At 62.8% G+C, this 57671-nt stretch carries 52 protein-coding genes and 2 pseudogenes (1 of these 54 cut by a window edge); 34 read left to right on the top strand and 20 right to left on the bottom strand.

Going from position 1 to position 57671, the window contains the following annotated elements:
* The first annotated feature begins 249 nt into the window (after positions 1-249).
* The 4 genes from X756_RS150225 (at position 250) to X756_RS150240 (ending at position 3702) form a co-directional block, all read left to right on the top strand.
* Complete coding sequence (locus tag X756_RS150225) at positions 250-1653, top strand: L-serine ammonia-lyase (protein ID WP_023730130.1); 1404 nt, start codon at positions 250-252, stop codon at positions 1651-1653.
* Between the two features lie 78 nt (positions 1654-1731).
* Positions 1732-2169: a DUF1489 family protein gene (locus tag X756_RS150230; RefSeq protein WP_023671006.1), complete on the top strand. Its 438-nt coding sequence runs from the start codon at positions 1732-1734 to the stop codon at positions 2167-2169.
* Positions 2170-2272: 103 nt separating this feature from the next.
* Positions 2273-3004: a hypothetical protein gene (locus tag X756_RS150235; protein WP_023730129.1), complete on the top strand. Its 732-nt coding sequence runs from the start codon at positions 2273-2275 to the stop codon at positions 3002-3004.
* Positions 3004-3702 carry a DnaJ domain-containing protein gene (locus X756_RS150240; protein WP_023730128.1) on the top strand — a complete coding sequence of 233 codons (699 nt, stop codon included), beginning with the start codon at positions 3004-3006 and terminating at the stop codon, positions 3700-3702. Before X756_RS150235 ends, X756_RS150240 begins: the two co-directional genes overlap by 1 nt.
* Before the next feature lie 46 nt (positions 3703-3748).
* Here X756_RS150240 and X756_RS150245 read toward each other — a convergent pair whose 3' ends face one another.
* Entirely contained in the window at positions 3749-5200 is a 1452-nt protein-coding gene (locus tag X756_RS150245; RefSeq protein ID WP_023730127.1) for a D-alanyl-D-alanine carboxypeptidase, read from the bottom strand.
* Positions 5201-5483: 283 nt separating this feature from the next.
* On the opposite strand from X756_RS150245, the gene X756_RS150250 reads away from it, so the two are divergent.
* The 3 genes from X756_RS150250 to clpA all read left to right on the top strand — a co-directional run bounded on the left by X756_RS150250 (position 5484) and on the right by clpA (position 8913).
* Positions 5484-5813 carry a phasin family protein gene (locus tag X756_RS150250; RefSeq protein WP_023671011.1) on the top strand — a complete coding sequence of 110 codons (330 nt, stop codon included), beginning with the start codon at positions 5484-5486 and terminating at the stop codon, positions 5811-5813.
* Between the two features lie 277 nt (positions 5814-6090).
* Complete coding sequence (clpS, locus tag X756_RS150255; RefSeq protein WP_023671012.1) at positions 6091-6417, top strand: ATP-dependent Clp protease adapter ClpS; 327 nt, start codon at positions 6091-6093, stop codon at positions 6415-6417.
* A 6-nt stretch (positions 6418-6423) separates the two neighbouring features.
* Positions 6424-8913, top strand: coding sequence for an ATP-dependent Clp protease ATP-binding subunit ClpA (clpA, locus tag X756_RS150260; protein ID WP_023671013.1), 2490 nt, complete (start codon positions 6424-6426; stop codon positions 8911-8913).
* Between the two features lie 103 nt (positions 8914-9016).
* Here clpA and X756_RS14115 read toward each other — a convergent pair whose 3' ends face one another.
* The 5 genes from X756_RS14115 to X756_RS150280 all read right to left on the bottom strand — a co-directional run bounded on the left by X756_RS14115 (position 9017) and on the right by X756_RS150280 (position 13232).
* Complete coding sequence (locus tag X756_RS14115; protein ID WP_245264515.1) at positions 9017-10006, bottom strand: phosphatase PAP2 family protein; 990 nt, start codon at positions 10004-10006, stop codon at positions 9017-9019.
* 224 nt (positions 10007-10230) lie between these two features.
* Entirely contained in the window at positions 10231-10659 is a 429-nt protein-coding gene (locus tag X756_RS150265; RefSeq protein ID WP_023730124.1) for an HIT family protein, read from the bottom strand.
* Positions 10660-10755: 96 nt separating this feature from the next.
* Positions 10756-11970, bottom strand: a complete 1215-nt coding sequence (locus X756_RS150270; RefSeq protein ID WP_023730123.1) for a GNAT family N-acetyltransferase — start codon at positions 11968-11970, stop codon at positions 10756-10758.
* 42 nt (positions 11971-12012) lie between these two features.
* Positions 12013-12753, bottom strand: a complete 741-nt coding sequence (locus X756_RS150275; protein ID WP_023693440.1) for a glycerophosphodiester phosphodiesterase — start codon at positions 12751-12753, stop codon at positions 12013-12015.
* A 14-nt stretch (positions 12754-12767) separates the two neighbouring features.
* Positions 12768-13232 (bottom strand): RidA family protein, encoded by a 465-nt coding sequence (locus tag X756_RS150280; RefSeq protein ID WP_023693441.1) that lies wholly within the window; start codon positions 13230-13232, stop codon positions 12768-12770.
* 138 nt (positions 13233-13370) lie between these two features.
* Between X756_RS150280 and X756_RS150285 the strand changes: the two genes are divergently transcribed.
* From X756_RS150285 to tsf, 5 genes are all read left to right on the top strand, one after another.
* A complete protein-coding gene (locus X756_RS150285; protein ID WP_023730122.1) occupies positions 13371-14201 on the top strand; it encodes a cell envelope integrity EipB family protein in 831 nt (276 codons plus the stop codon).
* 44 nt (positions 14202-14245) lie between these two features.
* Positions 14246-14524 (top strand): DUF4031 domain-containing protein, encoded by a 279-nt coding sequence (locus tag X756_RS150290; RefSeq protein ID WP_023730121.1) that lies wholly within the window; start codon positions 14246-14248, stop codon positions 14522-14524.
* Positions 14521-15132 carry a LysE family translocator gene (locus tag X756_RS150295; protein WP_023730120.1) on the top strand — a complete coding sequence of 204 codons (612 nt, stop codon included), beginning with the start codon at positions 14521-14523 and terminating at the stop codon, positions 15130-15132. Before X756_RS150290 ends, X756_RS150295 begins: the two co-directional genes overlap by 4 nt.
* 177 nt (positions 15133-15309) lie before the next feature.
* Positions 15310-16098: a 30S ribosomal protein S2 gene (gene rpsB, locus X756_RS150300; protein ID WP_023671022.1), complete on the top strand. Its 789-nt coding sequence runs from the start codon at positions 15310-15312 to the stop codon at positions 16096-16098.
* Positions 16099-16206: 108 nt separating this feature from the next.
* Entirely contained in the window at positions 16207-17127 is a 921-nt protein-coding gene (gene tsf, locus X756_RS150305; RefSeq protein WP_023684688.1) for a translation elongation factor Ts, read from the top strand.
* A gap of 33 nt (positions 17128-17160) precedes the next feature.
* Here the strand turns inward: tsf and X756_RS150310 are convergent, their stop codons facing one another.
* Positions 17161-18087, bottom strand: a complete 927-nt coding sequence (locus X756_RS150310; RefSeq protein WP_023684689.1) for a LysR family transcriptional regulator — start codon at positions 18085-18087, stop codon at positions 17161-17163.
* A gap of 99 nt (positions 18088-18186) precedes the next feature.
* Here X756_RS150310 and X756_RS150315 point away from each other — a divergent pair, with 99 nt between their 5' ends.
* From X756_RS150315 to lpxB, 13 genes are all read left to right on the top strand, one after another.
* Positions 18187-18714, top strand: coding sequence for a nuclear transport factor 2 family protein (locus X756_RS150315; protein ID WP_023730119.1), 528 nt, complete (start codon positions 18187-18189; stop codon positions 18712-18714).
* A 34-nt stretch (positions 18715-18748) separates the two neighbouring features.
* Positions 18749-19858, top strand: coding sequence for an aldo/keto reductase (locus X756_RS150320; RefSeq protein WP_023730118.1), 1110 nt, complete (start codon positions 18749-18751; stop codon positions 19856-19858).
* 150 nt (positions 19859-20008) lie between these two features.
* Positions 20009-20731 (top strand): UMP kinase, encoded by a 723-nt coding sequence (gene pyrH / locus X756_RS150325; RefSeq protein WP_023671026.1) that lies wholly within the window; start codon positions 20009-20011, stop codon positions 20729-20731.
* A gap of 101 nt (positions 20732-20832) precedes the next feature.
* The gene (gene frr, locus X756_RS150330; protein WP_023671027.1) at positions 20833-21387 is read left to right on the top strand and encodes a ribosome recycling factor; all 555 of its coding nucleotides are present in this window, start codon (positions 20833-20835) and stop codon (positions 21385-21387) included.
* On the top strand, positions 21368-22141 hold the full coding sequence (locus tag X756_RS0134535) for an isoprenyl transferase (RefSeq protein ID WP_280790565.1): 774 nt from the start codon (positions 21368-21370) through the stop codon (positions 22139-22141). The genes frr and X756_RS0134535 overlap by 20 nt, the downstream gene beginning before the upstream one ends.
* Before the next feature lie 11 nt (positions 22142-22152).
* Positions 22153-22968 carry a phosphatidate cytidylyltransferase gene (locus X756_RS150335; protein ID WP_023730117.1) on the top strand — a complete coding sequence of 272 codons (816 nt, stop codon included), beginning with the start codon at positions 22153-22155 and terminating at the stop codon, positions 22966-22968.
* Positions 22969-23071: 103 nt separating this feature from the next.
* Positions 23072-24214, top strand: coding sequence for an RIP metalloprotease RseP (rseP, locus tag X756_RS150340; RefSeq protein WP_023693444.1), 1143 nt, complete (start codon positions 23072-23074; stop codon positions 24212-24214).
* 217 nt (positions 24215-24431) lie between these two features.
* Positions 24432-26825, top strand: coding sequence for an outer membrane protein assembly factor BamA (gene bamA, locus X756_RS150345; protein WP_023730116.1), 2394 nt, complete (start codon positions 24432-24434; stop codon positions 26823-26825).
* Between the two features lie 77 nt (positions 26826-26902).
* Positions 26903-27961, top strand: a complete 1059-nt coding sequence (gene lpxD / locus X756_RS150350) for a UDP-3-O-(3-hydroxymyristoyl)glucosamine N-acyltransferase (protein ID WP_023684695.1) — start codon at positions 26903-26905, stop codon at positions 27959-27961.
* Between the two features lies 1 nt (position 27962).
* Positions 27963-28415, top strand: a complete 453-nt coding sequence (gene fabZ / locus X756_RS150355) for a 3-hydroxyacyl-ACP dehydratase FabZ (RefSeq protein ID WP_023684696.1) — start codon at positions 27963-27965, stop codon at positions 28413-28415.
* 15 nt (positions 28416-28430) lie between these two features.
* On the top strand, positions 28431-29264 hold the full coding sequence (lpxA, locus tag X756_RS150360) for an acyl-ACP--UDP-N-acetylglucosamine O-acyltransferase (RefSeq protein ID WP_023730115.1): 834 nt from the start codon (positions 28431-28433) through the stop codon (positions 29262-29264).
* Entirely contained in the window at positions 29251-30153 is a 903-nt protein-coding gene (lpxI, locus tag X756_RS150365) for a UDP-2,3-diacylglucosamine diphosphatase LpxI (RefSeq protein ID WP_023730114.1), read from the top strand. Before lpxA ends, lpxI begins: the two co-directional genes overlap by 14 nt.
* Complete coding sequence (lpxB, locus tag X756_RS150370; protein WP_023730113.1) at positions 30143-31321, top strand: lipid-A-disaccharide synthase; 1179 nt, start codon at positions 30143-30145, stop codon at positions 31319-31321. The genes lpxI and lpxB overlap by 11 nt, the downstream gene beginning before the upstream one ends.
* A 130-nt stretch (positions 31322-31451) precedes the next feature.
* On the opposite strand, the gene gltA is transcribed toward lpxB, so the two are convergent.
* On the bottom strand, positions 31452-32783 hold the full coding sequence (gltA, locus tag X756_RS150375; protein WP_023671037.1) for a citrate synthase: 1332 nt from the start codon (positions 32781-32783) through the stop codon (positions 31452-31454).
* Between the two features lie 181 nt (positions 32784-32964).
* The gene (gene gltX, locus X756_RS150380) at positions 32965-34389 is read right to left on the bottom strand and encodes a glutamate--tRNA ligase (protein WP_023730112.1); all 1425 of its coding nucleotides are present in this window, start codon (positions 34387-34389) and stop codon (positions 32965-32967) included.
* 462 nt (positions 34390-34851) lie between these two features.
* On the opposite strand from gltX, the pseudogene arr reads away from it, so the two are divergent.
* Positions 34852-35268, top strand: a pseudogene (gene arr / locus X756_RS01000000165605) (NAD(+)--rifampin ADP-ribosyltransferase).
* 111 nt (positions 35269-35379) lie between these two features.
* Positions 35380-37837 (top strand): annotated as a pseudogene (locus X756_RS01000000165600) (ComEC/Rec2 family competence protein).
* Here the strand turns inward: X756_RS01000000165600 and lexA are convergent.
* Together lexA and X756_RS150390 are read right to left on the bottom strand one after the other, a co-directional pair.
* Positions 37831-38613 (bottom strand): transcriptional repressor LexA, encoded by a 783-nt coding sequence (gene lexA / locus X756_RS150385; RefSeq protein ID WP_023684703.1) that lies wholly within the window; start codon positions 38611-38613, stop codon positions 37831-37833. The pseudogene X756_RS01000000165600 and the gene lexA sit on opposite strands and share 7 nt — an antisense overlap.
* 205 nt (positions 38614-38818) lie before the next feature.
* Positions 38819-39583, bottom strand: a complete 765-nt coding sequence (locus tag X756_RS150390) for a GntR family transcriptional regulator (protein ID WP_023688568.1) — start codon at positions 39581-39583, stop codon at positions 38819-38821.
* Positions 39584-39750: 167 nt separating this feature from the next.
* Here X756_RS150390 and kynU point away from each other — a divergent pair, with 167 nt between their 5' ends.
* Positions 39751-40998: a kynureninase gene (gene kynU, locus X756_RS150395; protein WP_023696564.1), complete on the top strand. Its 1248-nt coding sequence runs from the start codon at positions 39751-39753 to the stop codon at positions 40996-40998.
* A gap of 106 nt (positions 40999-41104) precedes the next feature.
* Here kynU and kynA read toward each other — a convergent pair whose 3' ends face one another.
* Together kynA and X756_RS150405 are read right to left on the bottom strand one after the other, a co-directional pair.
* Positions 41105-41941 carry a tryptophan 2,3-dioxygenase gene (kynA, locus tag X756_RS150400; RefSeq protein ID WP_023748414.1) on the bottom strand — a complete coding sequence of 279 codons (837 nt, stop codon included), beginning with the start codon at positions 41939-41941 and terminating at the stop codon, positions 41105-41107.
* Entirely contained in the window at positions 41938-43563 is a 1626-nt protein-coding gene (locus tag X756_RS150405; protein WP_023671045.1) for an AMP-binding protein, read from the bottom strand. The genes kynA and X756_RS150405 overlap by 4 nt, the downstream gene beginning before the upstream one ends.
* Positions 43564-43729: 166 nt before the next feature.
* Between X756_RS150405 and X756_RS150410 the strand changes: the two genes are divergently transcribed.
* The gene (locus X756_RS150410) at positions 43730-44560 is read left to right on the top strand and encodes an alpha/beta hydrolase (protein WP_023671046.1); all 831 of its coding nucleotides are present in this window, start codon (positions 43730-43732) and stop codon (positions 44558-44560) included.
* A gap of 45 nt (positions 44561-44605) precedes the next feature.
* Here X756_RS150410 and glp read toward each other — a convergent pair whose 3' ends face one another.
* The 5 genes from glp to X756_RS150435 are packed head-to-tail and all read right to left on the bottom strand — an operon-like array spanning position 44606 to position 50050.
* A complete protein-coding gene (glp, locus tag X756_RS150415; protein ID WP_023730111.1) occupies positions 44606-45811 on the bottom strand; it encodes a gephyrin-like molybdotransferase Glp in 1206 nt (401 codons plus the stop codon).
* Positions 45812-46294, bottom strand: coding sequence for a cyclic pyranopterin monophosphate synthase MoaC (gene moaC / locus X756_RS150420; RefSeq protein WP_023671048.1), 483 nt, complete (start codon positions 46292-46294; stop codon positions 45812-45814). It abuts the gene before it with no gap.
* A 2-nt stretch (positions 46295-46296) separates the two neighbouring features.
* Positions 46297-47109 (bottom strand): indole-3-glycerol phosphate synthase TrpC, encoded by an 813-nt coding sequence (gene trpC, locus X756_RS150425; protein ID WP_023696566.1) that lies wholly within the window; start codon positions 47107-47109, stop codon positions 46297-46299.
* A 3-nt stretch (positions 47110-47112) separates the two neighbouring features.
* On the bottom strand, positions 47113-48123 hold the full coding sequence (gene trpD, locus X756_RS150430) for an anthranilate phosphoribosyltransferase (protein ID WP_023684712.1): 1011 nt from the start codon (positions 48121-48123) through the stop codon (positions 47113-47115).
* Between the two features lie 31 nt (positions 48124-48154).
* The gene (locus X756_RS150435) at positions 48155-50050 is read right to left on the bottom strand and encodes a peptidyl-prolyl cis-trans isomerase (protein WP_023730110.1); all 1896 of its coding nucleotides are present in this window, start codon (positions 50048-50050) and stop codon (positions 48155-48157) included.
* Between the two features lie 147 nt (positions 50051-50197).
* Between X756_RS150435 and tpiA the strand changes: the two genes are divergently transcribed.
* From tpiA to X756_RS0134520, 5 genes are all read left to right on the top strand, one after another.
* Positions 50198-50968: a triose-phosphate isomerase gene (gene tpiA / locus X756_RS150440; RefSeq protein WP_023688559.1), complete on the top strand. Its 771-nt coding sequence runs from the start codon at positions 50198-50200 to the stop codon at positions 50966-50968.
* Positions 50969-51164: 196 nt separating this feature from the next.
* Complete coding sequence (gene secG, locus X756_RS150445; protein ID WP_023693455.1) at positions 51165-51653, top strand: preprotein translocase subunit SecG; 489 nt, start codon at positions 51165-51167, stop codon at positions 51651-51653.
* Positions 51654-51854: 201 nt separating this feature from the next.
* Complete coding sequence (locus X756_RS150450; RefSeq protein WP_023730109.1) at positions 51855-52973, top strand: L,D-transpeptidase; 1119 nt, start codon at positions 51855-51857, stop codon at positions 52971-52973.
* 154 nt (positions 52974-53127) lie between these two features.
* A complete protein-coding gene (locus X756_RS150455) occupies positions 53128-54765 on the top strand; it encodes a CTP synthase (protein ID WP_081725397.1) in 1638 nt (545 codons plus the stop codon).
* A 24-nt stretch (positions 54766-54789) separates the two neighbouring features.
* Positions 54790-55326: a DUF1697 domain-containing protein gene (locus X756_RS0134520; protein ID WP_023822677.1), complete on the top strand. Its 537-nt coding sequence runs from the start codon at positions 54790-54792 to the stop codon at positions 55324-55326.
* 75 nt (positions 55327-55401) lie between these two features.
* On the opposite strand, the gene X756_RS150460 is transcribed toward X756_RS0134520, so the two are convergent.
* Positions 55402-56859, bottom strand: a complete 1458-nt coding sequence (locus X756_RS150460) for an NCS1 family nucleobase:cation symporter-1 (protein WP_023710457.1) — start codon at positions 56857-56859, stop codon at positions 55402-55404.
* 190 nt (positions 56860-57049) lie between these two features.
* Positions 57050-57671, bottom strand: the 3' portion of a protein-coding gene (otsB, locus tag X756_RS150465; RefSeq protein WP_031238681.1) for a trehalose-phosphatase. It continues 167 nt past the right edge of the window; the window shows 622 of its 789 coding nt (coding positions 168-789); its start codon lies beyond the right edge, outside the window — the gene reads right to left on this strand; the stop codon is at positions 57050-57052.

The raw sequence follows: 57671 nt of genomic DNA, 5'->3' as shown, positions 1-57671 counted from the left end.
CGGTCAGTTCGATGCTCCAATGCATGCCGCCCAGAGGTGAGCTGCGGTTCTGGGACAACGACATGCATTGAAACAAGAACTTAAAGCGCGTCGCATGAATCCGTTTCAGCGCGACGCGCTTTCAGCCGGTGATGTCGCTGCCGGAGCAAACAAGGTCGGCAGGTGCAGCGCCGCAATCCGCAAAACAGCACAAACATCATGGAAAGTCCTATATGTAGGTCTTGATCCCATTCCCGGAGACGGCGCAGCGTGTTTCTTTCGGTTTTCGACCTGTTCAAGATCGGCATCGGACCGTCGAGTTCGCACACGATGGGACCGATGACAGCGGCGCGGCGGTTTCTCGACGAGATCGCCGGCGATGACTGGCCGCGCCCGGCCGGCGTCAAGGTCGATCGCATTGGCGCCAGCCTGCACGGCTCGCTCGCCTATACCGGTATCGGCCATGGCTCGGATCGCGCCGTTGTCCTCGGACTTGCTGGCCTGACACCGCAGACGGTCGATCCCGATCAGGCCGAGGGAATCGCCACGCGCATCGCCGCCGAGAAGCGGATATCGCCACGCGGCCATCCCTCCTATCGCTTCGACCCGGCGACGGATCTGGTGCTCGACCGCAAGACGCCGCTCACCGGCCACGCCAACGGCATGGCCTTCTACGCTTACGATGCCGGCGACCGGCTGCTGCTCAAGCGCATCTACTATTCCATCGGCGGCGGCTTCGTGGTGTCCGAGGAAGAGCTGCAGCGGATGAAGGTCAAGGGCTCGGTAACCACAGAAGGCAAGAAGGTGCCCTATCCCTTCAAGAATGCCGTCGAGATGCTGAAGATGGCAGGCAAAAGCGGCCTGTCTATCGCCGACATGAAGCGCATCAATGAAGAGACGCATATGTCGCGCGAGGAGCTCGACAGCGGCCTTGATGCGATCTGGGGCGCCATGAAGGGCTGCATCGACCGCGGCCTGTCGCAGGACGGCATCATGCCGGGCGGGCTGAAAGTGCGCCGTCGTGCCCGCATGCTGCACGACAAGCTGCAGGAGCAATGGCAGCAGAACAAGCCCAACCCTTTGCTGGCCAATGACTGGCTGTCGATCTACGCCATGGCGGTGAACGAAGAGAACGCCGCCGGTGGACGTGTCGTCACCGCACCCACCAATGGTGCGGCCGGCACATTGCCGGCGGTGCTGCGTTACTGGCTGCATTTCCACCCCGAGGCTGACCAGCCGAGCATCCGCGACTTCCTGCTCACGGCGGCCGCCGTCGGCGGCATCATCAAGACCAATGCCTCGATCTCCGGCGCCGAAGTCGGCTGCCAGGGCGAGGTCGGCTCGGCCTCGGCGATGGCTGCCGCGGGTCTCTGCGCCGTCATGGGCGGCACGCCCGAGCAGGTCGAGAACGCCGCCGAAATCGCGCTCGAACATCATCTCGGCATGACTTGCGATCCGGTCGGCGGTCTGGTCCAGGTGCCTTGCATCGAGCGCAACGCGCTCGGCGCCGTCAAGGCGGTCACCGCCGCCTCTCTGGCGATCAAAGGCGACGGCGTCCATTTCGTGCCGCTCGACGCCGCGATCGAAACAATGCGCCAGACGGGCCTCGACATGAACGAGAAGTACAAGGAAACCAGCCTTGGTGGGCTCGCCGTCAATGTCGTGGAATGCTGACCGCGCAACGCCACTGGCACTGTGAAGAAGTCGGGCAGGGCCGTTGACGCAATCGCGCGCCGGACTAAACCTTAAGCGATGGCACTCAATCTCCTAAAACTGTGCGTCGGTTGCGACAGCGTCGAGGACCTCGAAGAATGGATCGCCTTCCGCCTCGATGAGCGCCGCCGCGCCGGCGAGCCCGCCGAGCACTGGCACACCACCCGCATGGTGCCGACGCGCGGCGCCGAGGTCACCGATGGCGGTTCGCTTTATTGGGTGATCAAGGGCAGCGTGCAATGCCGCCAGCTGATCACTGATATCAGGCCCTTCACCGACGACGAAGGCATCGGCCGTTGCCGCCTGATGCTCGACCTCGACGTCGTGCGCACCGACTGGCAGCCGCGCCGCGCCTTCCAGGGCTGGCGTTATCTCAAACCGTCGGATGCGCCCGCAGATATCGGCAAGGGCAAGGCCGGAATGGTCGAGATGCCGCCGAAACTGAAGCGCGAGCTCGCCGACCTGGGCTTGCTGTAGAGCCAAGGGCGCGGCCGCTTCTCCCAGAGCGTCGAGCGCTGGCCCTTCATCTTGTCCAAGGCTGGACTTGCAAGGGGGCCGACAACGCCACATCTTGCTTCTTATGAGCGACAAGAAGCAGCGCGTGCCCGCAAGGGCCAGTCCTGCGCCGGTCAAGCCTCAATCCAATGCCGGCGAGATCGACGCCTTTATCCGTCAGGCCCGGACGCTTGCCGCGTCCGCGACCGGCTGCGGGCGGCTGATCCTTGCCCTCGACGCAACGATGAGCCGCCAGCCGACCTGGGATGTCGCCGCCAAGCTGCAGGGCGAGATGTTCGACGCCGTCGGCAAGGCCGGCACCCTCAGTGTCCAATTGGCCTATTTTCGCGGGTTGGGCGAGTGCCGCTCGTCGGCTTTTGTCGCCGACACCAATGCCCTGAAGCAGCTGATGACGCGGATCGACTGCCGTGCCGGCCACACCCAGATCGGCAAGGTGCTGGCGCATGCGCTGAGGGAAACGGCGGCGGCCAAGGTCAATGCTCTGGTCTATATCGGCGACGCCATGGAAGAGGATATCGACGACCTGGCGCAGAAGGCCGGCAGCCTCGGTCTGCACGGCGTTCCCGTCTTCGTCTTCCAGGAAGGCCATGATCCCGGCGCAGAAAAGGCGTTCAAGGAGATTGCGCGGCTGTCCAAAGGGGCTTGGTTCCGATTTGATCGGCGGGCTGCCGCGACCTTGGCCGGGCTGCTTTCGGCGGTCGCCGTCTATGCGACGGGTGGATTGAAGGCGCTCGAGGCAAGGGACAGGCCGGGAGACCGGCTGCTGATCGAGCATCTCAGGGGCGGCGGGAATTGATGGGCGCTATCATTGCACTTGTTGCACTGTTTCTGGTGCTGCTCGGCGCGGCGACGATCTTTGTCCGCGCCGATGCGCAAAAACTGGCAAGCGGCATGCGCACGCTCGGGCCGGTGCTTCTGGCGCTGGTCGGGCTCGCCGTGCTGGTGGTCGGGCGCGAAGGCATTGCCGGCCTCATTCTGGCCGCGGCCCTTGCCTGGTACGGTTCGATGCGAATGAAGCGGCCGTCGGTCGGGCCGGCGCCCGGCAAGCGCTCGACGGTGCGGACCGCCGCACTGGAAATGGAGCTTGATCACGATACGGGCGGGCTTGAAGGCCTGGTTCTGGCCGGCCGCCATGAAGGCAAGATGCTGGGCGCGATGGGCCTGGCCGAACTGCAGCAGCTTTACCGCGAACTCCCCGGCGACCCGGAGAGCCGCCAGCTCCTAGAGACGTATCTTGACGGCCGTTTTCCCGTCTGGCGCAACGACGCTGAGGCGAACGGTGGCGAAGGGCTGGGTGTTGCGCCAGGTGCGGGCGCCATGACTAAGGAGGAGGCCTACAAGATCCTTGGTCTTGAAGCGGGGGCCGCCGCGGCGGATGTCCGCAAGGCGCACCGCCGCCTGATGCAGCGCCTGCACCCCGACATCGGCGGCACGTCTTTCCTGGCGGCGCGGATCAACGAAGCCAAGGACGTCTTGCTCTCCAATCACAACTAGTCTCCTTCGACGCAGTAAATTTCCGGGAGATGGTTCCGACGCCGCCCTACTGTTGGACGGCGTAGCAGGCGATTTTCTTTTTCTTCAGGGCATTGCAGGCATTCCAGGCCGCGTCCTTCGAGCGGAAGCCGCCGAACCGGGCGCGGTAATAGGTCTCGCCATCCTTTTCGAAGGCGACGGTGAAACCGGAAGCAGCCCCAAGAACCTTGGGCGCCAGCTTGGCGGTCTTGTCGAGGAAAGCCTGGGCTTCGGACTGCTTGGGCGCCGACGCCACCTGCACCGCCCAACCAGCCGGCACCGAGGCCGTGTTGACCGGGTCGACCGCCTGTGGGGATACAGGCGTGGGTTCGGCATAGGCAGCCACAATCTGCGCAGTTTCGACCTTCGGCGCCGTCACGATGACGGTCTTGACCTTCCTGGTCTTGACGACGGGGGCGGGCTCTTCGACCGCGACCACCGTCTGTTCGTCGGCAGACTGGCCTTCAGCAGACTGCTCGTCAGCGGATGTCGGATCGTCATTGGACGCTACGGGATCGTCTTCAACGATCGGCTTGCCATCCGGCGTCGGCGCGTCATGCTTGGGCAGGAAGACCTTGGCCAGCGCCTTGACCGGATTGTCACCGCCGGCCTTGGCGACCAGGGCGCCGCCGCCGCGGGTCGATGCGCGCGGCATGTAGGCGTTGATCAGGCCGGCCATCTGGTTGTCGCGGCTGCGCCCCGAAGTGCCGCCCATGACGACGGCGACGAGGCGGCGGTTGCCATCCGAAACCGACGAGACGAGGTTGAAGCCGGAGGCGCGGGTATAGCCGGTCTTGATGCCGTCGACGCCCTTGATACGGCCGAGCAGACGGTTGTGGCCATTGATGCGCTGGCGGCCGTAAAGGAAGGAGCGCTGCGAGAAATAGCCGTAATACTGCGGATAATGTTCCCTGAGCGCTATGCCGAGCATCGCCATGTCGTGGGCGGTTGTGAACTGGCCGGGATCGGGCAGGCCGTTGGCATTGCGAAACACGGTGCCGTCCATGCCGAGCGCGCGCGCCTTGGCGGTCATCATGCGGGCGAAATTGCTTTCGCTGCCGCCGAGCAGTTCGCCGAGCGCGGTCGCCGAATCATTGGCCGACTTGGTCACCATCGACAGGATGGCGGTCTCGACCGAAACCGCTCCGCCCGCCTTGACGCCGAGCTTGGTCGGCGGTTCGGCCGCCGCTTTGGCCGAGAACGGCACGGGCGTGTTCCTGCTGATCCGGCCCTTCGCCATGGCCTCGAAGGTCAGATAGAGCGTCATCATCTTGGTCAGCGACGCCGGGTAGCGCCGGCCGTTGGCATCGGACGAATAAAGCACCTTGCCGGTCTTGGCGTCGACGACGATCGCCGAAGACCTGGCGGCCATCGAGGACGCGGCATCCGCAACGACAAATGACATCGCCAAAGCGAGGATCATGATCGTTTTGAGGGAAGATGCGGATTTTGAACCGAAGACCGACAACGCCTGACGCACTGATAGTTCCTTTGAAACTCATTGCCATGGAGGCGGCAAAGGGATCCGACCTCACTTGTCGTCAAACTATCGCGGCCAGCGTTACCAATCCGTTTATGGTAACCGGCGCGTTCACCATTTTCCTCGGGCTTGAGCCTTTCTTTATTCGAATTTGAGCTGTTGCCGGCGCAGCGCGGCCTGATGCCGCTGAAATCTTGACTTTTGTGCAGCGCACAATGTATTCTCGCGCATTGCACAACCGCGCTCAGGCAAGGGCGCTTCAAAACGCCAAGGGAAACGTCAAATGACCCAGACCTACGAGGACTTCTCGAAATACGGCAAGGAGTTTGCCGATACCGGATTGAAGAGCTTCACCTCGCTCTCCAAGGGCGCGCAGGCGATCGCCACTGAAGCTGGCGAATACACCAAGAAGAGCTTCGAAGCCGGCAGCGCCGCGGTCGAAAAGCTGTTCTCCGCCAAGTCGCTGGAAAAGGCGGTCGAGATCCAGTCCGACTTCGCCAAGCAGAGCTATGAGAGCTTCGTTGCCGAGGCGACCAAGTTCGGCGATCTCTATGCCGATCTCGCCAAGGAGGCTTACAAGCCCTTCGAATCGATTGTCGCCAAGGCGAAGTAATTTCGCTCGAGAATACCAGGCACGGCCTTTCGGGCTTGCAGAACAGACCCGGTCGCGGATGCGCGGCCGGGTTTTTTCATGCCGGTTTCAATTCCGGGGCTTTGGCGGTTCACGATTTTGAAAATCGCCTCGGTTTGCCCACCTAGCCATATTGTCAGCTAACAAGAAGGGCTTAAAATCGTCCATCGAACACCTACATATCGAACTCGCCATGGGGATTCGAAAGAGGCAGGATTACGTGACTTCAGGTTTGACTGCCACGACAAGCGTAGTGCGGATGCAAAGTGACGGCGACGGCAATGAGGCCGGTCGCGGCACAGCCGTCATTACGCGCACCAAGACCAAGACCAAGAAGCCCAGCCTTTACAGGGTCCTCATCCTCAACGACGACTATACGCCCATGGAGTTCGTGGTTCACGTCCTGGAGCGTTTTTTTCAAAAGGACCGCGAAGCCGCCACACGCATCATGCTTCATGTTCACAATCATGGGGTGGGCGAGTGCGGGGTCTATACATTCGAGGTGGCCGAGACCAAAGTGTCTCAGGTCATGGATTTCGCCCGACAGAATCAGCATCCGCTGCAATGCGTGATGGAGAAGAAGTGAGGTAACATGCCGGCTTTCTCCCAAGGCCTGGAAAAGGCGCTTCACCAGGCGCTGACGCTCGCCAATGAGCGGCACCATGAATATGCAACCCTAGAACATCTGCTGCTCGCCCTCATCGACGACACCGAGGCGGCCGCCGTTATGCGCGCCTGCAACGTCGATCTCGACGAGCTGAAGCACACCGTTCTGACCTATATCGACACCGAACTCGACAATCTGGTCACCGGTTACGATGAGGATTCCAAGCCGACCGCCGGCTTCCAGCGCGTCATCCAGCGCGCCGTGATCCATGTGCAGTCATCCGGCCGCGAGGAAGTGTCCGGCGCCAACGTGCTCGTCGCCATCTTTGCCGAGCGCGAGAGCCATGCCGCTTATTTCCTGCAGGAACAGCAGATGACCCGCTACGACGCGGTCAACTACATCTCGCACGGCATCGCCAAGCGCCCCGGCGCATCGGAGACGCGCTCGCCGCGCGGCGCCGATGACGAGCAGGGCGGCCAGAACGGCGCCGAGCCGCAGGAGGAAGGCGGCAAGAAGAAGCAGCAGCAGGATGCGCTGACGGCTTATTGCGTCAACCTCAACAACAAGGCCAAGGCCGGCAAGATCGATCCGCTGATCGGCCGCGAGAGCGAAATCAACCGCACCATCCAGGTGCTGTGCCGCCGCTCCAAGAACAACCCGCTCTATGTCGGCGATCCCGGCGTCGGCAAGACTGCGATTGCCGAAGGTCTGGCCAAGCGCATCGTCGAAGGCGACGTGCCCGAAGTGCTGCAGGACGCCACCATCTTCGCGCTCGACATGGGCACGCTTCTGGCCGGCACCCGCTACCGTGGCGATTTCGAAGAGCGGCTGAAGCAGGTTGTCAAGGAGCTAGAGGATTATCCCGGCGCCGTGCTGTTCATCGACGAGATCCACACTGTCATCGGCGCCGGTGCGACGTCCGGCGGCGCGATGGATGCGTCGAACCTGTTGAAGCCGGCGCTGTCTTCGGGTGCCATCCGCTGCATCGGCTCGACCACTTACAAGGAGTTCCGCCAGTTCTTCGAGAAGGACCGCGCTCTGGTGCGGCGCTTCCAGAAGATCGACGTCAACGAGCCGACCATCGAGGACGCCATCGAGATCATGAAGGGCCTCAAGCCCTATTATGAGGAATTCCACAAGGTGAAGTTCACCAACGAGGCGATCAAGGCTTCGGTGGAACTGTCGGCCCGCTACATCAACGACCGCAAGCTGCCGGACAAGGCGATCGACGTGATCGACGAGACCGGCGCCTCGCAGATGCTGGTGCCGGAAGCCAAGCGCAAGAAGACGATCGGCATCAAGGAGATCGAAGCCACGATCGCCACGATGGCCCGCATCCCGCCGAAGACGGTTTCGGCAGACGACGAGAAGGTGCTGCAAGGCCTCGACATCGAGCTGAAGCGCGTCGTCTATGGCCAAGACACCGCCATCACCGCGCTGACCTCGGCGATCAAGCTGGCGCGTGCCGGCCTGCGCGAACCGGAAAAGCCGATCGGCTCCTACCTGTTCTCAGGCCCGACCGGCGTCGGCAAGACCGAAGTCGCCAAGCAGTTGGCTGCCTCGCTCGGCGTCGAGCTGATCCGCTTCGACATGTCGGAATATATGGAACGCCACACCGTCTCGCGGTTGATCGGCGCGCCTCCCGGCTATGTCGGCTTCGACCAGGGCGGTCTGCTTACCGACGGGGTCGACCAGCATCCGCACTGCGTGCTCTTGCTGGATGAAGTCGAGAAGGCGCATCCGGACCTGTTCAACATCCTGTTGCAGGTCATGGACCACGGCAAGCTGACCGACCACAACGGCAAGCAGATCGACTTCCGCAATGTCATCCTTATCATGACCACCAATGCGGGCGCATCCGATGCGCAGCGCGCGGCGATCGGTTTCGGATCGACCAAGCGCGAAGGCGACGATGTCGAGGCCATCAACCGGTTGTTCACGCCGGAGTTCCGCAACCGTCTCGATGCGATCATCCCGTTCGGCTCGCTGCCGGTGCCGGTCATCCATCAGGTGGTGCAGAAGTTCGTCATGCAGCTCGAGGCCCAGCTCTCCGAGCGGGGCGTCACCTTCGACCTGTCGTCCGACGCGATCGCCTGGCTGGCCGACAAGGGCTATGATGAGCGCATGGGTGCGCGGCCGCTCGGCCGGGTCATCCAGGAGCACATCAAGAAGCCGTTGGCCGACGAGGTGCTGTTCGGCAAGCTCAAGAAGGGCGGCACGGTGCGCGTCACCGTCGAGAAGAAGGAAACCGGCGAAACCGGCCTGAAGCTCGAATCACTGGCCGACGAAGCCCCGGTGCAGCCGAAGCAGGAGCCGGAAGAGGCGCCGAAAGCCCGCAAGGCGGTGGCCAAGAAGCCCGTCGCCAAGAAGGCGGTGGCGCAGAAGCCTCAGCCCAAGGGCAAGGACGAGCCTGAGCCCAAGGGCAAGGATGGCGGCAAGCGCAGCCTGGTGCCGCAACTGCCGCGCAAGAGCTAAAAAGTTCACCTATGAAAAAAGGGCCCGGTGACGGGCCCTTTTTTCATTGGCTGGCCGGTTTGCCCACACAGCGCCCCTGCTTTTCAGGTCAGATGTTGTTAGGTCAGGCGGCGACGCCCTCGGGTGCAAACTTGCCCAGGAAGTACCCGCACGCCTTCCAGATGGCGATCGAAATCAGAACGCTCGCATAGCCATCCACGGCATAATGCCAGCCAAGGACGACCGAGCCGACCATGATGATTGCGGCGAATGCCCACATCAAAAGGCCGGCCAACCGTGAGCGGCGTGTTGCATAAAGCGCGAAAAGCACCGCCATCGCCACATGCATGGACGGGAAGGCGGATATGCCGAGACTGCCTGGCGTCGCCCCGATATAGCCGCTCCACACAATGTCCTGCGTGCTGAGCGCCCAGATCGGATAGATGCGATCGGCGGCGGCGAGTGCTTGCATCAGGGAATGATAGTCGCTGCCCAGCCCCAGTCGCTCGTAAAAGCACGGCCCTGCCGAAGACAGGCCCATCGCCAGGAAAAAACCCGCCAGTATCCACACGAGCATGAAGCTCATCAGGAACTGGTGACGCAGCTTCGTGTCCCTGCGCGTGATGCAAGCGATGAAGACCGAGGCGATAAGGACGACGAACCAGGAATTGTAAGCCAGGTTGAACGATCTTACGGCGAGCGGCGACTGGACGATAAACCATAGCCATTCATGGGGCGCTCGGCCGAAATGCAGCACCCGGTCGGCCTGCGCCAATGCGTGATCCCATGCGAATGGCGAAAGGATCGCGACCGCCCCTTTCAACACGCCGAAAGCGGATATGAGCGCAATGCTCGCCGGCAGACCATTCAGGCTGTTGGCGTTGCGCTCGGCGTCGCCGAAGACGCCGCCGATCGATCGCAGAAAAGTGCCGAGCGGTTCAGGATCCCGCTTGATGAGCGCAAGGTGAAAAAAGCTGCCGAGTGCGAAGGCGCAGCCACCGATCCAGAAAGCGAAAAGAAGGTATTGGGCATAGTCTTCCAGCACGCCGAAATCCGGCATGTTTCCGGTGCGCAGGCCGACCGCGGCTGCCAAAAGCACGGCAGCGATGGCCATCGCGTGCAGCAGGCGGTGTCGCCGGTACGCGTCCGCCAAGGTGCGCAGAAAGGCCCGCCCGGCAGCTGCTTTTACCAACGGCTCTGATGTCGCAACCGAATGTTCCACGATTTTTAAAACCCAAACGCATCCTGGTACGGCACTTTATCACGGGGTGGTTTGATATTTTCCTAACCGACGTGGTGGATTGTGGCTGAGCGCATCGCCCTGAGGCGCGCGCCACCTCAACCGTTCAGCGCTGCTCGGATCTTCGCCGCGTTCTCCGTCAGCACTTCGGGCTTCTCCATCTGCCCCGTATGCGGCTTGAGCGCGATGCCTTCGAACCGCGGGACGACATGGACATGTAGGTGGTAGACGGTCTGGCCGGACGCCGGTTCGTTGAACTGCAGGATGGTGACCCCGTCAGCGCCGAAAGCCTTTTTGACCGCCAGCGCGACCGTCTGGACCGTGGTGAACAGCCGGCCGAGCGTCGCCGGATCTGCATCGAGCAGATTGCGCGACGGTGCTTTGGGCACCACCAGCGTGTGACCGGGGCCTTGCGGCATCACATCCATGAAGGCGACCACGGCATCATCCTCGTAGACGCGGTGCGACGGGATTTCGCCGCGCAGGATCTTCGCGAAGATATTGCTGGGGTCGTAGGCCTCGGTCATGGCGGCGCTCCGGGAGTATGCTCCCGGTGTAGCGAAGCTGTCCCGGACCGGCAAGATGGTCCGGCGATATCGACAGGCGAGGGCAGGGGCGGATCGCTATTCCTCAAGATCCTTGCGGAACGGCGTATGCTCTTCCAGGATTTCGCCCATCCGCTCGACCTCGCGGCGTTCCCGCCGGAGATAGTCGGCCACAGCATTGCGCAGGCCGGGATGTGCGATGTAGTGCGCCGAATGCATGGTCACGGGACGATAGCCGCGCGCCAGCTTGTGCTCACCCTGCGCGCCGGCCTCGACCACCTTCAGCTTACGCTCGATGGCGAAGTCGATGGCCTGATGGTAGCAAACTTCGAAATGCAGGAACGGGTGGTCCTCGATGCAGCCCCAATTGCGGCCGTAGAGCGCATCGGAGCCGATGAAGTTGATGGCGCCGGCGACATAGCGGCCATTGCGCTTGGCCATTACCAACAGGATATCCTGGGACATGCGCTCGCCGATCAGCGAGAAGAACTTGCGGTTGAGATAAGGCCGGCCCCATTTGCGGCTGCCGGTGTCCATATAGAAGGCGAAGAAATCGTCCCAGGCCCTTTCGGTCACGTCCTTGCCGGTCAGCCGGTCGATCGAGATATCGTTGGCGAGCGCCTCGCGCCGCTCCTTCTTCATCGCCTTGCGCTTGCGCGATGCCAGCGTAGCGAGGAAATCGTCATAGGTCGAAAAGCCTTCGTTGAAGAAGTGGAACTGCTGGTCGGTGCGGTGCAGGAAGCCGGCTGCTTCCAGCGTTGCAACGTCGCTTTCACTGGCGAAGGTGACATGCGCGGAGGACACGCCGAGCTTTTCCGTCACCGCCTTCAGGCCCGCTGCGAGACCGGCCTTCACAATGGCGCTGTCCTCGCCCTTGCTGACCAGCAGGCGAGGGCCGGTGACCGGAGAGAACGGCACGGCGCATTGCAGTTTCGGATAGTAGTTGCCGCCGGCGCGTTCGAACGCATCGGACCAGCCGTGGTCGAAGACATATTCGCCCTGGCTGTGCGATTTGAGATAGCAGGGCACGGCGCCCAGCAATCTGCCTTGGGCATTTTCCAGTCTGAGATGATGACCTTGCCAGCCGGTACGCCGCACGGCGCAGCCGGAATCTTCAAGCGCGCTCAGAAAAGCATATGAAACGAGAGGGTTATAGCCATTTTCTGTGTCGCTGCGGGTTGTGCCGGTAAAGCCGTTCCACTCGTCGCAGGTGAAGGCATTGATGCCGGCGGCGACGCGGATGGAAAACTCCGCATTCGCCGTTTGCCCGTCGCCTTCATCACCCTGATCCATGGGGCTTATTTAAGCTCTGTCGGGGCCGCTACAAGTCACGTTTCAGGCACTTCCATCAGGCGACACTGACAGATCGGGTTCGAACCCTTCGAACGTCATCTGGTCGGCGTATTTGAAAGTGAGATCCACCGCCGGCTGGTCATGCACCGTCCAGGTGATGACAGGCATTTTAAGCCTTTCGCGCACGAAGCTGACGAACGGGTTCGGCAGATCGCCCGCGGCATAGGAGGTGAAGGCGAGGTCATGTGCCAGCATGGCAAAATGCGCCTCGATCAACTGATTGTCCCTGCCGTAGGCGGTCAGCCCACCCGGAATGCCAGGCGCATCCCTAGGGAAGTCGCGGACCAGCCAGTGGTCGAACGACATGATCGCCGCCTTGCCCTTGTAGCGCTCCAGCATCTTGCCGACGCTTGCCACCAAGCCCTCGTCGTAACCGGGCACACCCTTCAGTTCGACAATCATCGGCACACGGCCGTCGACCAGGTCGAGCGCTTCTTGCAGTGTCGGCACATGGTCCTTGGTGCCGCCGATCCTGAGCGCCGCCAGTTCCGCTGCCGTGCGCTGCCAGACAAAGCCGTCCTGGCCGGTCAGCCGCTTGAGGTCGCCGTCATGGATGATGACGGGAACGCGGTCGGATGAGAGGTGCACGTCGCATTCGATCGCATAGCCGCGCTCGGCGGCAGCAGCGAAGGCCGACAGCGTGTTTTCCCAGCGCGTCTTGTTCATGTCGTGAAAGCCGCGATGCGCCACCGGCCGGGCGGTCAGCCAGGAAAGGTCGGTCATTGTCTTGGTCCTGCTCATGCGACCTCGAAGACGGCTTCGATTTCCACTGCGGCATTAAGCGGCAGACAGGCGGTGCCGACGGCGGAGCGGGCATGCTTGCCGCGCTCGCCAAGGGCCGCGACCAGGAAATCGGAGGCGCCATTGGCGACCAGATGCTGCTCGACGAAATCCGGCACTGATGCAACAAAGACGGTGATCTTGACCAGCCGCTGGATTTTTTCGAGATCGCCAAGTGCTGCTTTTGCCTGCGCCAAGATGTTGATTGCACAGTACTTTGCGCCTTCCTTGCCGGTTGCCGTGTCGACGTCGCGGCCGAGCAGGCCGCTTGCCTGCAGCTTGCCGTCCTTGAGCGGCAACTGCCCGGCGGTGAACAAAAGATTGCCGGACCTGCAATAGGGCACATAGTTCGCGGCGGGCGCTGCGGCGGCAGGTATCGTCACGCCGAGATCGCTTAGCCGCTTTTCGATTGTTTCACTCATGGTATTTCCCTATTGCTTGGAGACGCCGCGCTGGCCGGGCCGAAATTGCTATTTTTGCCTCGCTTCCGCCACGACTTTTTTTAAGCTGGACCATCTTTACCTGCGGCCTGCCATCAGCTGCGACGATCGGAGCCCCTTATGCGCGCAACGCGCCTTGCCTTCCACGCCGTTCTCGTTCCGGTGCTGTTCTCGATGGCTCCGGCCTTTGCCGTGCCGGCGCTGCAGGCGCATCGCGCCGTCTACGATCTTACCCTCGACAAGGCGTCGGACCGCTCGGGCATCACCGGCATTTCCGGCCGCATGGTCTATGAGTTCAACGGCTCGCCCTGCGAGGGCTATACGGTAAAATTCCGTTTCGTCACCCAGATCGCCACCGGCGACAACACCAGGCTGACCGACCAGCAGACGACCACGTTCGAGGACGCCGAAGGCAAGACCTTCTCGTTCGTGACCAAATCCTTCGTCGACCAGAACCTCGACAAGGAGGTCAAGGGCACCGCCACGAAAGAGACCAAGGGCCTCAAGGTCGACATCGACAAGCCCGAGAAGAACAGCCTGGAACTCGCCGCCACTCAGTTCCCGACCCAGCATCTGGTCGAACTGATCGGCAAGGCCGAGAAGGGCGAGAATTTCTACGAAACCAGCCTGTTCGACGGTTCGGAGGATGCCAACAAGGTGATGACCACCACCGTCATCGTCGGCAAGAAGGCCGAGGGCGACAAGGCCGACCCCGAAGCGCCGGCGCTGGCCAGGCTTGCCGGCGACAAATACTGGCCGGTCGACATCGCCTATTTCGACGAGACCGACAAATCGGGCGAAGAGGTGCCGGAATACCGCATCAGCTTCAAGCTGCACGAGAACGGCATCACCCGCGACCTCACAATGGACTATGGCGAGTTCTCGATGACCGGAAAGCTGGTCAACCTGTCGCTGTTCGATCAGACCAAGCCTTGCCCGGTCTCGAAATAGCAACAATGCGGCGCTGGCCACGGCAGGCTTGATGGCAGTTCCCGATGGCGGTCTATGTCGATGCGGCGATCTGGAAATGGGCCGGCCATCGCTGGTGCCACCTGATGGCCGACGATACGGACGAACTGCATCGTTTCGCCGCCGAGCTTGGCGTCAAGCGTTCGTCCTACCAGGGGCCGCCCAGGACATCGGCGCCGCACTATGACATAACCGGCTTCGAGCGCGACCGGGCGGTGCGGCTCGGCGCCATCGAATGCAGCCGCGAGGAGATCGTTGCGATCTTCAGGCGCATACGGGTACCCAACGGAAAGGGCCGATCGTGACGCTAACGGCATTCCTGGCTTATTGCCTTGCCATCACACTTGCCGCCGCCACGCCGGGACCGGCGATGTTCACGGTGATCACCAACGGCGTGGCACGCGGCTTCCTGCGTGCGTTCGTCGCCGGAATGGGCATTGCCGCCGGTGATGCCGTGCTGGTCACCCTGGCACTGCTCGGGCTGGTGGCGCTGGCCCAGACCTTCGAATGGGTGTTTCTCCTGTTGAAATACGCCGGTGCGGCCTACCTGATTTTCCTCGGCATCAAGATGTGGCGGGCCGCGGCCGCGCAATCGGCCGCGCAAGGAATCCCCCAAACCGGATTGTCGCGGTCGTTCCTGCTTGGCGCCTCCGTGGCGCTCGGCAACCCGAAGGCGATCCTGTTCCACGCCTCGATCATGCCGCTGATCCTCAACCTCGACACCATGACGTTTGCCGACGGCCTGCTGGTGGTGGCAGTCGTCGTCGGCGCCAATATTCTCACCATGGGCATCTACGCCGCGCTGGCGGGCAGGGCATCCGGCTGGCTCAGGACGCCCGAACGCATGCGGCTGATTAACCGGTTCGCCGGCAGCGCCATGATCGGCACCGGAGCGCTGATTGCCGCACGCTGAGCGATGAAGCACCTCACCGCTTGCGTTTGCAGCGCTTCCCCTCTATATGCGCGCTCATTCCACACACGGACTTTGGTGTCTGCCCGGGAGAAATCCGGCTGAAACCTCCGGTGGCGTTCGAGGACAAAGTCCAAAAATGCCTGTGTCCGTGGAGGCTAACCGGAAAAGGAACTAAGAATGGCACTGCCTGATTTCAGCATGCGCCAGCTTTTGGAAGCTGGCATTCACTTCGGCCACCAGACCCACCGCTGGAACCCAAAGATGGCGCCTTACATCTACGGCGCCCGCAACAACATCCACATCATCGACCTGTCGCAGACGGTGCCTTTGCTGCACCAGGCTCTGAAGCAGGTTTCCGACACCGTTGCCAAGGGCGGCCGCGTGCTGTTCGTCGGCACCAAGCGCCAGGCATCCGACATCGTCGCCGACGCCGCACAGCGTTCGGCCCAATACTATGTCAACTCGCGTTGGCTCGGCGGCATGCTGACCAACTGGAAGACGATCTCGAATTCGATCCAGCGCCTGCGCAAGCTCGATGAGATGCTGGCCGGTGAGGCCCAGGGCCTGACCAAGAAGGAACGCCTGAACCTCGACCGCGAGCGCGAGAAGCTCGACAAGGCGCTCGGCGGTATCAAGGACATGGGCTCGACCCCCGACCTGATGTTCGTCATCGACACCAACAAGGAAGCGATCGCCATTCTCGAGGCCAAGCGCCTCGGCATTCCGGTCGTCGCCATCATCGATTCGAACTGCGATCCGGACAAGATCGACTTCCCGATCCCCGGTAATGACGACGCGGCGCGCGCCATCCAGCTCTATTGCGACCTGATCGCCAAGGCTGCCATCGACGGCATCGCCCGCCAGCAGGGCGCGCTCGGCGTCGACATCGGCGCCTCGGTCGAAGCTCCGGTCGAACCGGCGCTTGATCCGGCTCCGGCCCCGGCTGCGGACGCTCCGGAAGCTTGACAGTCGAAGGCCGGTTGCGGCCTTCATCATTCTCATATTTGGCACGCTAGACGGACGCATCACCGAGTACCGGTGGTGCGTCGGTGCATTTAAAACAAAGAGGCGACAATGAGCATTTCGGCTGCACAGGTCAAAGAACTCCGCGACTTGACCGGCGCGGGCATGATGGACTGCAAGGCGGCGTTGACCGAGACCAACGGCAACATCGAAGAGGCCGTCGACTGGCTGCGCAAGAAGGGCATTTCCAAGGCCGACAAGAAGGCTGGCCGTACTGCCGCCGAAGGCCTGATCGGCGTCGACTCCGGCGTCCGCGAGGCCGCCATCGTCGAGGTTAACTCCGAGACCGATTTCGTGGCCCGCAACGAGCAGTTCCAGGAGATCGTTCGCAATGTCGCCAAGGTCGCGCTTGCTTATGGCACGACGGAGGCTGTCTCTGCCGCAAAGTATCCGGGTTCGGACAAGTCGGTCACCGACACCATCAAGGACGCCGTTGGCACCATTGGCGAGAACATGAGCTTCCGCCGTTCGGCCAAGCTCACCGTCCCGCACGGTGCTGTCGCAACCTACGTCCACAATGCGGTTGCCGATGGTCTTGGCAAGCTCGGCGTTCTGGTCGCGATCGAGACGACGGGCAATGAGCATGCCGCCAACGCCTTTGGCCGCCAGGTCGCCATGCATGTCGCCGCCACCAACCCGCTGGCGTTGACCGCCGAGCAGATCGATCCGGCAGCGGTCGAGCGCGAGAAGGCGATCTTCGCCGACCAGGCGCGCCAGTCCGGCAAGCCGGAAGCGATCATCGAAAAGATGGTCGAAGGCCGCCTGCGCAAGTTCTACGAGGAAGTCGTGCTCCTCAAGCAGGCCTTCGTGCTCAATCCCGACATCACTGTCGAGCAGGCGCTGAAGGATGCCGAGAAGGACATCGGCGCTCCGGCCAAGATCTCCGCCTATCTGCGCTTTGCGCTGGGCGAAGGCATCGAAAAGGAAGAGACCGATTTCGCGGCGGAAGTCGCGGCGGCGGTGAAGAAGTAGTTTTAAAAATAGCCCCTAAAAGGGCTTCTCAGCTCAGGCAACTCGGCCGGGTGTCCGCAAGGATGCTCGGCCGATTTCTTGTGCGGTGTCGATGAAGGCCCTGAGCTTTGGCGCCGTCGACGCCCTGCGCGGGAAGTAAAGGAAGAGGCCGGGCTCCTCGATCGCCGTTTGCGGCAGGATCTGAACGAGGCGGCCGGCGGCCAATTCCGCGCGCACCAGCGGCTCGAACACATAGGTCAGCCCGACGCCGGCAAGCGCAAGGTCGATCGCGGCCAGCGAATCGGTGACGATGACCGTACCCTTCGTCTCGGCCACCACATCCTTGCCGTCCTCGGTCAGGTCCCAGCGATAGAGTGCGCCGGAGCGCACAAGCCGGTAGCCGATGCAATTGTGGTCCGAAAGATCCGCCACACCGCGCGGACGGCCATGCCGGCCGACATAGGCGGGGGAGGCGACGATCACGGCGTTGAATGGCGGCGTCAGCCGGACCGTGACCATGTCCTGTGCGATCATCTCGCCCAGCCGGATGCCGGCATCAAAACCCTCGCCGACAATGTCCACCAGCCCCTGGTCGGTGAGCAATTCGATGGTCACATCAGGATAGCGTTCAGCCATCGCGGCGGCCACGGGAGTGACGGCAAGTGGAACGGCGATGTTGGGAACGTTCAACCTGAGCAAGCCGGAGGGCCGGCCCTTGATGGCTCGGATGCGGTCCATCCGGTCGGCGATATCCTGGAGGGCAGGGGCTGCCGTGTCCACCAGCGCCTTGCCGGCTTCCGTCAGCGAGACGCTGCGCGTGGTGCGCGCAAACAGCGGCTGGCCGATCCGCTCCTCCACGAGGCGCACCGCATGGCTGACGGCAGATGGGGACATGCCCAGTTCGGCCGCGGCAAGCGCAAAGCCGCCGCGTCGGGCAACGGCGACGATGACAGGCAAATGACTGAGCAGATCCCGGTCCATTCATGCATGATATCGCATAGTCCTTGCGAACACTTCAATCTTCTCGATGCCGACAGGCTGACCCATATTGCGATCACCGATGCACAAAGGAGAAGAGAGATGGATGCCTTGAAACACGCTACCTTCGCCGCAGACCTTGCCCTAGCGCCGGTCGATGCCGGCGGCGCCGAGCCGTCCGGTTGGCGCGCGCTCGCCGACGAACGCGCCGTCATCCGCATCGCCGACGCCATCGACCGTGCCGTCGATGCGCAGGACTGGAAGCTTGCCCGCTCCTATTTCGCCGAGCGTGTCACCGTCGACTTCAGCAGCCTGTCAGGACAGCCTGCCGCCACCATCCCCTCCGACAATCTGATCGGTACCTGGGCCGGCAACCTCAGGGGCAGCAAGACCAGCCTGCATCTGCGCACCAATCACCAGGTGATCTTTGAGGCGGACGCGGCGACCGTCTCTTCGAACGGCTATGCCTGGAACCGGATGGAAGGCAATGGCGACCCGCTGTGGGAAGTCTGGGGCACCTACGAGCACCATCTGGTTCGCTCCGGGACCGGCTGGAAAGTCGACGGCTTCGTTTTCCGCGCCACGCATGAGCGCGGCAATCCCTGGGTCAAGATGACGCCTGGCCAGTGAGCCGGCGTCAAGAAATCAGGATAGGAAAGACACCATGACCATGAGCTATTACACACTGGGCAACAGCGGCCTGCGCGTCAGCCGGCTGGCACTGGGCACCATGACCTTTGGCACCGAATGGGGCTGGGGCGCGGACAGGGAAACCGCGCGCGCCATGGCCGACGCCTATGTCGAGGCCGGCGGCAATTTCTTCGACACCGCCGACCTCTACACCGGCGGCACAGCCGAAACCTGGCTCGGCGAATTCATCGCCGAGCGAGGCTTGCGCGACAGAGCGGTGATCGCCACGAAATTCACCTTCAACGCGGAGCCCGGCAATCCGAACGCCGGCGGCAATGGCCGCAAGAACATCTTGCGCGCCGTGGACGCTTCCCTGAAGCGGTTGGGCACTGATTATATCGACCTCTACCTCCTCCATGTCTGGGACGGGCTGACGCCGGCCGAGGAGGTCATGCGCACGATGGATGATCTCGTGCGTGCGGGCAAAATTCGCCATGTCGGCCTGTCCGATGTGCCGGCCTGGTATGCTGCCCGCGCGCAGACGATCGCCGAGTGGCGCGGCTACGAGCCGGTGTCGGCCCTGCAGCTTGAATATTCGCTGGCGGAGCGTTCGATCGAAAATGAGTTCGTGCCCTTCGGCACCCGCCATGGCGCAGGAATCATGGTGTGGAGCCCGCTGGCCAGCGGGCTGCTCAGCGGCAAGTACCGGCCGACGCAGGAAGGCCATGCCGGCCGGCTCGACGGCTTTCGCAACACCACTCATCCGGGGTTCCAGAAGTTCACCGAGCGCAACTGGGCGATCGTGGCGGAGCTCGAAAAAGTTGCCGCCGAACTCGGACGCAGCATGGCGCAGGTCGCGCTCAACTGGGTGGCAACGCAACCGGGCATCGCCACCGTGATTCTTGGCGCCACCAAGCTGGCGCAGTTGCAGGACAATCTGGCGGCGTTGGATTTCACTTTACCCGCCGAGCTTCGCGCGCGGCTGGATACGGTCAGCAAGACACCGCCGCCATTCCCGTACGCCTATTTCGGTTCCGACATACAAGCCCGGGTTACCGGCGGCGCCGTGACCGGCGACAAGCCGTTGGGTTATGCGCCGCCGCTGCTGGTCGACGGCGACGCCGTCAGCATCACCAGCAACTGACGGGCCGCGACCGCAAGGCGGAATTGGGCGAGGGGCGCCGCGTGACATCGCGGCGCCCTTCGTGTATCGGAACTCGGCATCGCGCCAGCGGCGGCGCCCGCGCGAGGGCGGCCTGCCCAGGCTGCCACACGCAACAATGACGAGGTCCAGATGACGGCAAAGCCCCTCTATCGACGTGTCCTGCTGAAAGCGTCGGGCGAAGCGTTGATGGGCGAGCAGCATTTCGGCATCGATGTCTCGGTGGTCGACCGAATCGCCGCCGACATCGCCGAAGCCCGCGCACTTGGCATCGAGGTCGGCGTCGTCATTGGCGGCGGCAATATCTTTCGCGGCGTGGCGGTGGCATCCAAGGGCGGCGACCGCGTCACCGGCGACCACATGGGCATGCTGGCCACCGTCATCAACTCGCTGGCGCTGCGCACCTCGCTGAACAAGATCGGCGTCGATGCCGTCGTGCTGTCGGCCATCGCCATGCCCGAACTTTGCGAGAGTTTTTCCCAGCGCCAGGCCACCGCCTATATGAACCAGGGCAAGGTCGTCATTTTCGCCGGCGGCACCGGCAATCCGTTCTTCACCACCGATTCGGCCGCGGCCTTGCGCGCCGCCGAGATCGGCGCCGACGCGTTGTTCAAGGGCACCCAGGTCGACGGCGTCTATTCGGCCGATCCCAAGAAGGATCCGAATGCGACCCGCTTCGAGCGCATCAGCCATGCCGAAGTCATCAACAAGGGCCTTTCGATCATGGATACCGCCGCAATTGCACTTGCGCGCGAAAACAACATCCCGATAATCGTCTATTCGATCCACGAAAAAGGTGGTTTCGGCGATATTCTGCGGGGCGGCGGCCGTTGCACGATCGTCGCCGACGAGTGACCCGGAGTATACTCTCCTAAAAAGGAGATCAGTTTTCGAAAGCGGGTCCGAATATGGGCCCTAAGCACTGAACCCGGATCAAACGGGTCGAGGAGACTAAGATGAGTGGTGAGTTCGACGACCTCAAGCGGCGCATGGATGGCGCGATCGCCGCCTTCAAGCACGATCTGGCTTCGCTGCGCACCGGCCGTGCCTCCAGCAATCTGCTCGACGCCATCCAGGTCCAGGCCTACGGCACCACCATGCCCATCAACCAGGTGGCGAACGTGTCGGTGCCGGAGCCGCGCATGATCTCGGTTTCGGTATGGGACAAGTCGATGGTCGGCGCGGTCGACCGTGCCATCAGAGAATCCAATCTCGGCTTCAATCCGATCGTCGACGGCACCAACCTCAGGATTCCGCTGCCCGAGCTCAACGAGCAGCGCCGCAAGGAACTGGTCAAGATTTCGCATGGCTACGCCGAGAACGCCCGCGTTGCGGTGCGCCATGTCCGTCGCGACGGCATGGACTTCTTGAAGAAGGCGGAAAAGGACGGCGACATCAGCGAGGACGATCAGCGCAAGCGCTCCGATCAGGTCCAGAAGCTGACCGACGAAACGATCAGCACCATCGATCACCTGCTTTCCGATAAGGAAGCTGAAATCATGCAGGTCTAGGGTCGGCCCACACCGGCCCGAAAGCGAGACAATGGCAACGCCCGCGCATGTCGCGATCATCATGGATGGAAACGGACGCTGGGCCAAGGCGCGCGGCATGCCGCGGCTTGCCGGCCATCGCGCCGGCGTCGAAGCGCTGCGCAAGACGGTGCGCGCCGCGCCCGGTCTCGGCATTTCCTTCCTGACCGTCTACGCCTTTTCGTCGGAAAACTGGTCGCGGCCCAAGGCCGAAGTCAGCGACCTGATGGGGCTTTTGAAGCTGTTCATCCGCCGCGATCTGGCCGAACTGCACCAGAACGGCGTGCGCGTCAGGATCATCGGTGACAGGGCGGGGCTGCAGCCGGACATCAGGGGCCTGCTCGAAGAGGCCGAATCGCTGACTGCGCGCAATGAATCGCTGACCTTGGTCATCGCCTTCAACTATGGCGGGCGCGACGAGATCGTGCGCACGGCACGCAAGCTCGCAGCCGCAGTGGCGCGCGGCGAGATCGACGCAGAGGCGATCACGGCAGACACTTTTGCCGGCGCCCTCGACACCGCAGGCATTCCCGATCCGGAGCTGGTCATCCGCACCAGTGGCGAGCTTCGGCTGTCGAACTTCCTTCTGTGGCAGGCAGCCTACAGCGAACTGGTTTTTCTGCCTTGCTACTGGCCTGACTTCAGCCGCGAACACCTGGCCGACGCATTGCGCGATTTTGCTGGCCGCGAGCGCCGTTTTGGCGGGCTTGCCGCTCAAGATGTCGCTGCCTCGTGATCGGCGGCGGGATGAACAATCTTCAGCTTCGCATCGTCTCGGCGCTGGTGCTGGCCGCAATAGCGCTTGGCCTGACCTGGTTGGGAGGGCTGTGGTTCCGCCTGCTTTGCGCCGGGATATCGGCGGTCATCTTCTATGAATGGGCGCGCATGTCGCGCCCCTTGGCCGGTGCGACCCTCGGCTTCATTCCCGAAGCGCTGCTTCTGGTTTTCGTCGTCGCCCTGGTTGCAGGCGTGCCGGCATCGTGGCTTCTGTCTCTTGTCCTGGCCATGGTTGTGGTCGCTGCTGTCGGCGCCCGTATGCGTGGAGCGGCGCAATGGGATGCAGCCGGTCTTGCCTACGCGGCTTTGTCCAGCTTATCCCTGGCGCTGCTGCGCGGCGGCGACCATCCCGGCTTGGTCGCAATCCTGTTTCTGTTCGCCGTGGTCTGGGCGACCGACATCTTCGCCTATTTCGTCGGCCGCTCCGTCGGTGGGCCCAAGCTCGCGCCATCTATATCCCCTGGCAAGACGCAGAGCGGCGCGCTTGGCGGCGCTGTCGGCGGCGTGGCCGCCGGCGTGCTTCTGGCTGCCGCCGCCGGGGCCGGCAATCTTGGCGTCCTCGCCTTGGTTGCTCTGGTGCTGTCGATTGTTGCCCAGGCTGGCGATCTCTTCGAATCCTGGGTCAAGCGCCGCCACGGCCGCAAGGATTCAAGCGCGTTGATACCCGGGCATGGCGGTGTCATGGACAGGGTGGACGGGCTTGTCGCGGCGGCTTTTGCCCTATACGTGATCGGCTGGATTTCGGCGGGCGCCGATCATCCGGCGCAGGGGCTGTTTCCGGCTTGAGTGATATTTCACGGCGAAGAAATGGCGCACGCCACGGATTCGCCTGGATTGATGTCACAGTCGCGGCGACACCTTTTGCCGCGGGTGAATTTGAGGGCATGACTTGAACGAAATTCTTCACGCGTTTTTCAGCACGGAAGGCTTTGTCCTCGGCACGCTGGTGCCGTTTCTGTTCGTGCTGACCGTGGTCGTCTTCATTCACGAAATGGGCCATTACCTGGTCGGCCGCTGGTGCGGCATTGGCGTGAAGGCCTTTTCGATCGGCTTCGGCCCCGAACTTCTCGGCTTCAACGACAGCCACGGCACGCGCTGGAAGCTCTGCGCCATACCGCTCGGCGGTTATGTCAAATTCGTCGGCGACATGAGCGCCACGTCGAGCCAGCCGAGTTCGGAAGATCTGGAAACGCTGACTGACGCTGAACGCAAGGTCGCCTTCCACACGCAACCCATCTGGAAACGCGCCGCCACGGTCGTGGCCGGACCGCTGTTCAACTTCCTTTTGACCATTGCCGTCTTTGCCGTGCTGTTTTCCCTCTATGGCCGCCCTGTGTTTGAGCCGATGGTGGCGGCGGTCACCGCCGGCAGTCCAGCCGCAAGGGCCGGCATTTTGCCAGGCGACCGATTCGTCGCCGTCGACGGCAGCAAGGTTGAGACCTTCGCCGACGTCCAACGCCTGGTCTCAGGCCGCGGCGGCGACGCCATCACCTTCACCATGTTGCGCGACGGCAAGGAGGTCACGGTCGTCGCGACGCCGGAGCCGATGGAGCAGCTGGACGCACTGGGCAACAAGGTCAAGGTGGCCGTCATCGGCGTCGTCAACAACAAGGATGTCGGCCAGCCCAGGCTGATCACCTACAGCCCTGTCGGAGCAGTCGGCGCCGCGGTCGAGGAGACGGGGCACGTCATTCAGCGCACCGGCCAGTTCCTGCAGCGATTCGTTGTCGGCCGCGAAGACAAATGCCAGCTGGGCGGCCCGATCAAGATCGCCAAGATGTCGGGGCAGGCGGCAAAGCTGGGCTTCCTATGGCTGGTGCAACTCGTCGCCGGCCTGTCGGTCGGGATCGGAATTCTGAACCTTTTGCCGATTCCCCCCCTCGACGGCGGCCATCTCCTGTTCTACGCACTCGAAGCCGTTTTCCGGCGTCCGGTATCGGAGCGGATGATGGAAATGGGATACCGGGCCGGCCTCTTTCTGGTGCTGGGATTTATGGGCTTCGTCTTCTGGAACGATCTGTTTGGGTGCTGAAATCATGAAGAAATTTGGCTTCAGCACCGGCAATGTTGAGACGCCGTTTACCATGCACGGGGGTATGCGTGACGCGAAAGCCACGCATCAGGGTTAAGTAATTACAAATTAACCAGAAGCCTTGCGTGTAGGGAAAATCCGGTTAATACGGTAGGAGAAATTACCGCACGTCCGGTTTTCTCGCCGTGGGGACTTCGAGAAAAGGTACAAAAGCCCGATGAAGGCAGCATCCAAATTTTTGAGCGCCGCGTCCGCGGTGGCTATGTCCGCCGCTCTGGTTGTACCAGGTGCGCTCGCCGTGCAGTTCGTTGCCACATCTGCGGCGCAGGCAGCCGTTGTCTCGAGAGTCGAGGTCAGCGGCAACCAGCGTGTCGACGCCGACACCATCCGCAACTACATCACGATCAAGCCGGGCAAGGCGTTTTCCAGCGCCGATATCGACGATGCGGTCAAGGCGCTGTTCGGCACCGGGCTGTTCTCGGACGTGCAGATCAATCAGGTCGGTTCGACGCTGGTAGTCAAGGTTGCCGAATACCAGGTCGTCAACCAGGTTCTGTTCCAGGGCAACAAGAAGCTCAAGGACAACGCGCTGGCAGTCGCCGTGCAGTTGAAGCCGCGCGGGACGTTCTCGCAGGCAACGCTGGACTCCGATGTCGAGGCGGTAAAGGCTGCCTACAGGCGAATTGGCCGGGATGACGCCGCTGTCACGACGCAGATCATGGATCTCGGCGACAACCGCGTGAACGTGGTCTTCAACATCAACGAAGGCGGCCGCACCAAGATCGCCGCTGTCAATTTCGTCGGCAACAGCGCCTATTCGAGCCGCCGCCTGTCCGACGTCATCGCAACCAAGCGCTCGAGCTTCTTGTCCTTCGTGCTGCGTGACGACGTCTATGACGAGGACAAGCTCCGCGCCGACCAGGAATCGCTGCGCCGCTTCTATTACAATCACGGCTATGCCGACTTCCAGGTGGTCTCAGCTGTCGGCGAGCTCGACGACACGACCAACCAGTACACCGTTACCATCACCGTGCAGGAAGGCGACCGCTATACGTTCGGCGACGTCAGCGTCGAGAGCACCATTCCCGAAGTCGACTCGAAGGCGCTGGAATCGGTGGTTCAGACCCACAAGGGCGACGTCTACAACGCCAAGGATGTCGAGGATACCATCATTGCGCTGACCGAAAAGGTCGCGGGTTCGGGCTATGCCTTCGCCCAGGTGACGCCTCGCGGTGATCGCAACTTCGAGAACCACACCATTTCGGTCGTCTATACGATCGACCAGGGCACCAAGGCCTATATCGAGCGCATCGAAATCCGCGGCAACGACCGCACACGCGACTATGTCATTCGTCGTGAGTTCGATGTCAGCGAAGGCGACGCCTTCAACCAGGTTCTTATCCAGCGCGCGAAGAAGCGGCTGGAAAAGCTAGATTACTTTGAGAAAGTCGACGTTTCGACTGTCCCGGGTTCTGAGCCAGACCAGGTCGTGCTCGTGGTTGACGTAGTCGAGAAATCGACCGGCGAGTTCTCGGTTGGCGCAGGATATTCGACCGGTGGCGACACTGCGGGTCCGTCCGTCGAAGGTTCGGTCGCGGAGCGCAACTTCCTCGGTCGCGGCCAGTACATCAAGGTTTCGGCGGGTGGTGGCAAGAATTCGCGCGACTACAGCCTGTCCTTCACCGAGCCCTATTTCCTCGGGCGCCGTATCGCTGCCGGCTTCGACATCTTCCAGCAGACACGCAACTACGACCACTATGACAGCGAGACGCTGGGTGCGACGGTGCGCTTCGGCCTGCCGATCACCGACAACATCTCGACGCAGTTGGCGTACAATATCGCCCAGGAGAAGTACAAGCTCGACGACGGTTGCGATAACAATCCTGCCGTCCCGGGCAACGCCCCTGGCGACGGGATTCCCGACGCGGACTGCAACGTATCTGCGGCAATCGTCCAGGGAATTGATGAAAGCCCTTGGATCAAGTCGTCGGTCAGCCTTGGGTTGGTCTACAACACCATCGATGACATGAAGAGCCCGCATGAAGGCATCTACGCCACCACGACCATGGAAGTTGCCGGCCTTGGTGGCGATGCCAAATTCGTAAAGGTTACCGGTCGTGGGACTGTCTACCAGACGTTGTCCGAACAGCTGGACCTGGTCGGCCTGATCTCAGGCGGCGCCGGCCATATCCAAGGCTTCGGCGGTGACGGCCTGCGTATCTTCGATCAGTTCCAGAGCAGCGACCGCATGATCCGCGGCTTCGAGTATGGTGGCATCGGTCCTGCGGATATTGCAACGGGTGACCACCTCGGCGGCACCACCTATTTCAATGCGTCGGCGGAAGCTCAGTTCCCGATACCGGTCATTCCGGAAAGCTTTGGTGTGCGCGGCGCCGTGTTTGCTGATGCCGCCACACTGTATGGCAGCAAGATTAACGTCGCCGGGGTTACTCAAGCTTCAACTGATCTAGAGTTGCGCGCTTCGGTTGGTGTCGGCTTGTTGTGGTCATCGCCTTTCGGCCCGATCCGCATTGACTACGCGATGCCCGTCAAGAAGGAAAAGACCGACGACGTGCAGGAATTCAACTTCGGCATGTCGAGCCGCTTCTGATGCGCGGGTAACGATGCTTCCGGGCCGTTGGGGTCCGGAAGAGAATTGATCCGACCTAGCTGGATATTGCTTCTGGAATGACCGATCCGGTGTTCTTCGCGCCATCACGCCGGTATACGGCTGGCGAAGTCGCGAATCTGACCGGCGCATCGCTTGTCGATTCCGATTTTGCCCACATATCGATCGATGCGTTGGCGCCAGCCAATGAAGGCGGCGAGGGTGCGCTCGTCTTCGTCGACGGCAAGCGCAATTTCGCGCTGATGCAGTCGCTGAAGGCGGCGGCCGTGTTTTGTCCCGCCGAGTTCGCGGGCAAGGCGCCGGCCGGCATCGCGGTTCTGGTTCATCCGCGCCCGCAGCAGGCCTTCGCCATGATCGGCCGGCTGCTGTTCCCGACGGCGGCTACGCCGGGACCGATGACCAGCGAAACCGGGGTCTCGCCGCAAGCTCATGTCGATGCCTCGGCGCATATCGAGGCCGGGGCGATCATCGAGGCCGGAGCGGTCATCGGCCCCCGCGCTTCCATCGGCAGCGGAACGGTCATTGCCCCCCACGCCGTTATCGGCCCCTCCTGCCAGATCGGCCGTGACGGCTACATTGGGCCGGGTGTCAGTGTTCAGTATGCGCTGATCGGCAACCGCGTCATCATTCATGGCGGCGCCAGGATAGGCCAGGACGGCTTCGGCTTTGTCGGCGGCGCCAAAGGCCCTGAGCGTGTGCCGCAGGTCGGCCGCGTCATCATCCAGGACGATGTCGAAATCGGCTCGAACACGACCGTCGATCGCGGCGCCATGTCGGATACGGTCATCGGTCAGGGCACCAAGATCGACAATCTGGTGCAGATCGCCCATAACGTTCGCATCGGCCGCAATTGCATTATTGCCGGGCTCTCTGGTATTTCCGGCTCCGTCACCGTCGGTGATGGTGTCACCATGGGCGGCGGCGTTGGCCTTGCCGATCATTTGACCATCGGATCAGGGGCCAAGCTTGCTGCAAGAAGCGGGTTCATGAGCAACGTGCCGGCGGGCGAGATCTGGGGAGGCTATCCGGCGCAGCCGATGGCGGAAGCCATGCGCGAGATCGCCATGCTGAGGAAGCTCGCCAGGACGCGCAAGCAGGGCGAAGGGGGAAGTAGCTGAGATGGTGCCGGCGACGCTCGAAGCGGTCGATATATTGGGGTTGATGAAGCTTTTACCGCATCGCTATCCCTTCCTGATGATCGATCGCATCATCGAAATCGACGGCAATGATTCTGCCATCGGCATCAAGAACGTGACCATCAATGAGCCGCATTTCCAAGGCCATTTCCCGGATCAGCCGGTGATGCCGGGCGTGCTCATCGTCGAGGCCATGGCGCAGACCGCCGGCGCGATCTGCATCCGTAACCTCAACACGGAAAAGCCGTCGCTGGTCTATTTCCTGACCATCGATAATGCGAAATTCCGCAAACCGGTCGTGCCGGGCGACCAGTTGAAAATCCACGTCAAGAAAATCAAGATGCGCGGCAACCTGCTCAAATTCGCCTGCGAGGCCATGGTGGAGGGCACAAAGGCCGCCGAAGCCGAGATCTCGGCAATGATGGTTACCGGCTGACGGTTCGAAATGCTCATGAAAATACAGACTTCAATCCACCCCTCGGCCGTCATCGAGGCCGGCGCGCAGATCGGCGAAGGCGCCGCAATAGGACCTTTCTGCTATGTCGGCGCTGACGCCGTGATCGGTGACCGCGTCGAACTGGTCAGCCATGTCTCGGTGCTGGGCGCGACAACCATTGGCGCCGCGACCAAGGTCTATCCAATGGCGACACTGGGCGGACCGCCGCAGAACACCAAGCACAAGGGCGGCCGCACCACTTTGGTCATCGGCCAGAACTGCACGATCCGCGAAGGCGTGACCATGCATCTCGGCACCGATTCCAGCCGCGGCGAGACGACCGTCGGCGACAACGGCAATTTCCTTGCCTATGCCCACATTGCCCATGATTGCGTCGTCGGTAAAAACGCCACCTTCGCCAATGGCGCGACCCTGGGCGGCCATTGCGAGGTCGGTGACAGCGTCTATCTTGGCGGCCTCAGCGCCGTTCATCAGTTCGTGCGTGTTGGTGACAACGCCTTTCTCGGCGGCTGCTCGGCTTTTGTCGGCGATGTCATTCCCTACGCCATTGCGGTGGGCAATCGCGCCAGCCTGCGTGGACTCAACATCATCGGCCTGAAGCGCGCCGGGTTGCCGCGCGCCGAAATCTACCTGCTGCGCAAGGCTTACAAGACCATCTTCGACCGCTCCCGCACTGTCGGCGAGAACATCGAATTCGCCAAGGCCGAGTTTGCGTCGTCGCCGACGGCCATGAAAATCATCGATTTCATCACCAGTCGCGGCAAGCGGCATTTTGCCGTCCCGTCGCTTAAGGGTGGCGACGGCGACGATGCCGATGACGAAGGCTGAGGCCACTTCAACGGGCCTCGATCTTGCGCCGGACGCCAGGGTCGGCATCATTGCCGGCGGCGGTAGCTTGCCGGTCGAAGTTGCCGCCGGCCTGGCGGAGGCCGGACATCCGCCCGTCATCATCCTGGTCGAATGTCAGGCCGACCGTCAGTCCGACCTCACAATCTATGAGCATGAAAGCCTTGCGCTGGAAGACATCGGCTCGCTGGTTGCGTTGCTGAGGCGCCGGCGGATCACCCATCTTGTGCTTGCCGGCGAGATCAGGCGCAGGCCGCGGTTGGTCGACATGCGTCCGAACCTTGGGCTACTGGCACTTATACCCTCGCTCGCCATGGCGCTTGCCCGCGGCGATGACGGGCTGTTGAAGATATTGACCCGCGGCCTGGAGGCACGGGGCGTCAAGGTTGTCGGTGCGCATGAAGTCGTGCCCCGGCTCGTCGCGGCCGAAGGGCCGCTGACCAAAGCAGTGCCGCGAAAGTCCGACTGGCGCGATATCGAGGCGGCACATGCGGCGGCAAAGGCCATCGGCGCGCTCGACATTGGTCAGGCGGCAATTGCCATCGGTGGCCGCACTGTTGCCCTGGAAGGCGTCGAGGGCACCCACGGACTGCTCGAGCGGACGCAGCAGTTGCGCGGCCATGGCAGGCTGGCCGGCAAGACGCGCGGTGTCCTGGTCAAATGCGCCAAGCCTGGCCAGGAATTGCGTGCCGATCTGCCATCTATCGGCCCCCGGACCGTCGAGGCGGCGCATGCCGCGGGGCTCGCCGGCATTGCCGTCGAAGCCGGCCGTTCGCTCATCCTCGAAGGCCCCGCCGTTGTCGCGCGCGCCAATGCGCTCGGCCTGTTCGTGTTCGGCCTGCCGGCTGCGGAGTCTGTCCATGGCAGCTGAGAAGCCGCTGAAGATTGCCATCGTCGCCGGCGAAGAATCCGGCGACCTGCTGGGCGCCGACATCGTGCAGGCGCTGAAGCGCATAACCGGGCGCGAGGTGCAACTCGTCGGCACTGGCGGGCGGCATCTGCAGGCGCTCGGACTGGCGCCGCTGTTCGACGGCGCCGAGATCGCGCTGATGGGGCTCAGCGCCATCCTGCGTGACTTGCCGCGCCTGATGCGGCGGATCAGCCAGACGGCAAGTGCTGTCGCCGCCGAAAAACCCGACTGTCTGATCACCATCGACAGCCCCGATTTCTCGCTGCGCGTCGCCAAAAAGGTCCGCGCCACCGATCCGTCGATCCCGATCGTCCATTATGTCTGCCCGAGCGTCTGGGCGTGGCGGCCGGGTAGGGCGGCCGCGATGAAGCCCTATGTCGACCACATACTGTGCATCCTGCCTTTCGAGGTAAAGGAGCTCAGCCGTCTCGGCGGCCCGCCCGGCACTTACGTCGGACATCGCCTCACGCATGATCCAGGCGTGCAGGGCGCGGCCAGGGCGCAAGCCCAGCCACGCGATCTCTCTGCCGATCACGTCAAGACGCTGCTCGTCCTGCCAGGGTCGCGGCGCGGCGAGGTGAGCCGGCTTATCGGTCCGTTCGGCGAGACGGTGTCGGCGCTGCGCGCGCGTGGCCACCGGCTGCGGCTGTTGCTGCCGACGGTGCCGCATGTCGCCGAACTGGTCAAAACATCGGTGGCGCGCTGGGATCAGGAGCCGGAAATTATCCTCGATCCCGAGCGCAAATGGCAGGCCTTCGGCAAGGCCGATGCGGCGCTGATCGCGTCTGGAACGGTGTCACTGGAACTGGCGATGTCGGGTGTACCGATGGTCTCTTGCTACAAGTTCGATCCGATCATGCTGATGGCGCAGAGCCTGATCACGGTGTGGAGCGCTGCTTTGCCCAACCTTATTGCCGACCGGCCGGTCGTGCCGGAAAGCTACAACCAGTATGTGCGGCCGCACTATCTGGCGCGGCAGCTCGAGGCACTGTTCTCAGACACCGCCTACCGCGCTTGGCAAAAGGACGGCTTTGGCGAGGTTGCCAGACGCATGGCCACCGACAGGCCCTCCGGCGACATCGCCGCCGATGTCGTTCTTCGCCACATCGGGAGAGCGAATAGGGTTTAGCGAGTGAATAGTGAATGAATAGTGAATAGTGCATAGGATTAACGCACTCTCGACTATAATCAAGCTGCTACTTACTACCTGCTACTTACTACCTGCTATTCACTACTTGCCATTCACCATTCACTCTCTTTCACCTTTTCGCAATCGGCACGTAGTCGCGTTCCGGGGCGCCGGTATAGAGCTGGCGCGGGCGGCCGATCTTCTGGTGCGGGTCCTCGATCATTTCCTTCCACTGCGCGATCCAGCCGACGGTGCGGGCGACCGCGAACAGCACGGTGAACATGGTGGTGGGGAAGCCCAGCGCCTTCAGCGTGATGCCGGAATAGAAATCGACGTTCGGATAGAGCTTCTTTTCGATGAAGTAGGAATCGGTCAGCGCGATCTTTTCCAGCTCCATGGCGATGTCGAGTAGCGGATCGTCCTTGATGCCGAGTTCGCCGAGTACCTCATGCGCCGTCTTCTGCATGATTTTCGCACGAGGATCGTAGTTCTTGTAGACGCGATGGCCGAAGCCCATCAGCCGGAACGGATCGTTCTTGTCCTTGGCGCGGGCGATGAATTCCGGGATGTGGTCGACATGGCCGATTTCTCCCAACATGTTGAGCGCCGCCTCATTGGCGCCGCCATGCGCCGGGCCCCACAGGCAGGCGATGCCGGCGGCGATGCAGGCGAACGGATTGGCGCCCGACGAGCCTGCAAGCCGCACGGTCGAGGTCGAGGCGTTCTGCTCGTGGTCGGCATGCAGGATGAAGATCCGCTCCATGGCGCGCGCCAGCACCGGATTGATCTTGTATTCCTCGCACGGAACCGCAAAGCACATATGCAGGAAGTTGGCGGCGAAGTTCAGCTCGTTCTTCGGGTAAATGAAGGGCTGGCCGATATGGTATTTGTAGGCCATGGCCGCAATCGTCGGCATCTTGGCAATCAGCCGCATCGAGGCGACCATGCGCTGATACGGGTCCGAAATGTCGGTGGAGTCGTGATAGAAGGCCGACAGCGCGCCGACCACGCCGCACATCACAGCCATCGGATGCGCGTCGCGGCGGAAGCCGGTGAAGAAGCGCGACATCTGCTCGTGCACCATGGTGTGGCGCGTCACCCGGTAGTCGAAATCGTCCTTCTGTGCCTTGGTCGGCAGTTCGCCGTAGAGCAGGAGGTAGCAGACTTCGAGGAAGTCGCCATGCTCGGCCAGCTGGTCGATGGGATAGCCGCGGTGAAGCAGGATGCCGGCATCGCCGTCGATGAAGGTTATCGCCGACTCGCAGCTCGCCGTCGAAGTGAAGCCGGGATCGTAGGTGAAGGCGCCGGTGGTGTTGTAGAGCGCACCGATGTCGATGACGTCGGGCCCGACCGACCCGCTTCGCACCTTGAATTCATGCGTCTTGCCGGCCAGTTCGAGCGTGGCAGTCGACGGGTGCGTCGTCTTGCTGCCGGTTTCCAGTCTTGTCGCAGCTTCGCTCATTCTCAAACTCCTTCATGTTCCTCATGCCGGCAAGGCAATTCCTGCAAACGACACGTCGAAATCACCGGAATGCGCGAACTCGCCACCGCATTTTGGGAGGTGCGTGCCTGATTGGGCCAAGGCCTAATGTTGCACTGCGAAACCCGCCTTTCAATGCCAATCTTTTTGGGCCAGCTCGCTCCTAATCGATTTGATCCGCAATCCGCGCCAGGCTTTCCTCGCGGCCAAGCACGGCAAGCACGTCGAACACGCCGGGCGAGGTGCTACGGCCGGTAAGGGCCGCCCGGAGCGGTTGGGCCACGGCGCCGAGCTTGTGGCCGCCGGCCGCTGCGAACTCGCGCACCGCGGCTTCAGCCGCGGCAGCCGACCAATCGCCCGAAACAGTCTGCAAAGCGGCATGTGCGCCGCGCAGGATCGCGCGCGCGTCGGCACTGAGCAATGCTGCCGCCTTCTCGTCGATCGGCAGCGGCCGCTCGACGAACAGGAAGGCCGCGCCATCGGCCAGTTCCACCAGCGTCTTGGCGCGCTCTTTCAGGCCCGGCAAGGCGGCCAGCAGCTGCGCCTTCCTGGCGTCGTCGAGACGGGCGGCCATAGCAGATCCGCCTTCGAGGTATGGCAGAGTGGCGACGAAAATGTCGAACAGCTCGGTATCGGCCATCTTGCGCATATGCGCGCCGTTGATCGACTCGAGCTTGGCGAAGTCGAAGCGCGCCGCACCCTTGTTGACATCGCCGATGTCGAACCACGAAATCATGTCCTTGATCGACATGATCTCGTCGTCGCCATGGCTCCAGCCGAGCCGCGCCAGATAGTTGAGCAGTGCCTCGGGCAGATAGCCCATGGCGCGATAAGCCTCGACACCGAGTGCGCCGTGCCGCTTCGACAGCTTGGCGCCGTCGGCGCCGTGGATCAGCGGGATATGCGACATCGACGGGACGTCCCAGCCCATCGCGTTGTAGATCACCGTCTGGCGCGCGGCGTTGGTCAGATGGTCGTCGCCACGGATGATGTGGGTGACGCCCATGTCATGGTCGTCGACGACGACGGCATGCATGTAGGTCGGATTGCCGTCCGAGCGCAGAATGATGAAATCGTCGAGGTCCTTGTTGGGGAAGCGCACCTCGCCCTGCACACGGTCGTGCACCACGGTTTCGCCCTCGGTCGGCGCCTTGATGCGGATGGCGCCCTTGACGCCGGGAGGCGCCTCCGAGGGGGCACGATCGCGCCACTGGCCGTTGTAGCGCGGCGGCAGATCCTTGGCGCGTGCGGCCTCGCGCATCGCCTCGAGCTCGGCAGGCGTCTCGTAGCTGTAATAGGCCTTGCCCAGGCGCACCAGCTCCTCGGCCACCTCACGGTGGCGCGGCGCGCGCTCGAACTGCGATATGGCCTCACCGTCCCAGGAAAGGCCGAGCCAGGTCAGCCCATCCAGAATGGCCTGTGTCGCCGCCTCGTTGAAGCGTTCGCGGTCGGTGTCCTCGATGCGCAGCACCATCGTGCCGCCGGTGTGCTTGGCGTACAGCCAGTTGAACAGCGCCGTGCGCGCGCCGCCGATATGCAGATAGCCGGTGGGCGAGGGGGCAAAACGGGTGACGACCGTGTCGGACATGGAACTCTCGGAACCTTGGAAAGCGGAGCGTGATCGCGCGGACTTTCGCGCTTTGCGCGTTCATGTAGCATAGGGGGTCTGGGGCGCAAGGGGCAGACCCGATGGCTGGACGTGGCCGGGGCACGTCGGCAATTATCGGTTGCGTCAACTGGCGCTGGAGCCTTGTAGCACAAAATCTGTTCGCACCCTCCGCGCAACCTCGTTTGACAGCAGCGTCAATGTCTGGGTTTCATTCGGCTGCAGCGTCCGTCACAGTGCCTGGAACATCGCTGCGACGGTGGTAGCCCCCTCTGACGAGCGGACATTTCTTCACGGATGCGGCACTGCCCGACTACAACGCCGCCGTGACAGCGTTGGCTTGGTCACGCATATTGACCTTTCTGCAATCATTATCGTGAACACCGCAACTGTGTGCAGGCCGGTCTCGCCACGAAGGAGGCATGATTGAAAGAAGGACTACCGATGACCGAAAACGCCGACCATACGGAGGGTGATCCGTTCTACCATGGTACCCGGGCGGATTTGAAACCCGGGGATCTGCTGAGCGTCGGCCACCCTTCCAATTTCAGAGGTAAACCACTGTCATGGATCTATTTCACCCAGACACTGGAAGCCGCCATCTGGTGAGCAGAGCTTGCAACGGGTGACGGTCGTCAAAGGATTTACATCGTAAAGCCGACGGGGTTTTTTATGGATGACCCTAACCTGACCGACAAAAAATTTCCCGGTAATCCGACGAAATCCTACCGCTCCCGTGATCCGTTGCTCATCCTGGGTGAACTCGGTGAATGGCAGGGTCATACACCGGAACAATTGAAGGCAATGCACGATGGGCTTGCTCGCCTGAGGGCGGAGGGCCAGGATATGATTGAGGATTGAGCGTCCTTGCCAGGTGATGGTCGATTCCGGCGCGGTGGACGTGATCACGCGGACTTTCGCGCTTTGCGCGTTCATGTAGCATAGGGGTCTGGGGCGCAAGGGGCAGACCCGATGGCTGGACGTGGCCGGGGCACGAAGGAAGGCGAAGGCGCCGAGGCAAGCGTCAGCGAACGCTCGCTGTTTGCCGATAGTCCCTATGCCGAGCCGCTGCCCCTCGCGCTGCCTGAGCCGCATCCCGGCGTCGCGCCTGCGCTGCCCGGTGGCGCGTTGCCGGCGCAAGTCACAGCGCCCGGATCTATCGCCCGTCTGCGCAGACGGCTTCGCCGTCCGTCATGGCCCGCGCTCCGCCGCAGCCTTGCCGTGGCCGCCAACACGGAGCTCGACCGGGGCGTCGCCTTCCTGCTGGTGCCGGTTTTCCTGGCGGCCGGCGTCATCATTTATTTCTCGCTGGCCGGCGAGCCCGGCTTTGCGCAGCCAATCGCCATTGTGGTGCTGGCGACATGTTGCGCCCTCGCCACGCGATCGCGGCCGAGGACGCATCTGTTCTGCATGGCCGCGATGCTGTGCGCGCTCGGCGTCGTCGCCGCCAAAGTCGAGACTTGGCGCGCCGGAACGCAGATGCTCGGCTCCGAGATTCAGACACGGCTGACCGGCCGCGTCGTCAGTCTCGAACAGATGGAAAGCGGCCGCATCAGGCTGACGCTCGATGTGGTTTCGACCGCTTACCCCGAGCTGCGCTACGCCCCGGAGCGGGTCAGGCTCTCGGCGCGGACCGTTCCCGCCGATATGACCGCCGGCTCCCTGATCACCGGCTATGCCAGGCTGTTGCCGCCGACCGGTCCGGTGCGGCCGGAGAGCTACGATTTCTCCTTCGACAGCTATTTCACCGGTATCGGCGGCAGCGGCTTCTTTCTCGGCAATCCGAAAACCATTGCTACGCAGGGACCGCCGCCGCTGACCGCGCGGCTCTCCTCGGCAATCGAGAACGCGCGCGAAAACATTGCCGACCATATCAGGGGCAAAATCGGCGGCGCCGAAGGCGAGATTGCCGCGGCGTTGATTGTCGGGGTGCGCGCCGGCATCCCGGACGAGGTCAACGAAGCGATGCGGCGCACCGGCATCTACCACATCATCTCCATCTCCGGCCTGCACATGGCGCTGGTTGCCGGCACCATCATGGCGTTGCTGCGTGGCGCCTTTGCGCTGTTTCCCGATTTCTCTTCGCGCCGCCCAGTCAAGAAATATGCAGCAGTGGCAGCACTCGTCTCCATCGCCGCCTATCTCGTCATTTCAGGCGTCGTGGTTGCCGCCGAGCGCAGCTTCATCATGCTGGCGGTCATGCTTGTCGCCGTGCTGTTTGATCGCGCCGCACTCACCATGCGCAATCTGGCGATCTCCGCCATTGCCGTCATCCTGGTGTCGCCGCACGAGGTGGTCGGTCCCAGCTTTCCAGATGTCGTTTGCTGCCACCGCCGCCCTTGTCGGCGCCTATGCCGGCTGGGCCGATTACCGCGCCGACAAGGTGAGAACGCCGCCGGCAAAGCGCTCCTTCGTCGGCTTCCTGTCGCGAAAATTCGCGCTGGCCATGGGCGGCCTCGCCATGACCTCGATCATCGCCGGCAGTGCAACCTTGCTGTTCGCCATCTGGCATTTTCAGCGTGTGTCGCCGCTCAGCCTGATCGCCAATCTGGCCGTGATGCCGATTGTTTCGTTGATCGTCATGCCTTTTGCCGTGCTCAGCGCACTGGCGATGCCGTTCGGCGCCGACGGGCCGTTCCTCTATGTGATGGGCAAGGGTCTGATGGCGATGATCGCTATATCGGCCTGGATTTCCGAGCGCTCGCCGGTCGACGCCGTCGGGCTGATCTCCATCCGCTCGGTGCTGTTGGTGGCGGTCGCCCTCGTCATCGCCACCATGGCCACCACCTGGCTCAGGTTGGCGGCCGTGCCTTTCGCGCTGGCCGGCCTGTTGACGGTGCCGCAGGTGCTTACGCCCGACGTGCTCATATCCGAGGATGCGCATCTGGTGGCCATGCCGATCGGTGGCGGCGAACTCGCCCTCAACCGCGAACGCTCCAACGAATTCACCACGGACAATTGGAAACGGGCGCTGCGGGCCAAAACCATTATCCCACCTGAGATTTTCGAGGCAACAGATACGCGGTTCGATCTCGATCCGCTCGATCTGCCGCCCGGCTCGCCCTTCTATTGCACCGGCGATCTCTGTATCGCCCGGCACCCTTCCGGAGCCATTGTAGCGCTTGCGAAAGACCGCAAGACGGCGCGGCCGGCCTGTGCCTTCGCGAGCCTGATCGTCATCGATGACGCCACCGCCTACAATCCGTGCCGCGACCCGCTGGTGCTGGTCGTGACGAAGAAACAGCTGGCCCGCGACGGCAGCGCCGCCGTCTTCTTCGATCCGCAATCGGCAGCTGCAGCGCCAACCATCCGCTTCGCCGTCGACAAGCCGTATCGCCCCTGGCACGAGCAACGCCGCTTCTCCCGCGAAGCGCGCGGCCTGCCGCCTTACAACCAGCGTGAAAAGTACAAACCCAAGCCGGCTCAGTAGCGCCGGATCAATCCGACAAGCTTGCCCTGCACCTTCACCCTGTCCGGTCCAAAAATGCGGGTCTCGTAGGCCGGGTTGGCGGCTTCCAGGGCGATCGAGGCGCCCTTGCGGCGGAAGCGTTTCAGGGTCGCTTCCTCATCGTCGACCAACGCCACCACGATCTCGCCGGGGCTGGCTGTGTCGGCATTGCGGATGATGACCGTGTCGCCATCGAAAATGCCGGCCTCGATCATCGAATCGCCCTTGACCTCGAGCGCGTAGTGTTCGCCGCCCATGATCATATCGGGCGGCACCGAGATCGAATGGGTCTGATGCTGGATGGCGTCGATCGGCACGCCGGCGGCGATGCGTCCCATAACCGGGATTGAAATCGCGGAAACGGCATCGTCATTGCCGGCCGACATCGAACGCGACGGCGAGCCCGGCTTGATCTGGCGGCCGAGACCGCCTTGGCCCAACGCGCCTTGTCCTTGGCCGCCTTGCCCTTGGCCGGTTTGACCAAGACTGCCCTGAATGACGCTCGGCGAAAACTTCCTCGCCGCATTGAGGCCTGGTGCGATCGAGTCGGGCAGCCGCAGCACTTCCAGCGCGCGCGCCCGGTTCGGCAGCCGGCGAATGAAACCGCGCTCCTCAAGCGCCGTGATCAGGCGGTGGATGCCGGACTTGGAGGCGAGGTCGAGCGCTTCCTTCATCTCGTCGAAGGACGGCGGGATTCCGCTCTCCTTCAGGCGTTCATGGATGAACATCAGAAGCTCATGTTGTTTGCGCGTCAGCATCGCGGCCCCCAAGGGTTCTGAAACCAGAATCAGAAAAAACAAACCCAGAACAAACACTATCTGTTCCAGTTGTGTTCCGCAACCTTTTAAAGTTTAATGAATGTGTTGACGTTTTGTTCAGCGTAACGTTCGGCGCTGCGAGCGCCGCTCGTAGTCGTTGGCCGGCAACGGGGTGAAACGAAGACAAAGTGCCCTGCGTCGTCGGCTACGATCGCCGCTTCCTTTTCGGACGGGGCTGCGCAGCATCCGCGCCGGGTTCACTCTGGGCATAGACCTGCAGCGTGTAGCCGATGTGAGCGGTCATCAGAGTTTTCGCACGTTCGACGTCGCGATCGAGGGCCGCTTCCATCAGGGCGGTATGGTGTTCGATCGCCACGGCGTCGCGCAGGGCCGCCACGGCCTTCCGGTGGCCATCCGTGCGGCCGGCGGCGGCGCGCAGCGTCGGGGCCAGACCCAGAAAGCGGTGATGGCGATGCAATTGGTCGGAAATCGTCGCATTGAAGCGCAGCAGCCAGCTGGATGTCGCGGCACTGAGCAGCGCCGCATGGAAGGCATCGTGTTTTTCGTACCACGCGTCGACCGCATCATCCGATGGATCGTCGAGAACAGACCCGCACCGTGAGAGACGATAGTGGGCGGCAACGACCGCGTCTTCCCACTCACGGTCGCCCTCCTCGATCGATTCCACCAGCAGGGGCAGTTCGACCACCAGCCGCGCACGCGCCAAATCCTCGAGCTCCGCCCGAGAGACGGGAGCGACCGCAAACCCGCGGTTGCTGATGGCGGTCACAAGCCGTTCCGCCTCCAGCCGCGACAGCGCCTCGCGCAACGGCGTCCAGCCGATGCCGTAGGTGTTGCGCAGCGTGCTCAGCTTCAACGGCGCGGCAGGCGCCAGCCGGGTCGCAAGAATATCGCGCCTGAGCAGGCGATAGGCCGCTTCCGTCTTCGAGGTCTGCTCGTCATCCAGCATCGTGATCCATCAGACATAAACGCTCGGCGGATCATTATATATCAAAGCCTTTCAATGGGTGAATTATATATAATGTTTGACAGTTCAAGGGCGACCACTCAAGATCGCCGGCATGTTTGGGCGGCAGGCTCCGCCGCGCGCGTTTGTCCATGGAGGGGCGCCGGATCATGAGCACGACACCCGATCTCGCTACAATCGAAGCAATGGATGCCGCCGATCCGCTGCGCTCCATGCGCGAACGCTTTGTCTTGCCGCAAGGCGTGATTTATCTCGACGGCAATTCCCTGGGCGCCGCGTCAGCGGTCGTCTTCAGCGAACTGCAGCAGGCCGCCACGCAGGAATGGGCGCACGATCTCATTCGCGCCTGGAACACCGCCGGCTGGTTCAACATGCCGGTGGAACTCGGAGATCAGCTCGGGCGACTGATCGGCGCGGCTGATGGGCAGACGGTGGTCTGCGACACAACCTCGATCAACATCTACAAGCTGCTGCACGCAGCGCTCGGCATGCGGCCGGATCGGTCGGTCATCGTTGCCGAGGGCGACAGTTTCCCGACCGACCTCTACATGGCCGAAGGCGTCGCCTCGACCCGGCCGGGAACGCGGCTGCGGCTGGAGGGCGTCGACGCGGCCGCAATCGAGGAGCTGATCGACGACAGCGTTGCCGTCATCCTGGTCAACCACGTCAACTACAAATCCGGCCAGTTGCGCGACATGGCGGCGCTGACGCGCAAGGCACATGACGCCGGCGCGCTGATCATCTGGGATCTCTGCCACACGGCCGGCGCCTTGCCGGTCGAACTTGACCGTGCCAATGCCGATTTCGCCGTCGGCTGCACCTACAAATACCTCAATGGCGGCCCGGGCTCGCCAGCCTTCATCTACGCGGCCGAGCGCCACCATGACGATGCCCACCAGCCGCTCAGCGGCTGGTGGGGCCATGCGCGGCCCTTTGCCTTCGAGCAGGGCTTTGCCGTCGGCAGCGGCATTCGCCGCTTCCTGTGCGGAACGCAGCCGGTGCTGTCGATGCGGGCGCTCAAGGGCGCGCTCGATATCTGGAACGACGTCGATATGGCGGCGGTGCGCAGAAAAAGCATCGCGCTGACCGACCTGTTTATCCAGCTCGTCGAAGCCAGATGCGGCGCCTACGGGCTTGAACTGGAAAGTCCTCGCGACGGCAGCCAGCGCGGCAGCCAGGTGTCGTTCCTCCATCCGCATGGCTATCAGGTGATGCGCGCGCTGATCGAGCGCGGCGTGATCGGCGATTTCCGGGCGCCGTCGACCATCCGTTTCGGCTTCACGCCGCTCTATGTCGGATATGGCGATGTCTGGCAGGCGGTCGAAGTCCTGGAGGATATTCTGCGCACCGGCGCCTGGCAGGACGCCCGCTTCGCGGTGAAGACCGCGGTCACCTGAGGAACTAGAGCAATTTCAGGAAAAGTGTGAAGCGGTTTTCCGTCCGCAATTGCGTCAAATCAAAGAGCTAGAGCATTTCGCCGTTTACGTTAAACGGTGAAATGCTCTAGAGCCGGGTGCGGACCGTCCAGAGCTCCGGAAACAGCACGACCTCCAGCATCTTCTTCAGATAGGAGGCGCCTGAGGTGCCGCCCGTGCCGCGCTTCAAGCCGATGATGCGCTCGACCGTGGTGACGTGGTTGAAGCGCCAGCGGCGGAAGTAATCCTCGAAGTCGACCAGCTTCTCGGCCAGTTCGTAGAGCATCCAGTAGCGCTGCGGGTCGCGGTAGACGGTTTGCCAGGCAGCCAGCACGTCTTCGTTCTCGACGCGCGTCTCGCGCCAGTCCGTGCGCCCGGCATCGGCGCCGATGTCGAAGCCATTGCGCGCCAAAAGCAGAAGCGCCTCGTCGTACAGCGACGGCGTGGCCAGGATCGCTTCCAGCCTGTCCGTAAGATCGGGCCGGTGCTTGTGCGGCCCGAGCATGGCTAGGTTGCGGTTGCCGGCCATGAACTCGATAGCGCGGTACTGCCACGACTGGAAGCCCGAGGATTGGCCGAGCGCGTCGCGAAACTCGGTGTATTCGCTTGGCGTCATCGTGCGCAGCACGTCCCAGGCATTGTTGAGCTGCTCGAAGATGCGCGCGACGCGAGACAGCATCTTGAAGCTCGGTTCGAGGCGGTCGGCGCGGATAGAGCGGATCGCGGCGCCGATCTCGTGCAAAGCGAGCTTCATCCACAATTCCGATGTCTGATGCTGGATGATGAACAGCATCTCGTCATGGGCCGAAGACAGCGGCGCCTGCGCATCGAGCACCTTGTCCAGCTGCAGATAGTCGCTGTAGGACATCCGCTCCTTGAACGACATCTGCGCGCCATCGGACGCCGGATCGTGCGGCTTAATCAATTGCTCTTCTCCGCGCGCAACCGGAAGCGCTGGATCTTGCCGGTCTGGGTTTTGGGCAAGGCGTCGATGAACTTCACCGAACGCGGATATTTGTAGGGCGCGATCGTTGCCTTGACGTGGTCCTGCAGGCGTTTGACGGTCAATGCGTCCGGCGAAACACCTTGCACAAGCACGATATGCGCCTCGACGATCTGGCCGCGTTCACCGTCCTCGGCGCCGGTCACCGCGCATTCGGCGACGTCGGGATGCGAGAGCAGCGCCGCTTCGACCTCGGGGCCGGCGATGTTGTAGCCGGCGCTGACGATCATGTCGTCGGAACGCGCGGCGAAGTGGAAGAAGCCATCCTCGTCCTGCGTGAACGTATCGCCGGTGAGATTCCAGCCATCGCGGACATAGTCCTTTTGCCTGGCATCGGCCATGTAGCGGCAGCCGGTCGGGCCGCGCACCGCCAGCCGGCCAGTAGAGCCGCGCGGCAGCTCCCGCATCTCGTCATCGACGATGCGTGCCTGATAGCCGCCGACGGGTTTGCCGGTGGAGGCCGGCTTCATGTCGTCGAAGCGGTTGGAGATGAAGATATGCAGCATCTCGGTGGCGCCGATCCCATCGAGGATCGGCTTGCCGGTCTTCTCAGTCCATTCCTCGAAGACAGGCGCCGGCAGCGTCTCGCCCGCCGAAACCGCGACGCGCAGCGAGGACAGGTCAGCGCCTTGATCCATGGCCTTGAGCATGGCCCGATAGGCGGTTGGAGCGGTGAAGGAAATGGTCGCTTTGTAGGTCTCGATGATGTGGATCATGTTGGGTGGCGTCGCCTGTTCCAGCAGCGTCGCCGCGGCGCCGAAACGCAGCGGGAAGATGGCGAGCCCGCCAAGACCGAAGGTAAAGGCAAGGGGCGGGGAGCCGACGAAGATGTCGTCGGGCGTCACCTCCAGGATTTCGCGGGCATAGGCGTCGGCGACGATCAGCAGGTCGCGGTGGAAATGCATCGTCGCCTTCGGCACGCCGGTGGTGCCGGAGGTGAAGCCGAGCAGGGCGACATCGTCGCGGCCGGTGTTGACGGCAGTGAAGGTGACCGGCTTGTCGAGGGCGGCGCGGTCGAGTTCCGCGTCATGGTTGGCCGTGCCGTCGAAGCCAATGACCTGCTTGAGATACGCACTGCCCTTGGCGCAGGCGGTCATCTCGTCCATCAGCCTTGTATCGCAAAGCGCAACCGTGATTTCCGCCTTGTCGACGATCTTGGCGAGTTCGCCGGCGCGCAGCATCGGCATGGTGTTGACGACCACCGCGCCAACCTTGGTGGCGGCCAGCCAACAGGCGACCATGGCCGGGTTGTTGGCCGAGCGGATCAGCACCCGGTTGCCCGGCTTGACGCCATAATTCTCGACCAGGGCATGGGCGAGCCTGTTGGTCCAGTCGGACAGTTCCTTGTAGGTGCGGCGGCGGCCATTGCCGATCAGCGCGGTGTGGTCGCCGAACCCTTTTTCGACCAGCCTGTCGGTCAATTCGACGCCGGCATTTATGTGGTCGGGATAGTCGAAGCCGTCGAGCAAAAACTCCGGCCATTGCTCCGGCGGCGGCAGGTTGTCGCGCGTGAATGTGTCGATATGCGCTGATGGCCCAAGCATTTTCGGCTGCCCCTGTCTGCCTCGCGCCCATGGCTGAACAAGGCGCAGGATCGCACCAGTCGAAATTTGTTTCAAGCCTAAAATGTTTTTAGGTCGCAGCATTGACGCCGCCCTGTTCGGCGGCCATTCCTGTCGACTGAACTGAAGCCATCCGGGAGGGATGCAGATGCTCCAACATCGTGTTGCCGATTGGGACAATGCCTACGCCAACGGCGACAACATTGCCGGCAGCAATCGCTGGCCGGCCGCGTGGGACACACCGGCACAGGCTTTTCGCGACACAATGTCGGCGTCCGGTCGGGCCAAGCTCGACATCGCCTATGGCGACAGCCCGCGCAACAGGCTCGATCTGTTCCTTCCCGATGTCATGCCCAAAGGGCTCGTCGTCTTCATCCATGGCGGTTACTGGAAGGCGTTCGACAACAAGCCATGGTCGCATCTGGCCAACGGCGCGGTTGCCAATGGCTTTGCCGTGGCAATGCCGACTTACACGCTTTGTCCCGACATACGCATTTCCGGCATCGTTAGGGAAATCGCGGCGGCGATCGGCAAGGCGGCGACGATGGTCGGCGGGCCGGTGATCCTGACCGGGCATTCCGCCGGCGGCCATCTCGCCTCCAGGATGGTGACGACAACGACACCCCTGGCCGCCGATGTGGCGGGCCGCGTGCGCAATGTCGTCTCGATCTCCGGCGTCCATGACCTGCGGCCGATCATGCGGACGGGGATGAACGCGACACTGGCCATCGATGAAGCGGAAGCACTGGCCGAAAGCCCGGTTCTGCTGCGCCCCATGCAGGGCGCGCGCATCACCTGCTGGGCCGGCGGCGGCGAGCGGGCGGAGTTCCTGCGCCAGAATGCGCTGCTTGCCAACATCTGGATCGGCCTCGGCGCCACGACCAGCACAGTGGTCGAGCCGGACCGGCATCATTTCAGCATCGTCGACGGGCTTGCCGATCCGACACATCCGCTGACGCGGACATTGCTGGCGGAGTAACAACCAGTCTTATCTCTTGGAATTAACGGCTTGGATCCGCGACCTTCAGCGCAACATCAGAACGCTGCAAGCAGCGCCTGCTTCTGCCGCCGGAGCGAAGGGCTCGCGCACGATCAGGCCGTTGGCGTCGGCCAGCATTCTCAGCATCGAGGAATCCTGGATGCCGAATGGTGTCGCCACCAATGCGCCGGCTTCTTCCCGGACCACGGCGCGCACATAGTCTTGCCTTAGATCATTGGCCGGCATCGCGGCGCCAAGCTGAGCCTGGCGGATGTCCTGCCGGTGGGGACGGCCGCCGAGCTGCGCCAATAGCGGCTTCAGGAACAATTGCGAGCAGACCAGGCTCGCCACCGGATTGCCGGGCAGGCCGATGCACCTGATATCGCCGAGCCGCCCGAACATCAGCGGCTTGCCCGGGCGCATGGCGAGCTTCCAGAAGTCGAGCTTCATGCCTTCGCCGGTCAGCACGTCATGGACGAGATCATGGTCGCCGACCGAAGCGCCGCCCAGCGTGACGATGACGTCGGCTTTCGCAGCGACCGCCTTTTTCACCAGTGCCGCAATCGCCTCCTTGCGGTCGGCAGCGATGCCGAGATCGAGCGCGCGAGCGCCGACCGACTGCGCCACAGCAGCGACGCCATAGGCGTTGGACGAGATGATCTGGGCGGGGCCAGGTTCGCTGCCCGGTGGCAGCAATTCGTCGCCGGTGGCGATGATGGCGACCAGCGGCCGTTGCACCACGTTCAACCGGGGATGATTGGCCGACGCCGCCAGCGACAATGCAGCCGGATCGAGCACGCGGCCTTTCTCCAGCAGCACGTCGCCTTGGGCAAAATCCAGTCCAAGCCGGCGGATGTTGCGGTTCTTCGCCGTCGGTTCGGTGACCTCGATCCGGCCACCGCCGAGATCGCGAACATTTTCCTGGATGACGATCGTGTCTGCGCCTTCAGGCAGCGGCGCGCCGGTGAAGACGCGCACGGCCTCGGATTTACCCACTGTGCCGTCAAAGCCTCGCCCTGCGGGCGCCATGCCGATCACCGAAAGCCGCGCCGGGGCCGACGCCACATCCTGCGCCCGTGCGGCATAGCCGTCCATGGCAGATGCATTGAAAGGCGGCTGGGTACGCAGCGCCACGACCGGCTCCGCCAGCACCCGGCCGGCCGCATCCGCCAGCGCGACCCTTTCACCGGGCAACGCCACAGCGCCGTCGAGTAGGCGTTGAAGCGCCTCGGCGACCGGAACCAGCGCCATTTACGAACCCGCCTTGTAGTCGCCGGACTTGCCGCCGGTCTTTTCCACCAGCTGTATACCGGAAATCACCATGGCGCGGTCGACCGCCTTGGCCATGTCGTAAATGGTCAGGCACGCGACAGATGCCGCGGTCAGCGCCTCCATCTCGACCCCGGTCTTGCCGGTGACGCGGGCGAGCGCGGTGACCCTAAGGCCGGGCAGCGTGGTGTCCGGTTCGATGTCGACCGACACCTTGGTCAAAAGCAGCGGATGGCAGAGCGGAATCAGCTCATGCGTCTTCTTGGCCGCCATGATGCCGGCAATGCGCGCGGTACCCAGCACATCGCCCTTCTTGGCGTCGCCGTCGAGGATCATCTTCAGGGTTTCGGCCCGCATCGAGACAAAGCCCTCGGCGACCGCCGTGCGCGTCGTCTCCGCCTTCTCGCCGACATCGACCATGTTGGCCTCGCCCTTGGCGCCGAGATGGGTGAGGGCGGCTGCCATCCTCAGATGGCCTCTGCTTTCGCCTTGCCTGTCAAAAGCAGCCGCGTTGCCGCAGCGACATCCTCTTGCCGCATCAGGCTCTCGCCGACGAGGAAGGTGCTGATGCCGGTCTTTTGCATCCTGAAGCAATCGTCGTGGGTGAAAATTCCGCTCTCGCTGACCAGCAATCGGCCGCCCGGCACCATCGATGCCAGCCGTTCCGAGGTCTCGAGGCTGGTCTCGAATGTTCTGAGATTGCGGTTGTTGATGCCGATCAGCTGCGACGAGAGTTTTACCGCGCGCTGCGTCTCGGCCTCGTCATGCACCTCGATCAGCGCGTCCATGCCGAGTTCGAACGCGGTCGCTTCCAATTCGCTCGCCAAGGCATCATCGACGCTGGCCATGATGATCAGGATGGCATCGGCGCCCCATGCGCGAGCCTCGTAGACTTGATAAGGGTCGAACAGGAAATCCTTGCGCAGCGCGGGCAGGGACACTGCCTCCCGTGCACTGATGAGAAATTCCGGCGCGCCCTGGAAGGATGGCGCATCGGTCAGCACCGAAAGACAGGCGGCACCGCCTTTCTCATAGGCCTGCGCCAGTGCGGGCGGGTCGAAATCGGCGCGGATCAAGCCTTTGGATGGGCTTGCCTTTTTGATCTCGGCGATCAGGCCGAAGCTGCCCGATCTGCGCTTCGCCTCAAGCGCCCTCCGAAAGCCACGCGGTGCGTCGGCATCCTTGGCTCGCGCCTTGATCTCGGCCAACGGTATCCGCGCCTTCGCCGCCGCGATCTCGTCGCGCTTGTAGGCCTCGATCTTGCGCAGAATGTCAGCCACGGCTCATCCGTTCGAAATCTCGACCAGCCTGTCGAGCACGCCCAGCGCCCGGCCGCTGTCGATGGCCTGTGTGGCCGCGGCCATGCCGTCGGCAAGCGTCGTCGCCTTGCCGGCCACCACCATGCCGGCGCCGGCGTTCATCAGCACCGTATCGCGATAGGCCCCGGCAGCACCTCTCAGCATGTCGCGCAACGCCGTGGCATTGTAGGCGGCGTCGCCGCCGCGCAACTCGTCCTTGGTGTGGCGCTGCAGGCCGACGGCTTCCGGGGTGAGCGTGAAATGGCGGATCTCGCCGCCGGCCAGTTCCGCCACCTGCGTTTCGCCGGTGGTGGTGATTTCGTCATAGCCATCCCCATGGACCACCCAGGCATGCTCGGTGCCCAACGCCTTCAATGTCTCGGCCACCGGCACGATCCATTCCGGCAGGAACACGCCGACCATCTGCCTGCTGACGCCAGCCGGATTGGACAGCGGTCCGAGCAGGTTGAAGATGGTACGCGTGCCGAGCTCGACGCGGGTCGGGCCGACATGCTTCATCGCAGGGTGGTGCGCCGGCGCGAACATGAAGCCGACGCCGGCCTCCTGGATGCAGCGGCCGATCACCTCTGGCAGGATATCGATCTTGACGCCGAGCGCGACCAGCACATCGGCAGCGCCCGTCAGCGACGACAGGCCGCGATTGCCGTGCTTGGCGACCGGCACGCCGCAGCCGGCAATGACGAAGGCCGAAGCGGTCGAGATGTTGACTGAATGCGAATTGTCGCCGCCCGTGCCGACAATGTCGATGGCGCCCTCAGGAGCTTCGACGCGCAGCATCTTGGCACGCATGGTGGCGACGGCGCCGGAAATCTCGCTCACGGTCTCCCCGCGCACGCGCAACGCCATCAGGAAGCCGCCGATCTGGCCCGGCGTCGCGTCGCCAGACATGATGATGTCGAAAGCTTCGCGCGCTTCCTCGAAGGTAAGCCCGGTTCCCGTGGCGACCTTGGCGATATGGGTCTTCAGGGCGCTCATTGGGCCAAGACGTTCATTGGGCTAAGGCCATTCATTGGGCGAGGGCTTGGGAAACGGCGGCCTGGTCGACGCTGACGGCGTACTGCGTCTGCAACTGCGCCACCAGCTGGTCGAGCAGATCGTCGGACATGCCTTGCGTGAAGGATTTTTGCGCATCGTCGGGTACCGAGCTGGCGTCGGCTCCGGCCGGCTCGAACACTTCGGCGACCTTGAACAGGATCTGGCCGTCGCCGGTGGGCGAGGGGATCAGCCCGGTGCCGCCTTCGCCGACCCCGAACATCGCAGCAGCACCCTCCTTGCCGAAATCGACATCGTCGGCCTCGCGCTTCACGCCGCGCTTGGTCTGCTTTTCAAGCTTCAGTTCGCCGGCGATGACGTCGAGTGTGGTGCCAGCCTTGAGGCGCTTGTCGAGTTCGTCTGCTTTCGCGGTCAGCCGCTTGGTCGTTTCCTCTGTCGTCCAGTCCGCCACCACGCGCTGGCGGACTTCGTCCAGCGTGCGGTCGCGAGCCGGCGTGATCGATGTCAGTTCATAGAACACGAAGCCGTTGTTAGGCGTGGTCAGGGCTTGATTCTCGGTGTTGGGCTCGGCCTCGAACACCGCCTTGATGAGGTCCGGCGATGCCGGCAGGTCCTTGATGATGGTGCCGTCCGGCTTGAGGCCGGTGCGGTCTATGGCCTCGACGGTAACGTCCTTGAGCTTGAGTTTGGCGGCGGCTTCGGCCAGCGTGCTGCCGGCGGCGCGGGTGTCTTCGTAGTTGTCGTGCACGTCGAGCAGGATGCGGCTTGCTTCGCCGAGCGCCAGATCCTTTCGGATCTGGTCTGACACTTCCGCCAGCGGCTTCACCGTTTCCGGTTTGATCTCGGTGACGCGCAAAAGCACCGGACCGAACGCGCCCTGGACGACCGGGCTGACTTCGTTGACGGCAAGCGCGAATGCGGCATCGGCGACCGTCTTGTCGGTGATCTTATCCTTGGAGAGCGTGCCGAGCAGCGTGTCGGCCGGGGTCTTGCCCTGCGCGGTGACGATCTTGTCGAAAGTGGCGCCCGTCTTCAGCGAATCGGATGCCGCCTTGGCGGCGTCCGCGGAAGGGAACACCAGCTGTTCGATGGTGCGCATTTCCGGCGTGGTGTAGCGGCCCTTGTTCTTGTTGTAGTCGTCGCTGACCTGCTGGTCCGTTACGGCGCTGACATCCATGATGTCTTCGGGCTCGAGCCGGACATAGGAGAATTTGCGGTATTCTGGCGCCGCGTAGGTTTTCTTGTTGGCCTCGAAATAAGCCTGAAGCACGCTGTCGGATGGCGCCTCGATGGGCTCCACCAACGCCTTTGGCAAGATCAGATAGTCGATGGTGCGGTCTTCGCCCCGATAGAGCGCAACTGCCTTGAAGAAGGTGTCCGGAGCCTTGAGGCCGTCCGAAACCGCTTCGACGATCTGCTGGCGCACCGCCACCTGAGCCCGGTTCTTCAGATAATCCTCCGGCCGCATTCCCAGTTCGCGCAGCCGGGATTCGAACAGCCGGCGGTCGAACTGGCCATTCGGGCCTTGGAAGGCGGGTTCCTGCCGCGTCAGTTCGGCCAGCCTGTCCTTGGAGAAGCCAAGCCCGAGCTTGCGCGCCTGTTCGTCAAGGACGGCGCCGGACACCAACTGAGCCAGCACCTGGTTGTCGATGCCATAGGCCTTGGCCTGGTCGCGGCTGATGCGCTGGCCGATCTGCTGCTGCAGCATGGCGATCTGGCGATCGTAGGCGAGGCGGTACTCGGTGATCGACACGGTGGTGCTGCCGGCGGTGATCACCGCATGATGGCCAGCCAGGAAGCCGCCCGTCATCCGCGTGGTGACGCCCCAGGCAAGGAAACTCAACACCAGCAGCGACAGCAGGGCTTTCGCGACCCAGGTCCCTGCCGCGCTTCTCAATATACCAAGCATTGTTACTTCCGATTTTTGCGCAGTTTTGCGTGCGCCCGAGTCTGAAACAAGCGCAATAGCGCCCTTCCGGCTCACTGTCGATTGCTTTGTGGCCTGATTTTGATAGGGAGGGCGAGACCCCAATGTCGCCCGGAGAACCAGATCCCCATGACGCCAGGAATTCGACCGCTCGTTGCCGGCAACTGGAAAATGAACGGCACCAGCGCTTCGCTGAACGAGCTCAGGATGATCGGCAACGGCTTCATGAGCGGGCTCGACGCAGAGACCGAAGCATTGGTCTGCGTGCCGGCGACCTTACTGTCGCGCGCCGTCGAAATCCTGTCGCGCACGCCGGTGCGGGCCGGTGGCGAGGACTGCCACATCAAGGAAAGCGGCGCCTTCACCGGCTGCGTCTCAGCCGAGATGCTGAAGGATGCGGGCGCCAGCCACGTCATTGTCGGCCATTCCGAGTGCCGCGAACAGCGCAGCGAGGACGATGCCATCGTCCTCGCCAAGGCCTCGGCGGCGTGGCGGGCAGGGCTCGTCGCCATCATCTGCATCGGCGAGACCAAGGCCGAGCGCGAAGCGGGCACAGCACTCGACGTGTTATCGCGCCAGGTCGCCGGCTCGGTGCCACCGAGCGCAACGCCCGCCAACACCGTTATCGCCTACGAGCCGGTATGGGCTATCGGCACCGGCCTGACGCCGACCGCCGAAGACGTGGCGGAGGCGCACGCGCATATCCGCCAAAAACTGGCGGAAGCGCTCGGCGCGGCCGTGGCCGGCAAGATGCGCATCCTCTATGGCGGCTCGGTCAAGGCGTCCAACGCTGTCGAACTGCTAGGCGTCAAAAACGTCGATGGCGCGCTGGTTGGCGGCGCCAGCCTGAAGGCGTCCGACTTTCTCGCCATCGCCGAGGCATACCAGAATATCTCGTAGGCCCCGGAATTTCGTTGCCGACCAGTTCGGTCATAGACTTATGAACGCAGCAGTTCGGCGGAAATCGTTGCAAAGGGCGCATTGCTTCCCATATTCCGGCCACGGGCTTGGAAATGCCGTTAAAGCATTGTATGGAGCCGCCTCCAAATCACCGGCCCTGATCGCCAGGGAGCGGCAGGGCTTGCCAGGATAAAATATGGAAACCGTACTGATCGTCATCCACCTCATGGTCGTGCTCGCCCTTGTCGGCGTGGTGCTGCTGCAACGCTCCGAAGGCGGTGGTCTCGGCATTGGCGGCGGTTCCGGTTTCATGACCGCGCGTGGCGCCGCCAATGCGCTGACGCGGGCGACGGCGATCCTGGCCGCGGCCTTCTTCGTGACGTCGCTGACACTCTCGATCGTTGCCCGCTATGGCGAAAAACCGATCGACATTCTCGACCGCGTGCCGGCCGACAGCGGCAACGGCGTGCTCAATCAGTTGCCCGGCACGACGGCGCCGACGCCGCCTTCGGGCAACACCGCACCGGCCGCGCCCGCGGCCAACGGCGCCGCCACCACGCCGCCCGCCACCACGGCCCCGGCGACGGCTCCATCTCCGGCGACGCCACCTGCAACCGATTCGGCTACGCCGCCGGCTACCAATGGCGTTACCTTGCCGGTGACACCGCAGGTTCCGAACCAGTAGTCGGTAGCGTCAGATGACGCGATCTGTTGTTGTTTCAACACAGTCGCGGCAAATGGCACACGATCACGAAGATTCGACCGCACCCCGTGCTTGAGGCCCGTACGCCACTTCGATTATAGATTGCCGGCGGCACTTTCTGCGCCCTTGGGGGGCGCCGGGCGACGCCGTGGGCAACAAGCATTGAACGATCGGATCTTCGCCATGCAGCTTCGCAGCTTCATTTTCATGGGGTTTTGTGCCGTATTCGGCATGAGCTCCGCGGTCTTCGCCGGCACTCCGGCAATGACCTCACCGCAGGCGGTTGGCAAAACCGCTGTCATCAACGTCGCCGCCAAGAGCGATGCGACGCAGCTGAAGCTTCTCAAGAAGAAGAAAAACCCGAGCCCGGATGATCTGGCTCAGATCAGCAAGCTCGAAGACAAGATCGCCGCCGACAGGGATCTCGCCCGCGTCAAGGCGCTCGAGGCCCGCAAGCTGGCGATGCGCGATGCGGCGAAAGCCAGGGCCGATGCCCAGCGCCAGGCGTTCCTGGCAAGCAAGGGCAAGCCGGTCGTGGTTGCCGACGCCAAGCCAGGCAAGAAGACCACCAAGATCATCGCTCCGGTTGACCCGATCGCGCCGATCGAGCCGATCGAATCGGCTGAACCGCTTCCGGCCGAAGCGATGAATATCGCGCTGACCGGCAACAATGGCGAATTGCGCAGCGAGGCCCCGGGCCAGAAGCCGACGAGCGGCGGACTGTTCGCCGGCCTGTTCGGCGGCACGTCCTCTGCCTCGTCGATTGCCTATCTCCCCGAAACGCGCGCGCTCGACCATGCTCTCGCCAAGCGGCAAGCCAAGAAGCAGTTCAAGGTGAAGCCGGAATTCGTGCCGCAGGACGTCGAATTCAGCGGCTATGAGCCGGGTACGATCGTCATCGATACCAGCGCGCGCCGCCTCTACCTCGTCGAATCGGCTTTCACCGCCCGCCGCTATGCGATTGCGGTCGGCCGCGAAGGCCTGCAGTTCAAGGGCAAGGTTGCCGTTGGCGACAAGCAGGAATGGCCGCGCTGGATCCCGACGCTCGACATGCAGAAGCGCGAACCCAAGCATTATGGCCAGTACAAGGACGGCATGCCCGGCGGCGGCCAGAACCCGCTCGGCGCCCGCGCCATCTATCTCTACGACGGCAAGAAGGACACGCATCTGCGCATCCACGGCACCATCGCGCCGCAGTCGATCGGAACCAGCGCTTCCAATGGCTGCTTCCGCATGATCAACGAGCACGTCATGGACCTCTACAGCCGCGTCAGGGTCGGCACCAAGGTCGTCATCATCTGACGCTTTCACAAACCTGCCGAAAGGGCCGGCTTTTGCCGGCCCTTTTGTTTTGACCAAAACACCAGTCTCGAACCTCGGGACTATCGCGCCTTCTCTGGAAAAAGCCTCAGCGGCGGTTTTTTCTCTGGCGGAATCAATTCGGCCGCGTTAAGCGATGACTCCCATGGCGCGATATGTATTCATCACAGGCGGCGTGGTTTCCTCACTTGGAAAAGGCATCGCTGCAGCGGCCCTTGGGGCTCTCTTGCAGGCGCGAGGCTATCGCGCACGCATCAAAAAGCTCGATCCCTATCTCAATGTCGATCCCGGAACGATGTCGCCTTACCAGCATGGCGAGGTTTTCGTCACCGATGACGGCGCCGAGACCGATCTCGATCTTGGCCATTACGAGCGCTTCACCGGCCGCTCGGCCAACCAGCAAGACAACATCACCACCGGCCGCATCTACAAGAACATCATCGAGCGCGAACGGCGCGGCGACTATCTCGGCGCCACCGTGCAGGTCATTCCGCATGTCACCGATGAGATCAAGAATTTCGTGCTCGACGGCAATGACGACTATGATTTCGTGCTGTGCGAGATCGGCGGTACGGTTGGCGATATCGAGGCGATGCCGTTTCTCGAGGCTATCCGCCAGCTCGGCAACGATCTGCCGCGCAACAACGCCGTCTATGTCCACCTGACCTTGATGCCTTACATCCCCACGGCCGGCGAGTTGAAGACCAAGCCGACCCAGCATTCGGTCAAGGAACTGCGCGGCATCGGCATCGCGCCCGATATCCTGCTGGTCCGCGCCGACCGCGCCATCCCCAAGGAAGAGCGCAGAAAACTGTCGCTGTTCTGCAATGTGCGCGAGAGCGCCGTCATCCAGGCGCTCGACGTGCCCCACATCTATGACGTGCCGATGGCTTACCACAAGGAAGGGCTCGATTCGGAAGTGCTGGCCGCCTTCGGTATCGATCCGGCGCCGAAGCCGCGCATGGAGCCCTGGCAGGCCGTGTCCAACCGCATCCACAATCCGGAAGGCGAGGTAACGATCGCCATTGTCGGCAAATACACCGGCCTCAAGGATGCCTACAAATCGCTGATCGAGGCTTTGTCGCATGGCGGCATGGCCAACCGCGTCAAGGTCAAGCTCGACTGGATCGAGAGCGAGATTTTCGAGAAGGAAGACCCGACGCCGTGGCTGGAAAAGGTGCATGGCATCCTGGTGCCCGGCGGCTTCGGCGAGCGCGGCTCGGAAGGCAAGATCCTGGCGGCGAAATTCGCCCGCGAGCGCAAGGTGCCGTATTTCGGCATCTGCTTCGGCATGCAGATGGCCTGCATCGAGGCAGCGCGCTCGCTGGCCGGCGTCGAACACGCCTCGTCGACCGAATTCGGTCCGACCGACGAGCCGGTCGTCGGCCTGATGACCGAATGGCTGAAAGGCAACATGCTGGAGAAGCGCCGCGAAACGGGCGATCTCGGCGGCACCATGCGGCTTGGCGCCTATCAGGCTGAACTCGCCAAGGGTTCGAAGATCGCCGACATCTATGGCGACACCCAGATTTCCGAGCGCCATCGCCACCGCTACGAGGTCAATATCGACTACAAGGAGCGGCTGGAAGATTGCGGCCTGGTGTTTGCCGGCATGTCGCCCGACGGTGTGCTGCCGGAAACCGTCGAATATCCCGACCATCCCTGGTTTATCGGCGTCCAGTATCACCCGGAGCTGAAGAGCCGGCCGCTGGAGCCGCATCCCCTGTTCGCCAGCTTCATCTCGGCCGCGGTGGACCAGTCGCGACTGGTCTAGGGCCACGGTGAGGTTTCGCAGCTGATGCAGACCTATGTTGCGCTGCTCTACAGCATTATCCTCGGCGAAGGCCGCCGGGTCGTCATGGCCGACCTCAAGGCGATGGCTGAACAGCTTGGGCTGAAGAACCCGCGCACCCTGGTGGCGACCGGCAATCTGGTCTTCGAGACACGGGCGACCGGCATCGCCAAGCTGGAACAGCGGCTGGAAACGGCCTTCGAAAAAACCTTCGGCCGCAACGTCGTCATCATCGTGCGCACTGCCGAGGATTGGCTGAAACTTGCCGCCGGCAACCCATTCCCGGCCGACTCTGCCGAGGCAGGCGATCAGGTGGCTGTGCGGGTGATGCGCAAGCCAGCGCCAGCGGATGGTGTGGCCGCGCTCCAGACCTATGCCGCCGAGGACGAGAAGGTGGCTTCGGTCGATGGCGACATCTGGGTCGTCTTTTCGCGCGAGCGGCCAAGCTCGCGGCTGCTCGCTGCCATGAACCACAAGCGCATGGGCATCGGCACCGCACGCAACTGGAACACGGTGCGGAGATTGGCTGAGATGGTGGAGTAGGGAGTAGGGAGTAGGGAGTAGGGATTATACTATTCCCACTGACTACTGACTACTGACTACTCCCTATCTCTCATTTCACGCCTTTGCCGTCCTGGCCCCTGCGCCAAGGGCGGCGGTGCGAAGGACGTAGTAGATGACCCCTGCAATGCCGACACCGAAGAACCAGCCATAAACGCCCCACCATGCCGGCAGCAAGTTGGTGAAGTTCGGCAGGACCGAGGAGAAGATGGCGCCGATGCCGGCGGCTATGAAGGCGTTGACGTGCCAGCCGCCCTGGAAGCGGAACTCGCCATGTTCGCGGTACAGTGCCTCGACGTCGACCTCGCCCTTCCGGATCAGATAGTAGTCGACCATCATCACCCCGAAGATCGGCCCCATCGTCGCGCCGATGACGTTGACGAAAGACGCGGCACTGCCTTCCCACGGCGCGAAGGGATAAAGCACCAGCGCGATCACGGCCGCGATATAGCCGCCCTTCTTGAAGTCGATCTGCCGGGGAAAGACATTGGAGAAGTCGAAGGCCGGCGAGACGAAGTTTGCCACCACATTGATGCCGAGCGTCGCCACGGCAAAAGTCAGGGCTGCAAGCGCTGCCAGGAACCAGCTGTCGAATTTCGCCGAGATCTGGTCGGGATGCAGAAGCACTTCGCCATACACGTCGAAGGCAGCGATGGTGGTCACGCCGGCGACCAGCGAGAACAGGATGAGATTGATCGGCAGGCCCCAGATGTTGCCCTTGCGCAGCGATGCCTTGTCTGGGGCATAGCGGGCGAAATCGCAGAAATTGAGATAGAGCGCCGAGAAATAGGTGACCCAGATCGCCGCCACCGCAAACAGCGACGTCCAGGAGCCAGGGGTTCCGGGTACGCCGGCATCCTTTGTCTTGTCGAGCAGCACATCCATCGGGATGTCGCTGGTGAAGGCAAATCTCCCGGATTTTACACAGAGATAGATCGCCAGGATCAACATCATCACCCACACCGCCGGTCCGGCCCAATCCTGGAAGCGGCGCACCGTTTCCATGCCGTTCTGGATGATCAGCAATTGCAGTGCCCAGATGACCACAAAACAGATCACTTCCAGACCCGTGTGGCCGAGGAAATGCGTGTTGGCGTTGAAATCGGCGAACCATTGCGAGCGGATCAGCAACGCCACGATCGCGCCCGATGCCGCCGCCGTCTGCGCGCCGTACCAGAAGCAGGCGACGATGGCGCGCACCAGGGCCGGAATGTTGGCGCCCCAGATGCCGAAGGAGGCGCGCGCCAGCACGGGGTAGGGCACGCCGGTCTTCACGCCGGCATAGCCGACCATGTTCATCAGCGCGTAGATGATCAGCGAACCGATGCCGATGGCGATGATGAAATTGACGAAGCCGCCGCAAAACAGGAACAGGCTTGCGGCGAGATAATAGCCCCAGAGGCTGTGGACGTCCGACGTCCAGACGTTGAAGATCGAGAACGGCCCCCAGTTTCGGACTTTGGCCGGAGCCAAATCCTCATTGTATAGATCGGGTGATGCGCCTTGTATGGTCATTGCGATGTCCTCCCCTTGATGCCTCACGCGTCGACTGCGCAGGTTATGCCTGACGCAGGGGAACCGGCAAGCAATCCATTTGCCGGCTTTGGCCTTAAAGATATTCAATGAGAACAGCGCTTATCGATCGGCTTTTGGCGAAGGTCGGCGCAATCGCGGCGATCTTGATTCGACCCGCAGACGGCAGCGATCAGGACGCTTTGCGGTTGAGGGCCGGTGATGCGTCGAAATTGGCGGCAAGCCAAGCTATCGCGCAGGTGACATCATCGAGCCTGTATTGGGCCACGGTCGGCCCACGCGGCTTGACCCGGATCGAGATGCCGCCGGCCTCGTTGATCGCCTCGAAACCGTTTTCGTCGGCGGTGTCGTCGCCGAGAAAGACCGGCCGCCGTCCGGCAAAGGGCGGGATTGCCATGAAACGCCGCACGGCAGCGCCCTTGGCTGCTTCGAGCGGCATGAGTTCGACGCCGGCGTTGCCCGGGATAACCCGATAGCCCTTGGGAAGCTCGGTCAATGCCTGTTCGACAAGGTGCGTTGCCCTGGCCAGCAGATGCGGCGCCGCACGCGTATGGATGGCGAGGATCGGACCCTTGCGCTCGATATGAACAAGGCCGTCATCCAGTTCGGCCTCGATGGCGTCGGCAAGGGCAGCGATATCGGCGGGAGCATCGGCGGTAACGACCGGGCCGTCCGGCGTCAGCCGGTGTTCCAGCCCATAGAGACCGGCAACACGCAGCTTCAACGGATGAAACAGGCGGTCGGCGCCTTCGACCGAGCGGCCGGTGATAAAGGCGACAGCGCCGTCCAGCCGT

This window comes from Mesorhizobium sp. LNJC405B00, from assembly GCF_000502615.1.
Lineage (GTDB): Bacteria > Pseudomonadota > Alphaproteobacteria > Rhizobiales > Rhizobiaceae > Mesorhizobium.
Note: the sequence above shows the minus strand (reverse complement) of the source record. Positions and strands in the feature narration are given on the sequence as shown.

Bases quoted from the DNA above. Each gene is read 5' to 3' on its own strand.
- X756_RS150230 (WP_023671006.1), top strand. From the start codon at position 1,732: ATGGCACTCAATCTCCTAAAACTGTGCGTCGGTTGCGACAGCGTCGAG.
- X756_RS150235 (WP_023730129.1), top strand. From the start codon at position 2,273: ATGAGCGACAAGAAGCAGCGCGTGCCCGCAAGGGCCAGTCCTGCGCCG.
- X756_RS150240 (WP_023730128.1), top strand. From the start codon at position 3,004: ATGGGCGCTATCATTGCACTTGTTGCACTGTTTCTGGTGCTGCTCGGC.
- X756_RS150250 (WP_023671011.1), top strand. From the start codon at position 5,484: ATGACCCAGACCTACGAGGACTTCTCGAAATACGGCAAGGAGTTTGCC.
- clpS (WP_023671012.1), top strand. From the start codon at position 6,091: ATGCAAAGTGACGGCGACGGCAATGAGGCCGGTCGCGGCACAGCCGTC.
- clpA (WP_023671013.1), top strand. From the start codon at position 6,424: ATGCCGGCTTTCTCCCAAGGCCTGGAAAAGGCGCTTCACCAGGCGCTG.
- X756_RS14115 (WP_245264515.1), bottom strand. From the start codon at position 10,006: ATGGCCATCGCTGCCGTGCTTTTGGCAGCCGCGGTCGGCCTGCGCACC.
- X756_RS150265 (WP_023730124.1), bottom strand. From the start codon at position 10,659: ATGACCGAGGCCTACGACCCCAGCAATATCTTCGCGAAGATCCTGCGC.
- X756_RS150270 (WP_023730123.1), bottom strand. From the start codon at position 11,970: ATGGATCAGGGTGATGAAGGCGACGGGCAAACGGCGAATGCGGAGTTT.
- X756_RS150275 (WP_023693440.1), bottom strand. From the start codon at position 12,753: ATGACCGACCTTTCCTGGCTGACCGCCCGGCCGGTGGCGCATCGCGGC.
- X756_RS150280 (WP_023693441.1), bottom strand. From the start codon at position 13,232: ATGAGTGAAACAATCGAAAAGCGGCTAAGCGATCTCGGCGTGACGATA.
- X756_RS150285 (WP_023730122.1), top strand. From the start codon at position 13,371: ATGCGCGCAACGCGCCTTGCCTTCCACGCCGTTCTCGTTCCGGTGCTG.
- X756_RS150290 (WP_023730121.1), top strand. From the start codon at position 14,246: ATGGCGGTCTATGTCGATGCGGCGATCTGGAAATGGGCCGGCCATCGC.
- rpsB (WP_023671022.1), top strand. From the start codon at position 15,310: ATGGCACTGCCTGATTTCAGCATGCGCCAGCTTTTGGAAGCTGGCATT.
- tsf (WP_023684688.1), top strand. From the start codon at position 16,207: ATGAGCATTTCGGCTGCACAGGTCAAAGAACTCCGCGACTTGACCGGC.
- X756_RS150310 (WP_023684689.1), bottom strand. From the start codon at position 18,087: ATGGACCGGGATCTGCTCAGTCATTTGCCTGTCATCGTCGCCGTTGCC.
- X756_RS150315 (WP_023730119.1), top strand. From the start codon at position 18,187: ATGGATGCCTTGAAACACGCTACCTTCGCCGCAGACCTTGCCCTAGCG.
- X756_RS150320 (WP_023730118.1), top strand. From the start codon at position 18,749: ATGACCATGAGCTATTACACACTGGGCAACAGCGGCCTGCGCGTCAGC.
- pyrH (WP_023671026.1), top strand. From the start codon at position 20,009: ATGACGGCAAAGCCCCTCTATCGACGTGTCCTGCTGAAAGCGTCGGGC.
- frr (WP_023671027.1), top strand. From the start codon at position 20,833: ATGAGTGGTGAGTTCGACGACCTCAAGCGGCGCATGGATGGCGCGATC.
- X756_RS150335 (WP_023730117.1), top strand. From the start codon at position 22,153: ATGAACAATCTTCAGCTTCGCATCGTCTCGGCGCTGGTGCTGGCCGCA.
- bamA (WP_023730116.1), top strand. From the start codon at position 24,432: ATGAAGGCAGCATCCAAATTTTTGAGCGCCGCGTCCGCGGTGGCTATG.
- lpxD (WP_023684695.1), top strand. From the start codon at position 26,903: ATGACCGATCCGGTGTTCTTCGCGCCATCACGCCGGTATACGGCTGGC.
- fabZ (WP_023684696.1), top strand. From the start codon at position 27,963: ATGGTGCCGGCGACGCTCGAAGCGGTCGATATATTGGGGTTGATGAAG.
- lpxA (WP_023730115.1), top strand. From the start codon at position 28,431: ATGAAAATACAGACTTCAATCCACCCCTCGGCCGTCATCGAGGCCGGC.
- lpxI (WP_023730114.1), top strand. From the start codon at position 29,251: ATGACGAAGGCTGAGGCCACTTCAACGGGCCTCGATCTTGCGCCGGAC.
- lpxB (WP_023730113.1), top strand. From the start codon at position 30,143: ATGGCAGCTGAGAAGCCGCTGAAGATTGCCATCGTCGCCGGCGAAGAA.
- gltA (WP_023671037.1), bottom strand. From the start codon at position 32,783: ATGAGCGAAGCTGCGACAAGACTGGAAACCGGCAGCAAGACGACGCAC.
- gltX (WP_023730112.1), bottom strand. From the start codon at position 34,389: ATGTCCGACACGGTCGTCACCCGTTTTGCCCCCTCGCCCACCGGCTAT.
- lexA (WP_023684703.1), bottom strand. From the start codon at position 38,613: ATGCTGACGCGCAAACAACATGAGCTTCTGATGTTCATCCATGAACGC.
- X756_RS150390 (WP_023688568.1), bottom strand. From the start codon at position 39,583: ATGCTGGATGACGAGCAGACCTCGAAGACGGAAGCGGCCTATCGCCTG.
- kynU (WP_023696564.1), top strand. From the start codon at position 39,751: ATGAGCACGACACCCGATCTCGCTACAATCGAAGCAATGGATGCCGCC.
- X756_RS150405 (WP_023671045.1), bottom strand. From the start codon at position 43,563: ATGCTTGGGCCATCAGCGCATATCGACACATTCACGCGCGACAACCTG.
- X756_RS150410 (WP_023671046.1), top strand. From the start codon at position 43,730: ATGCTCCAACATCGTGTTGCCGATTGGGACAATGCCTACGCCAACGGC.
- glp (WP_023730111.1), bottom strand. From the start codon at position 45,811: ATGGCGCTGGTTCCGGTCGCCGAGGCGCTTCAACGCCTACTCGACGGC.
- moaC (WP_023671048.1), bottom strand. From the start codon at position 46,294: ATGGCAGCCGCCCTCACCCATCTCGGCGCCAAGGGCGAGGCCAACATG.
- trpD (WP_023684712.1), bottom strand. From the start codon at position 48,123: ATGAGCGCCCTGAAGACCCATATCGCCAAGGTCGCCACGGGAACCGGG.
- X756_RS150435 (WP_023730110.1), bottom strand. From the start codon at position 50,050: ATGCTTGGTATATTGAGAAGCGCGGCAGGGACCTGGGTCGCGAAAGCC.
- tpiA (WP_023688559.1), top strand. From the start codon at position 50,198: ATGACGCCAGGAATTCGACCGCTCGTTGCCGGCAACTGGAAAATGAAC.
- secG (WP_023693455.1), top strand. From the start codon at position 51,165: ATGGAAACCGTACTGATCGTCATCCACCTCATGGTCGTGCTCGCCCTT.
- X756_RS150450 (WP_023730109.1), top strand. From the start codon at position 51,855: ATGCAGCTTCGCAGCTTCATTTTCATGGGGTTTTGTGCCGTATTCGGC.
- X756_RS150455 (WP_081725397.1), top strand. From the start codon at position 53,128: ATGACTCCCATGGCGCGATATGTATTCATCACAGGCGGCGTGGTTTCC.
- X756_RS0134520 (WP_023822677.1), top strand. From the start codon at position 54,790: ATGCAGACCTATGTTGCGCTGCTCTACAGCATTATCCTCGGCGAAGGC.
- X756_RS150460 (WP_023710457.1), bottom strand. From the start codon at position 56,859: ATGACCATACAAGGCGCATCACCCGATCTATACAATGAGGATTTGGCT.